The sequence below is a fragment of the Ruegeria sp. HKCCA5491 genome, assembly GCF_013034565.1.
Lineage (GTDB): Bacteria > Pseudomonadota > Alphaproteobacteria > Rhodobacterales > Rhodobacteraceae > Ruegeria.
The window spans coordinates 1-41,560 of record NZ_WQGG01000019.1; the positions used below are offsets into that span (position 1 = coordinate 1).

Annotated in this window: 35 protein-coding genes; 22 read left to right on the forward strand and 13 right to left on the reverse strand. The window is 55.1% G+C overall.

The window, feature by feature from the left end; genetic code table 11:
• Positions 1–512: 512 nt before the first annotated feature.
• A complete protein-coding gene (gene xylB, locus GOV88_RS19760; protein ID WP_171241468.1) occupies positions 513–1,949 on the reverse strand; it encodes a xylulokinase in 1,437 nt (478 codons plus the stop codon).
• 121 nt (positions 1,950–2,070) lie between these two features.
• Between xylB and GOV88_RS19765 the strand changes: the two genes are divergently transcribed.
• The 7 genes from GOV88_RS19765 (at position 2,071) to GOV88_RS19795 (ending at position 9,610) form a co-directional block, all read left to right on the forward strand.
• Complete coding sequence (locus GOV88_RS19765) at positions 2,071–3,096, forward strand: LacI family DNA-binding transcriptional regulator (RefSeq protein WP_170787019.1); 1,026 nt, start codon at positions 2,071–2,073, stop codon at positions 3,094–3,096.
• Positions 3,097–3,191: 95 nt separating this feature from the next.
• Positions 3,192–4,493 (forward strand): sugar ABC transporter substrate-binding protein, encoded by a 1,302-nt coding sequence (locus GOV88_RS19770; RefSeq protein ID WP_171127046.1) that lies wholly within the window; start codon positions 3,192–3,194, stop codon positions 4,491–4,493.
• Positions 4,494–4,602: 109 nt separating this feature from the next.
• The gene (locus GOV88_RS19775) at positions 4,603–5,469 is read left to right on the forward strand and encodes a carbohydrate ABC transporter permease (protein ID WP_171241469.1); all 867 of its coding nucleotides are present in this window, start codon (positions 4,603–4,605) and stop codon (positions 5,467–5,469) included.
• A 12-nt stretch (positions 5,470–5,481) separates the two neighbouring features.
• A complete protein-coding gene (locus GOV88_RS19780) occupies positions 5,482–6,312 on the forward strand; it encodes a carbohydrate ABC transporter permease (protein WP_170448185.1) in 831 nt (276 codons plus the stop codon).
• A gap of 12 nt (positions 6,313–6,324) precedes the next feature.
• Complete coding sequence (locus GOV88_RS19785; protein ID WP_171241470.1) at positions 6,325–7,329, forward strand: ABC transporter ATP-binding protein; 1,005 nt, start codon at positions 6,325–6,327, stop codon at positions 7,327–7,329.
• Positions 7,326–8,099, forward strand: coding sequence for an L-iditol 2-dehydrogenase (locus GOV88_RS19790; protein ID WP_171241471.1), 774 nt, complete (start codon positions 7,326–7,328; stop codon positions 8,097–8,099). Before GOV88_RS19785 ends, GOV88_RS19790 begins: the two co-directional genes overlap by 4 nt.
• Positions 8,099–9,610 carry a mannitol dehydrogenase family protein gene (locus GOV88_RS19795; protein WP_171241472.1) on the forward strand — a complete coding sequence of 504 codons (1,512 nt, stop codon included), beginning with the start codon at positions 8,099–8,101 and terminating at the stop codon, positions 9,608–9,610. Before GOV88_RS19790 ends, GOV88_RS19795 begins: the two co-directional genes overlap by 1 nt.
• A gap of 158 nt (positions 9,611–9,768) precedes the next feature.
• On the opposite strand, the gene GOV88_RS19800 is transcribed toward GOV88_RS19795, so the two are convergent.
• A complete protein-coding gene (locus GOV88_RS19800; protein WP_171241473.1) occupies positions 9,769–10,416 on the reverse strand; it encodes a DUF3299 domain-containing protein in 648 nt (215 codons plus the stop codon).
• A 10-nt stretch (positions 10,417–10,426) separates the two neighbouring features.
• On the reverse strand, positions 10,427–11,773 hold the full coding sequence (gene gntH / locus GOV88_RS19805) for a guanitoxin biosynthesis MBL fold metallo-hydrolase GntH (protein ID WP_171241474.1): 1,347 nt from the start codon (positions 11,771–11,773) through the stop codon (positions 10,427–10,429).
• 396 nt (positions 11,774–12,169) lie between these two features.
• On the opposite strand from gntH, the gene GOV88_RS20815 reads away from it, so the two are divergent.
• The 9 genes from GOV88_RS20815 to iolB all read left to right on the forward strand — a co-directional run bounded on the left by GOV88_RS20815 (position 12,170) and on the right by iolB (position 21,580).
• The gene (locus GOV88_RS20815) at positions 12,170–12,325 is read left to right on the forward strand and encodes a DUF4114 domain-containing protein (protein WP_254449280.1); all 156 of its coding nucleotides are present in this window, start codon (positions 12,170–12,172) and stop codon (positions 12,323–12,325) included.
• Positions 12,326–12,575: 250 nt separating this feature from the next.
• Entirely contained in the window at positions 12,576–13,589 is a 1,014-nt protein-coding gene (gene iolG, locus GOV88_RS19815; RefSeq protein WP_171241476.1) for an inositol 2-dehydrogenase, read from the forward strand.
• A gap of 124 nt (positions 13,590–13,713) precedes the next feature.
• Positions 13,714–14,655 carry a sugar ABC transporter substrate-binding protein gene (locus tag GOV88_RS19820; RefSeq protein ID WP_170427125.1) on the forward strand — a complete coding sequence of 314 codons (942 nt, stop codon included), beginning with the start codon at positions 13,714–13,716 and terminating at the stop codon, positions 14,653–14,655.
• A gap of 81 nt (positions 14,656–14,736) precedes the next feature.
• Positions 14,737–15,861 carry an ABC transporter permease gene (locus tag GOV88_RS19825; protein WP_171212805.1) on the forward strand — a complete coding sequence of 375 codons (1,125 nt, stop codon included), beginning with the start codon at positions 14,737–14,739 and terminating at the stop codon, positions 15,859–15,861.
• A 1-nt stretch (position 15,862) separates the two neighbouring features.
• Positions 15,863–16,681: an ATP-binding cassette domain-containing protein gene (locus GOV88_RS19830; RefSeq protein WP_170466954.1), complete on the forward strand. Its 819-nt coding sequence runs from the start codon at positions 15,863–15,865 to the stop codon at positions 16,679–16,681.
• Between the two features lie 84 nt (positions 16,682–16,765).
• The gene (iolD, locus tag GOV88_RS19835) at positions 16,766–18,598 is read left to right on the forward strand and encodes a 3D-(3,5/4)-trihydroxycyclohexane-1,2-dione acylhydrolase (decyclizing) (RefSeq protein WP_171241477.1); all 1,833 of its coding nucleotides are present in this window, start codon (positions 16,766–16,768) and stop codon (positions 18,596–18,598) included.
• On the forward strand, positions 18,595–19,494 hold the full coding sequence (iolE, locus tag GOV88_RS19840; protein ID WP_171241478.1) for a myo-inosose-2 dehydratase: 900 nt from the start codon (positions 18,595–18,597) through the stop codon (positions 19,492–19,494). The genes iolD and iolE overlap by 4 nt, the downstream gene beginning before the upstream one ends.
• Before the next feature lie 50 nt (positions 19,495–19,544).
• Positions 19,545–20,726 (forward strand): phytanoyl-CoA dioxygenase family protein, encoded by a 1,182-nt coding sequence (locus GOV88_RS19845; RefSeq protein ID WP_171241479.1) that lies wholly within the window; start codon positions 19,545–19,547, stop codon positions 20,724–20,726.
• Positions 20,727–20,773: 47 nt separating this feature from the next.
• Positions 20,774–21,580: a 5-deoxy-glucuronate isomerase gene (gene iolB, locus GOV88_RS19850; protein WP_171241480.1), complete on the forward strand. Its 807-nt coding sequence runs from the start codon at positions 20,774–20,776 to the stop codon at positions 21,578–21,580.
• A 24-nt stretch (positions 21,581–21,604) separates the two neighbouring features.
• Here the strand turns inward: iolB and GOV88_RS19855 are convergent, their stop codons facing one another.
• The 3 genes from GOV88_RS19855 to iolC are packed head-to-tail and all read right to left on the reverse strand — an operon-like array spanning position 21,605 to position 24,267.
• A complete protein-coding gene (locus tag GOV88_RS19855; protein WP_171241481.1) occupies positions 21,605–22,444 on the reverse strand; it encodes a class II fructose-bisphosphate aldolase in 840 nt (279 codons plus the stop codon).
• Positions 22,441–23,277, reverse strand: a complete 837-nt coding sequence (locus GOV88_RS19860) for a 5-deoxy-glucuronate isomerase (RefSeq protein WP_171125442.1) — start codon at positions 23,275–23,277, stop codon at positions 22,441–22,443. Before GOV88_RS19860 ends, GOV88_RS19855 begins: the two co-directional genes overlap by 4 nt.
• Positions 23,278–23,286: 9 nt before the next feature.
• Positions 23,287–24,267 (reverse strand): 5-dehydro-2-deoxygluconokinase, encoded by a 981-nt coding sequence (gene iolC, locus GOV88_RS19865; protein ID WP_171241482.1) that lies wholly within the window; start codon positions 24,265–24,267, stop codon positions 23,287–23,289.
• 115 nt (positions 24,268–24,382) lie between these two features.
• Here iolC and GOV88_RS19870 point away from each other — a divergent pair, with 115 nt between their 5' ends.
• Positions 24,383–25,486 carry a Gfo/Idh/MocA family protein gene (locus GOV88_RS19870; RefSeq protein ID WP_171241483.1) on the forward strand — a complete coding sequence of 368 codons (1,104 nt, stop codon included), beginning with the start codon at positions 24,383–24,385 and terminating at the stop codon, positions 25,484–25,486.
• Positions 25,487–25,526: 40 nt separating this feature from the next.
• A complete protein-coding gene (locus GOV88_RS19875) occupies positions 25,527–26,660 on the forward strand; it encodes a Gfo/Idh/MocA family protein (RefSeq protein WP_171125436.1) in 1,134 nt (377 codons plus the stop codon).
• Here GOV88_RS19875 and GOV88_RS19880 read toward each other — a convergent pair whose 3' ends face one another.
• From GOV88_RS19880 to GOV88_RS19905, 6 genes are all read right to left on the reverse strand, one after another.
• Positions 26,661–27,659, reverse strand: coding sequence for a LacI family DNA-binding transcriptional regulator (locus GOV88_RS19880; protein WP_171127061.1), 999 nt, complete (start codon positions 27,657–27,659; stop codon positions 26,661–26,663).
• Positions 27,660–28,246: 587 nt separating this feature from the next.
• Complete coding sequence (locus GOV88_RS19885; protein ID WP_171241484.1) at positions 28,247–29,005, reverse strand: SDR family NAD(P)-dependent oxidoreductase; 759 nt, start codon at positions 29,003–29,005, stop codon at positions 28,247–28,249.
• A gap of 18 nt (positions 29,006–29,023) precedes the next feature.
• Positions 29,024–29,845, reverse strand: coding sequence for an ABC transporter permease (locus GOV88_RS19890; protein WP_171241485.1), 822 nt, complete (start codon positions 29,843–29,845; stop codon positions 29,024–29,026).
• A 7-nt stretch (positions 29,846–29,852) separates the two neighbouring features.
• Positions 29,853–30,704 (reverse strand): ABC transporter permease, encoded by an 852-nt coding sequence (locus GOV88_RS19895; protein ID WP_171125429.1) that lies wholly within the window; start codon positions 30,702–30,704, stop codon positions 29,853–29,855.
• A gap of 38 nt (positions 30,705–30,742) precedes the next feature.
• Positions 30,743–31,906, reverse strand: coding sequence for a PotD/PotF family extracellular solute-binding protein (locus tag GOV88_RS19900; protein WP_171241486.1), 1,164 nt, complete (start codon positions 31,904–31,906; stop codon positions 30,743–30,745).
• 34 nt (positions 31,907–31,940) lie between these two features.
• A complete protein-coding gene (locus GOV88_RS19905) occupies positions 31,941–33,041 on the reverse strand; it encodes an ABC transporter ATP-binding protein (RefSeq protein ID WP_254449281.1) in 1,101 nt (366 codons plus the stop codon).
• A 153-nt stretch (positions 33,042–33,194) separates the two neighbouring features.
• Here GOV88_RS19905 and GOV88_RS19910 point away from each other — a divergent pair, with 153 nt between their 5' ends.
• The 3 genes from GOV88_RS19910 to GOV88_RS19920 all read left to right on the forward strand — a co-directional run bounded on the left by GOV88_RS19910 (position 33,195) and on the right by GOV88_RS19920 (position 38,261).
• Positions 33,195–33,962, forward strand: coding sequence for a helix-turn-helix transcriptional regulator (locus tag GOV88_RS19910; RefSeq protein WP_371808272.1), 768 nt, complete (start codon positions 33,195–33,197; stop codon positions 33,960–33,962).
• Between the two features lie 236 nt (positions 33,963–34,198).
• Positions 34,199–34,402 carry a hypothetical protein gene (locus GOV88_RS19915; protein WP_058283652.1) on the forward strand — a complete coding sequence of 68 codons (204 nt, stop codon included), beginning with the start codon at positions 34,199–34,201 and terminating at the stop codon, positions 34,400–34,402.
• 538 nt (positions 34,403–34,940) lie between these two features.
• Entirely contained in the window at positions 34,941–38,261 is a 3,321-nt protein-coding gene (locus GOV88_RS19920; protein ID WP_171241487.1) for an adenylate/guanylate cyclase domain-containing protein, read from the forward strand.
• A gap of 366 nt (positions 38,262–38,627) precedes the next feature.
• Here the strand turns inward: GOV88_RS19920 and GOV88_RS19925 are convergent, their stop codons facing one another.
• Positions 38,628–40,574 (reverse strand): DUF3604 domain-containing protein, encoded by a 1,947-nt coding sequence (locus GOV88_RS19925; RefSeq protein WP_254449282.1) that lies wholly within the window; start codon positions 40,572–40,574, stop codon positions 38,628–38,630.
• A 250-nt stretch (positions 40,575–40,824) separates the two neighbouring features.
• Between GOV88_RS19925 and GOV88_RS19930 the strand changes: the two genes are divergently transcribed.
• The gene (locus GOV88_RS19930) at positions 40,825–41,544 is read left to right on the forward strand and encodes a sulfatase-like hydrolase/transferase (protein WP_171241488.1); all 720 of its coding nucleotides are present in this window, start codon (positions 40,825–40,827) and stop codon (positions 41,542–41,544) included.
• The last annotated feature ends 16 nt before the right edge of the window (positions 41,545–41,560 follow it).

Consider the following 41,560-nt stretch of genomic DNA (forward strand, 5'->3'; position numbering starts at 1 on the left):
CAGATCCTCTCTTAGCTCAGGCGGCCATCTGTCCCAAAATCCCTGATAACGGACACATTCACTTCACCGATCGGCACAAACCGTGGGACGTGAAGTGTCTACATCCGTTGGCACCACTGTATTGGTTGCACAGGAATCAAACTGTTTGGCGAGAAACGCGGTATCAGTCCGTCCAAAGGCACGTTCTAGGCTGGGTTCGGAGTTGGGCCGTCGCAAAAAACCGAAAGGCGCGCCAGCGATAACCTAAAGAATTGACCCCAAAAGCTCATCGCCGTTACCGGCGCGGCATCTCTGTAAACTCGCTGTGCAGCGTTCAGGGGGAGCCTTTGTTGGGCAAACTTCGTCAGGCTTTTCCGGACTAGAAAACAGAGGAAGAAGTGGTTCCGTAACGCATCTATTCGAAATCGCATGTTCTGTTGGTCAAGGTGCGCGTGTTTGCGGATCGTTGAGATCCCAACAAACCCACCGTGGGAAGGGCAGGCGGCGTAAATTTGGTTGACCGTGCCGGGTAATTATTCAGCTAGACTGACTGCTGTATAAAGCTTCCGAAACCGCGCCAACCGTTCGAACAATGGTGCCATATCCGCCGGTTCAAACATGTCTGTTGTTGGTGGTTGAAGTGCAAGGTCAGCTCTGTCCAATGCACCTTCTCCAAAAGCCGCCAGCCGGGCGGCGCCATATGCCGGACCGGAATCTGCCCCATCCGACCTCACAACCGGTTTTTCGGTCACTGTCGCGATCAGTCTCAACAGCAGTTCTGATCTGCTGCCTCCTCCGATTGCTGCGAGTTCCGGCAATTCTTTAATACTGTCACCGAAACTCTGTGCCGCATCGGCAAAGCAGAAAGCAATCGCTTCCACCACGGAACGGCAGATGTCTGCGCGTGTTGTGGAATCCTCCAGGCCAAAGAAACAGGCTCGGATATGCGGGTCGCCATGCGGGCTACGTTCCCCCGTTAGATAGGGCAGAAAAATTGGTACGCGGTCCCCGCTGACCGTTTCGGCAAGCGCAACAACTTCGGCTGCGGACAATCCCAATTGACCGCCAATCCATGAAATAGGCCTTGCGCCATTCAGCATCGCTGCCATTTGATACCACCGGTCGGGCAAAGTGTGCGCAAAAGCATGTACATAACGTTCGGGATTGGGTTTGTAAGCCCGGTCCGCCACGAACAACTGGCCGGAAGTTCCTAACGAGATGAAACCTCGCCCCGGTTCGGTGGCGCCCAAAGACACTGCCCCGGTTGCTGCATCTCCACCTCCTGCAACGACTGGCGTGCCGGGTTTCAAGCCCGTCTCAGTTGCCGCTTGCGCTGACACAGCCCCAACGCAATTGTGGCCATCGAATATCTGCGGAAGCCAGTCCCCTGCAACATCAGTGGCTTCAACGATACCGGCGTGCCAGTCGCGCGACGCCTGATCGAGCCACAATGTTCCGGCGGCATCGGATGCGTCGGTTACCAACTCTCCATGCAGGCGCAACCCGACATAGTCCTTGGGCAGCAGAATATGGGAAAGCTTTGCATAGTTGGCAGGCTCATGTTTTTTCAACCAAGCAATTTTGGGCGCGGTAAAGCCCGGCAAGGGAGGGACGCCGGCAATATGACCAATCTCCGGCTGGGCCGCGCGTAGGTCCTCACATTCCTGTACTGCCCTGCTGTCATTCCACAGGATTGCCGGGCGGATTGGGTGCAAATCACGGTTCAGCAAAACGGCTCCGTGCATCTGGCCTGACAACCCGATCGCTTTCACCTCGGACAGCGTGATTTGCCCAGATAGTTGGTCCAAGGCGTCGCGTGTCGCCTGCCACCAAAGATCCGGATGCTGCTCTGACCAACCGGGCTGCGGTGAGGACGTTTTTATCGCTACAGAAGACGTCGTCAGAATTCGATCAGTGTCTGCACAGACAAGTTTGACCGCAGACGTTCCGATGTCGATCCCGAGATACATTCAAACCCCTTACCTGCACTAAAGTTCGGAACTTGTCTTGCTATTGATCTTTTTGCCGCGCGCAAAGAATATGTAAAAATAGGATAAGATCAAGGCGGCTCAGGTCGGCAGGCAGACAGGTATGACCAAGATAAAGAACATGGAAGAGTTCGCAGCCCTTAGCGGGATCTCGCGCCCCACGGTGTCCAAGTACTTTCACGACCCAGACAGCGTTCGCCCAACTACACGGGCACGCATAGAAGAAGCACTGGAACAGTTTGACTATCGCCCGAACATCTATGCTGTGAACCAGAACCGCAAGCTGACCAAGAATATCGGCATCGTCGTGCCCTACCTGGCCGATCCGTTTTTCGCTGAAATCGCGCGGTATCTAGAACAAAGCTGTATCGCAGCCGGGTACCGCCCGTTTCTGTTCAGCTCTCATGGCGAACAAAAACTGGAAAACGAAATCCTGGACGGCTTACAATCCTTGAAACCCGCGGGCGTTTTGTTGGCGCCTTTGGGACGTATCTCAGACAAGTCCGCTATTGAGAAATTCTGCGCCAGTGTGCCAACGGTTCTGTTCGACAGTAACCTCGATGGATTGGGCGCAGCGTTTATCGGGTCGGATAATTTCAGCTTTGTGTCTCAGACCGTAGAATACATGACTCGCACCGGCGAGCCGCCTTCGTTTTTCGAAATGCGGACACCTGCGAACCCCAATGCCAACAAGCGACGCAAGGCTTATGTCGACGTAATGGATCGGCTGGGTTTTGAGCCGCATGTGATCAAAATCGAAGGCACAGGTTGGGCCTTTGAAGAGATTGGCCGAAAGGGTGCGCTCAAGGCTTTGGATGAACGCAAGCTGCGCACGGATTCAGTTCTGTGTAGCAATGACCGATTGGCCATCGGCTTTCTGGCGGCGTGTTTCGAACAGGGGATTCGCGTTGGTAGGAAAGACGATTGTACACTGCGGGTGGCGTCGAACGACGATCATCCGTTTGCAAAATTCACCTGCCCGTCACTGACGACCGCCGCGCATGACTATGACAATGTGGCCGCGCGAAGTGTTGAAACACTTTTCGAACTCATTGAAAACGGTGGGAAATTCGAGAGCCGAACAGAAACTCTCTTCCCTGCGCGATTGGTGCTGAGGGAATCTGCATGACGATCTAAAATTAACGCGCGTAAAGTTTTTATTGACGGCGCGACAAATCCTGAACTAGGCTCTCTGCACAGCATCCAAGCTCAGGGAGGACAGGGATGTACTTGAAACACGCACTTCGTGCGGCGACTGCGCTGACTTTCGTCGCAACGGCAGCGGCCCACGCACAATCCATAACGATCGCAACCGTAAACAACGGCGATATGATCCGGATGCAGGGCTATACCGACAAATTCACCGAAGCGACGGGCGTTGAAGTCGAATGGGTGACGCTGGAAGAGAACGTTTTGCGCCAGCGCGTGACCACCGACATCACCACCAAGGGTGGTCAGTTCGACATCATGACAATCGGCATGTACGAAACCCCGATCTGGGGTGCGAACGGCTGGCTGGTTCCGCTGGATGGTTTGTCAGAGGAATATGACGTCGGTGACATCCTGCCTGCTATGTCGGGCGGTCTGAGCCATGACGGAACACTTTTTGCTGCGCCGTTTTACGGCGAAAGCTCGATGATCATGTATCGCACCGACTTGATGGAAAAAGCAGGCATGGAAATGCCCGAAGCGCCAAGCTGGCAATTCATCAAAGAGGCCGCAGCGGCCATGACTGACCGGGACGCCGACATCAACGGAATCTGCCTGCGCGGCAAAGCCGGTTGGGGTGAAGGCGGTGCGTTCATCACGGCCATGTCCAACTCGTTCGGCGCACGCTGGTTCGACGAAGATTGGAAGCCCCAGTTTGATCAGCCTGAATGGTCCGACACGCTGAATTTCTACGTTGAAATGATGACAGAATCCGGTCCCGCAGGCTATGCGACCAACGGGTTCAACGAGAACCTGTCATTGTTCCAACAGGGTAAATGTGGCATGTGGATCGACGCCACTGTTGCGGCGTCATTTGTGACCAATCCCGATGACTCGACCGTTGCGGATAGCGTTGGTTTTGCTCTGGCACCCGACACCGGATTGGGCAAGCGCTCCAACTGGCTTTGGGCTTGGGCACTGGCCATTCCGGCCGGTACACAGCAAGAAGACGCGGCCAAGCAATTCATCGAATGGGCCACTTCAAAAGACTACATCGAGTTGGTCGCAGAAAACGAAGGCTGGGCAAATGTCCCACCGGGCGCGCGATCTTCTTTGTATGAGAACCCGGAATACCAGAAGGTTCCATTTGCCAAGATGACATTGGACTCGATCCTGTCGGCTGATCCGAACAACCCGACGGTCAAGCCGGTGCCATATGTCGGCATTCAGTTTGCGGCGATCCCGGAATTTGCAGGTATTGCGACGCAAGTCAGCCAGGAGTTCTCAGCCGTCTATGCCGGACAGCAAACGGTTGAGGAAGCGCTGGCCAAAGCGCAGGCTTTCACAGCCGAAGAAATGGAAGCCGCAGGGTACTGAGGCCTCCTCCCCGGCGGGCGGGCAGCATTGATGCCCCCCCGCAATTCTCTTCCACGACTCGCGTTTTTCTCGCAGGCTACGCTACGCCTGAAAATAGAGGGTTTGCGTTATGGCAACTCTACATTCCCGCTCGGTTGCTCGCCTGATGATGGCACCTGCAGTGGTCCTGCTGCTTGGCTGGATGCTCGTGCCGCTGACGATGACGCTTTATTTCTCCTTCAAGAAATATCTGCCTCTGCGCGGTGGTGATCTGGGCTGGGTTGGAATTGACAACTACGTTCGGTTCGTGTCGTCCAGCTCCTTCTGGCCCGCAGTTCAGGCAACGCTGGTGATCGTCGGAGGCGTTCTGATCATTACTGTTATCCTGGGCATCCTACTGGCAATGCTTCTGGATCAACCGATGTGGGGCCAAGGTATTGTCCGCATCCTCGTGATCGCGCCCTTCTTCGTTATGCCAACGGTATCCGCGCTGGTCTGGAAGAACATGTTCATGGACCCGGTCAACGGTCTGTTGGCCCACCTGTGGCGCTTTTTTGGGGCCGAGCCGATCTCGTGGTTGTCCGAGGCATCCATGACCTCGATCATCATGATCGTGTCCTGGCAGTGGTTGCCCTTTGCCACGCTCATCCTGCTAACCGCGATCCAATCGCTGGACAGCGAGCAGTTGGAAGCAGCCGAGATGGATGGTGCGCCGGTACTGAAGCGCTTCTACCACATCATCCTGCCGCATCTGAGCCGGGCGATCACCATCGTGATCCTGATCCAAACAATCTTTCTTCTGTCGATCTTTGCCGAAATCTTCGTGACCACCGGCGGCGCATTCGGCACCCGCACACTCACCTACCTGATCTTCCAGCGTGTGCTGGAAAGCCAGAACGTTGGCCTTGGATCAGCCGGAGGTGTCTACGCAATCATCTTAGCCAACATCGTTGCGATCTTCCTGATGCGCATCGTCGGCAAGAACCTGGACGCGTGAGGAGGTAAGACCATGGCCCGCGCTGTCACCACCCGCCGTAAATCGCTGAATACCGCTCTCGCTTGGGCCGTTGGTTTGCTGATCTTTTTCCCGATCCTCTGGACCATCCTGACCAGCTTCAAGACCGAGGCACAGGCGATTGCCAGCCCACCGCTGTTCTTGAACTTCAATTGGACGTTGGAAAACTATGCCATCGTGCAGGAACGCTCGGACTATATGCGGTTCCTGTGGAATTCGGTCATTATCGCCGGGGGCTCGACTGTTCTGGGTGTGATCATCGCCGTCCCCGCCGCATGGGCCATGGCCTTCGTGCCCTCGAAACGCACCAAAGACATCCTACTGTGGATGCTGTCCACGAAGATGCTGCCTGCGGTTGGCGTTCTCTATCCGATCTACCTGCTGTTCATTCGGCTGGGACTGCTGGACACGCGCGGAGGGTTGGTCGTGGTCCTGATGCTGATCAACCTGCCGATCATTGTCTGGATGCTTTACACTTATTTCCGCGAAATCCCCGGCGAAATTCTGGAGGCCGCGCGGATGGACGGGGCGACCTTGAAAGAGGAAATCCTCTATGTCCTGACGCCCATGGCTATCCCCGGGATCGCCTCGACCGTCTTGCTGAACTTCATACTAGCCTGGAACGAGGCGTTCTGGACCCTCAACCTGACCGCCGTCGACGCGGCACCATTGACGGCCTTTATCGCCAGCTATTCCAGCCCCGAGGGCCTGTTCTTTGCCAAACTTAGCGCGGCCTCGACAATGGCAATTGCACCAATCCTGATCCTTGGCTGGTTCAGCCAGAAACAACTTGTCCGCGGCCTGACCTTCGGCGCTGTGAAATAAGGAACACGACACATGGGACGCATCCAACTCAAGTCCGTGACCAAAAGCTTCGGCGATGTGCAGGTCATTCCACCACTTGACCTGACCATCGAAGATGGCGAGTTCACTGTCTTCGTCGGTCCGTCGGGTTGCGGCAAATCAACCCTGCTGCGTCTGATCGCGGGGCTGGAGGACATTACCTCGGGCTCCATCGACATCGACGGCTCTGATGCCACCGATGTCCCGCCGGCGAAACGAGGGCTGGCGATGGTGTTCCAATCCTATGCTTTGTATCCGCATATGACGGTGCGTAAGAACATCGCTTTTCCCCTTCGGATGGCAAAACTGGATCAGGCCGAGATCAACAAACGCGTCGAAGGTGCCGCCAGCGTCCTGAACCTGACCGACTATCTGGACCGCCGCCCAGGACAGCTATCGGGCGGCCAACGCCAGCGGGTTGCCATCGGGCGCGCGATTGTGCGCGAACCGGCGGCATTTCTGTTCGACGAACCTTTGTCCAACCTCGACGCGGCGCTGCGGGTCGGTATGCGGCTAGAGATCAGCGAATTGCACGAACGCCTCGCCACCACAATGATCTACGTAACCCACGATCAGGTCGAAGCCATGACCATGGCCGACAAGATTGTCGTCCTTCAGGCTGGCGTTATCGAACAGGTCGGGAGCCCGCTAGAGCTGTACCGGACACCGCGCAACCTGTTTGTTGCGGGCTTCATCGGCTCCCCCAAAATGAACTTCATTGAGGGCGAAGAGGCCGCGAAACACGGCGCTCAGACCATCGGAATACGGCCTGAGCATATCACAGTTTCAGAAGCCGAAGGGGACTGGTCCGGGGTGGTGAGCGTTTCCGAACATCTGGGCTCGGATACATTTTTCCATGTCCACGAAACCGGGCTGGCCGATACGATCACTGTCCGCGCAGATGGCGAGGTCGGTTTCCGACATGGCGACCGCATTCACCTGACACCACGCGCCGATGTGATCCACCGGTTCGATGCGAAAGGCTTGCGGATCGAATGACACGTCTGGCTGGTAAAACCGCCCTGATAACAGGGGCTGCGCGCGGCATAGGGCTGGCCTTTGCCAAAGCATATGTTGCTGAAGGCGCCCGTGTCGCGATCGCCGATATCGACATCCAGCGCGCGCTGCAGGCCGCGACCGAGATCGGCGTGACGGCTTTAGCAATCGAGATGGACGTGACAAACCAGCAAAGTATCGACGACGCCATCACCCGCACGGCATCCCATTTCGGCCCGATCGACATATTGATCAACAACGCGGCGATCTTCACTGCCGCTCCGATTGTTGAGATTGAGCGCGCCGACTACCAGCGTGTCTTCGACATCAACGTCGCCGGTGCCTTGTTCACCATGCAGGCCGTGGCGCGCCACATGATTGCGCATGGCACCAAAGGCAGGATCATCAACATGGCGTCGCAAGCCGGGCGGCGCGGTGAGCCTCTGGTCGCCGTTTATTGCGCCAGCAAGGCTGCGATCATTTCCCTGACTCAATCTGCGGGCCTGAACCTGATCTCAAATGGGATAAATGTGAACGCGATAGCTCCGGGTGTGGTGGATGGCGAACACTGGGACGGTGTCGATGCGTTCTTTGCCAAACACGAAGACAAACCTTCGGGGCAGAAGAAACGCGAAGTGGCGGCGGCCGTTCCCTATGGCCGCATGGGCCGGGCTGAAGACCTAACCGGGATGGCAGTGTTTCTAGCCTCGGACGAGGCCAAGTACATCGTCGCCCAGACCTACAATGTTGACGGCGGAAATTGGATGAACTGATGACCCCTGTGGCAGATTCAACCCCTCCCATCCAGCTAAGGCGCGACAGGCTTGCAGACCTGCCAGCGATTGTCAGAACCCCTGCTTATCAACGTTCGGACCTGACGCCGGGCATCGTCCATATCGGGCTTGGCAATTTCCACCGCGCCCATCAGGCTTGGTACATTCATCAGCTTTTGCAGCAGGGCCAGGCCCGCGATTGGGCCATCATTGGAGCAGGCGTACGCAGTTATGATGCCAAGATGCGCGAGAAGTTGCAGGCGCAAGATTGTCTGACCACCCTGATTGAGCTGGATCCCAAAGGAGTATCCGCAGAGGTCATAGGCCCGTTGATTGATTACCTGCCGATCGAAGAGGACAACGCCGCGCTTATCCGGGCGATGGCTGATCCGTCTATCCGGATTGTGTCCCTGACTGTGACCGAGGGCGGTTATTTCCTTAGTGCAAGCACCGGCGGTTTGGACACGGATCACGATGATATCCGCTATGATGCCGCAAACCCAAGCCATCCGCGAACGGTTTTTGGCGCAATGGTCGCAGCGCTCGGGATACGCCGCGCGAACGGCTTGTCCCCCTTCACCGCGCTGAGTTGTGATAATCTCCAGGGTAATGGCACTATCCTTCGAAATTGTATTGTAGGACTGGCTCGCCTCTCGGACCCTGATCTAGCCGATTGGATCGACCGGAACGTTGCTTTTCCCAATTCGATGGTGGACTGCATCGTGCCGGCAACGACTGACCAGGTGATTGCGCAATGCCAAGCGTTTGGTGTTGATGATCACGCTCCGGTTTCGCACGAGAACTTTCGTCAATGGGTCATCGAGGATGACTTCTGCGCTGGACGACCGTCGCTTGAACATGTAGGTGTCACACTGACCAAGGATGTTCACGCGTATGAGGCCTTGAAGCTTCGCATATTGAACGGGGGCCACCAACTGCTCGCGAATGTCGGGGAGATACTGAATGTCCCCACGATTTCGGCCTGTATGCAAGACCCCGACATAGCGGCGTTTTTCAGAAAAGTTCAAATCGAAGAAATTCTACCTCAGGTCGACGCTGTTCCTGGAACGACCCCGCAAGAGTACCTTGGGCTGGTTGAACGTCGGTTTGAAAACACTGCAATTCACGACACAACGCGCCGAGTCGCGTTCGACGGATCGGCGCGACACCCTGGGTTCGTTCTGCCCTCGGTGCGTGATGCAATTGCTTCAGGCTCTTCTATAAACGGACTCGCTCTAGCAGAAGCTTTTTGGTGCAGGATGTGCGCAGGGATTCGCGAAGACGGCTCAGAGATCGCCCCCAATGATCCCGTTTGGGAGGATCTGAGAAAAACGGCGCTGGCGGCCAAAGCTGATCCAGGTCTTTGGCTTGAGCAGGACCTGTATTGTGGCGAATTTGGCCATGGTGCACCGTTTATTGCAGCCTTTTCCGGGTGGTTAAACGAGATTTGGAAAAGTGGGAGCAGAGCAGTTCTTGCCCAATATGTCTCCCATAACTCTTTTTCGTACTAGCTTCCTGGAACTTCTAACATGCAACCGCGGAATACATTGATTTTCGCCCCTTTCAGCGGTTGTGGTATGGAGCGGCATTGGTCACCAAGGGCTCGCTGCGAACGTTAGCGGAATTTTGCGAATGATCGCCCAACAGGACACAGCAGCCTTGCTGGTTCTCACAATGGATCAACAAAAACCGCCTCCATCTGATACCCGATATCAAGTGATGAAATACCATCGGAAAATCCAATCGAGCGTACCGTATCACCCCTAACCAATTGCCCAGAAATAGCCACCGCCTGGAATAAGCCGTTTACTAAAAAACCTTCCGGATAATTGACCACTATCATTTGATTTCGCGACGGAGGGGGTGTGTGAACACATGCTCCTGCAAAAGGAACCAAAACAAACTCAGTTATCTTTGTGTCGGTGAAGTTCAGAGGTAAAACGAAGCCGGAAATTTCAATAGATTGACCCATAAGACGATCATTCAGGACATTGCGACTGGAGTCCATCATTTTGCCGAACTCTGCTACATCAGTAACTTTGGCAGCGCCGTCGATGCCAACACTGTTTAGCGCCGACAGTGCTATTTTTTCGCCCTGTAGCACATGCGGGGAAAGAGCTTTACCGGCTTCCCGCATCTCTGCTGTATGCACAAGAACTCCCACCAGTCTGGCTTCGTCTGCGGTTAGGCCGTAATACGGGTTCTTCTGCGAAGATAAGTTGTTACCTAAATCACTCCAATCGACCGGTCGAGCAGGCCCGGCGAAACTTGCTGAACCTAGCAACGTGAGGATCAGCATTATTGACGGAATTCGCATTGGCTCCGCTTTAATTGGCAAACGGGTTTGGTATTGTGATGTCTTCGGTTAAAGGCCACTCGCGTACAAGCTCTGGCTTCTTCTCAGGTGGATACCAGAGTTCTGGGTCTATCTCGTTGGCCTCAATAGTTTCGTTAATCACATCGTAAACTTGATGTTTTGGAGCGGGGAACGTGATCTCATCATCTGTATACACTGGTCGTGGCACCTGATTGGATTCACCTGTGACCCCCTCGCGCCACCATACTTTTCCGTCACCGTGCAAGTTGAAAACGACGAGGTCAGGCGCACCGAACGCAAACGCTCCTTTATAATGGTAGCGCACCTCGGCAACCGTTTCGTTGTTGAAAACATCGTCATAGCTGTAGTGCGAGGCGACACAGACTTTAGGCTGAGTCTGCTCACAGATATAACCTAGGCCATAGGCTGGCGTGTGCGATGTGTCGATTGTGTACGCCGCCATTGCAGCCGGCATTCCCAGTGCACGAGAGGTAACAGAGACAGTGGCGGTTTGAACTTCGCTGATCAGCATGTCCACGCCTCCACAATACTTTATCGTCAAGCTGTTCGGACGGTTGTCACCTGTGTAGCAAAGGCTTTTACCATTCCAATCCAATCTGTAGCTCGTCGCGCCATCTTTGGTGTGCGATGTTGGCCAATGGGTGACTTTGACCCCGTTGGCTTCGTACACCGTCCCACCTTCATCCATGTAGTCGAATTCCACTACATTAGGGTTATAGCCTTCGCCGACAGGCCAGGCATTAAAGCTATCTTGGTGCCACGATGTCATGGCCATCATGCTGTCGACGAAATGCTGCGTTCCATACTGAGGTTCGGACCCGCTCGGGCCGTAAATATTCAATGGTGTGTAACCACCTTGAATGGGACGGAACATCGTGAAGTAGGGCAGGTCGCTCACGTGATCCATATGAAGGTGGGAAATGAAGACGTGATTGATTGTATTGAAGGGAACGGAGAAGCTGTTGTAGTTCCGCAGTGAACCAATCCCCATGTCAAAAACGAAACGATCACCGTTTCCGAGTTCTACATAAATGCTCATCCCGGATTGATCCTGTGATGGGTAGTATGTCGAACCCATGAAGCTCACGCGGATCTCATTGTCCTGCAATTCTTCAGTTCCGGGATAGTAAAGCATGGCTGCATTAAAATGGGATGCAGCTTCGACGTAAGGCACCATCGTCTCGCCTTCAATCCATCGTCCTTCAGGATTTCCCGCTTGGTTGAAGAACTCGATTGCTTTCTGCATCTCTGGGGTTGGCTGCTCCTGAGCAAGCGCTTCGATTGACTGGGAAAAAGTCAGAAAACCCGCGGCGCTGACTGTCTTCAATCCGTTCATGATAAGTGCCCCTCTTGTCCCGTGCAGATTGCTTTGGGAGGTTAACCGAGGATAACGGATTTTCAAAACGTGCTTCCGTTGCGGCTACTGAAAGTAGGGCTTCCCGAGGCATAGCTCAAAGCAGTCGGTGAAGCGTCATGGACAAGATGCCATATGCGAACGACTGGCTAGAGATCAATATAACTAGTCCGGTCTTAATAGGGCAGTGCGAAAGGTGGGCTGGACTTACAACCTGACCAATCGCAGTCCTTTCCCGTTTCCTGCTTCAAATCTATGCACGCTTCATCGACTTCTTCTTCTAGATATGCGCGATCGTCGTCGGCCTCGTCTTCCAACTCGTCGCAAACTTCGTCTTGGGTTCTTTGTTGTTCAGGACGGGCCGCTTGGGCGGCAGAATTGTCTGATGCCGATGATTGGCAACACGCGCTGCCCGGAACCGCCAGGGGCGGTGAGGCAATGATCATCGGATTCGAAGACCTGACCGTTGCAGGGGGCTTTGATTTCGAAGATGTTGTCTTCTTCGTTACCCGTGTTGAGGCGGACGCCGTTTAATCTGGCGTATAGCGGGCGCAAGTAAATCAACGACAGGATGATAAAGCCGAAGGAGATTTCGGCTTCGTTCCGCGTTCAAATTCACCAAGACACAACAAAATCAAGCGCGGGCTGCGTGCCTGCCCAACTGTTGAAGGCCGCTGAGGACAAGGCGATCCCTCGCAACTTTCCCAAGTTGATGAAAAAATATCTTGCAACCGGTTGCAAAGAGAAACATGCTGCGCGCGAAGACTGGATTTGGAGAAGCTGCATGCTCAAGATCGGATTGTTAGGGGCCGGACGGATTGGCCGTGTACATGCGCAAGCCATCAGTGAGCATCCTAAAAGCGTATTGGCTGCGGTGTCAGATGCCGTTCCCAAAGCGGCAGAAAGTCTGGCGGGAGAATATCAGGCCGAAACACGCAGTTCGGAAGACATCATCGCGGATGCGTCCATTGATGCGGTTCTGATTGCCACGCCCACCGATACACATTCCGACCTCATCGAGGCGGCGACTCGCGCGGGAAAAGCCGTACTTTGCGAAAAACCCGTCGATCTGGACCTGAATCGGGCTATTGCGTGTCAGACAAACGCATCGGAAACCGGTCAGCCGGTTATGGTCGGGTTCAACCGTCGGTTTGATCCCAATTTCTCGGCACTAAAAGCCTCGTTCGAGGCAGGAGAGATTGGCAAGGCGGAATTGCTATCGATCACGTCCTTTGACCCGGCCCCGCCACCTATCAGCTACGTCAAAGTCTCGGGCGGTTTGTTCCGGGATATGATGATCCACGATTTCGACATGGCAAACTATTTGATGGGGCAGTTGCCCACAGTGATTTCAGCTGTCGGAACATCAGTTGTCGACCCTGAGATTGGTCAGGCGGGGGACTATGATACCGCTGTTGTTACAATGACTTACGCAGATGGTCGGGTCGCTGCAATCAAGAATTCTAGACGCGCCGTGTATGGTTATGACCAGCGGGTTGAGCTGTTGGGGTCGAAGGGGCTGCTTCAGGCGCACAACATCCTGGAAAACTCGGTGGTGAAGTCGACGGTGGATGGTGTTGTCGGTGCCAAGCCGACCTACTTTTTCCTGGAACGTTACATGACTGCTTACCGGACAGAATGGGGCGCATTTGTTGACGCCGTACAAGCCGGGTCGGATATGCCGGTTACTCTGGAAGACGGCGTCGCAGCACTGGCGATGGCCGAAGCTGCGACCCGTTCGGCGCGTTCCGGAATGCCGGTCATGCTGAGTGATGTTTTGAAACCGGTTGCAAAATGATCGGATTTCCTGAAACTGGACACAGCCCCGGTTCACTTGGGGGCGGAGGAGATTCGGCCAATGCCGAATGACTGGGGCTGAAGCCCAGACAATACGATTGACAGTTCTATTGGGAGGAATGGAAATGAAAACGTTCGTAAAAGGGGTTCTGATGGCCAGCGCCGTCGCATTCGCCGGTGCCACTGGCGCGGCAGCGGAGGGCGAGAAGTACATTCTGATCAGCCACGCCCCGGACAGTGACAGCTGGTGGAACACCATAAAAAACGGCATCGCCTTGGCGGGCGAGCAAATGGGCGTTGAGGTTGAATACCGCAACCCGCCGACCGGTGACCTTGCAGACATGGCGCGGATCATTGATCAGGCCGCAGCATCGGGACCAAACGGCATCATCACTACCCTGGCTGACCCGGACATTCTGGAAGGCCCGATCAAGGCGGCCGTGGATTCTGGTATCGACGTCATCATCATGAACACCGGGACACCGGAAAAGGCGCGTGAAGTTGGCGCGCTGATGTATGTTGGCCAGCCTGAATATGACGCCGGTTTCGCTGCAGGCCAACGGGCCAAAGACGATGGCATCGGATCCTTCCTGTGTGTGAACCATTACATCGTGCAGCCGTCCAGCCAGGAACGTTGCCAGGGCTTTGCCGACGGTCTGGGTATCGAGTTGGGCGAGCAGATGATCGACGCGGGTCAGGACCCGGCCGAGATTAAGAATCGTGTTCTGGCGTATCTGTCGGCCAACCCTGAAACAGAAGCAGTTCTGACGCTTGGCCCGACCTCGGCGGACCCGACCATTCTGGCGCTGGAAGAAAACGGCATGGCCGGCGACATCTACTTTGGCACCTTTGACTTGGGTGGCGAGATCGTCAAAGGCATCAAAAGCGGCGTGATCCAGTGGGGCATCGACCAGCAGCCCTTCCTGCAGGCTTACCTGCCGGTTGTCGTGATGGCCAACTACCACCGTTACGGCGTTCTGCCGGGCAACAACATCAACTCGGGTCCCGGTTTCGTGACCGCAGACGGGTTGGAAAAGATCGAAGAATTCGCGGGCGAATACCGCTGATTTTTGAAACGGTGCGGACGCCGGATGTGTGTCCGCACCCCATCATAAAAGCATTCAGAACGAAGCGCGAAGGAGGCAACAATGGCTGAGTCAGCGCAAACCGTAAGCGGCGGCGACGAGCGGATCAAAGAGATCTCACCCCTGCGCCGAGCCCTGATCCGCCCGGAATTGGGTGGCATGGTCGGCACGGTGGCAGTGTTCACGTTTTTCCTGCTGTTCGCCTTTGATAGCGGCATGTTCACCGCTCAGGGAGTGATGAACTGGTCCGTGGTCTCTGCTCAGTTCATGATCATTGCCGTAGGTGCGTGTTTGTTGATGATCGCGGGCGAATTTGATTTGTCCGTTGGTTCGATGATCGGCTTTGCAGGCATGATGATCGCGATCTTTTCCGTCACGCTCAGCTGGCCGGTCTGGATGGCCATTATTGTAACCTTCGCGCTTTGCGTATCGATCGGGGCGGTCAACGGGTACATTGTCGTGCGTACCGGCCTGCCCAGTTTTATCGTGACGTTGGCATTCCTGTTCATTCTGCGCGGCTTCACCATCTACCTGCCTCAGACCATCGAGCGGAAAACCATCATCGGCGGTATCCGCGACGTGGCCGAGGGCGACTGGCTGGCGTCGGTGTTCGGCGGCAAAGTTGGGCAGGGCTTTTTCGTCTGGCTCGGTGACAACGGCCTGATCGAAACCTTTGAACGCGGCACGCGTCAAGGTCAGCCTGTGGTCGACGGTATTCCGATGCTGCTGATTTGGGCACTGGTGATCATCATCTTTGGTCATGTGCTGCTGACCAAAACCAAATTCGGAAACTGGATCTTTGCCTCGGGCGGAGACGCCGAGGCCGCAAGGAACTCGGGTGTTCCTGTGAACCGGGTCAAAGTTCTGATGTTCATGTTTACCGCCTTCTGTGCGACCGTCTTTGCGACCTGTCAGGTGATGGAGTTCGGCTCGGCCGGTGCGGACCGGGGCCTGCTCAAAGAGTTCGAGGCCATTATCGCGGTGGTGATCGGTGGCGCGTTGCTGACCGGCGGCTATGGCTCGGTTCTGGGTGCGGCTCTCGGGGCACTGATCTTTGGTGTGGTTCAGCAGGGGTTGTTCTTTGCAGGGGTCGAAAGCTCGCTGTTCCGGGTGTTCCTTGGCGTGATCCTGCTGGGCGCCGTAATCCTGAACACCTACATCCGTCGCATCATCACGGGAGAACGGTGAGATGACCGAAGATACCAAATTCCATCACGGCGACGCCCAGGACCAGAAACCGATCATTCGGATGGTAGACATTCAGAAACACTTTGGCTCTGTGATCGCCCTTGCCGGTGTCAGCTTTGATCTGAAACCTGGGGAGTGTCACTGTCTGCTGGGCGACAATGGTGCGGGCAAATCGACCTTCATCAAGACCATGTCCGGAGTCCACAAACCAACAGCGGGTGAGATCTTCTTCGAAGATAAGCCCATGCATTTCGAAGACCCGCGTGACGCCATTGCAGCCGGGATCGCGACGGTACACCAGCACCTGGCGATGATCCCGTTGATGAGTGTCAGTCGGAATTTCTTCATGGGCAACGAACCCACGCGCAAGGTCGCCGGGATCAATTTCTTCGACAAGAAGCTGGCCGATGAAATCACCATGGAAGAGATGCGCAAGATGGGCATCAACCTGCGTGGACCGGACCAGGCCGTAGGTACCTTGTCCGGTGGTGAGCGTCAGACAGTTGCAATTGCTCGTGCGGTTCATTTCGGCGCAAAGATCCTGATCCTGGACGAACCAACTTCGGCGTTGGGCGTGCGCCAGACGTCCAATGTTCTGGCGACCATCGACAAGGTGCGCAGTCAGGGTGTGGGTGTGGTTTTCATCAGCCACAACGTGCGTCACGCGCTGGCCGTCGGCGATCGCTTTACCGTGTTGAACCGGGGCCAGACGCTGGGCACCGCGAAACGGGGCGAAATCTCACCCGAGGAACTGCAGGACCTGATGGCAGGTGGTCAGGAGCTGGCCGAGCTGGAAGGGTCTTTGGGCGGCACGGTCTGACGCGTTCCCGCTTGGACTGTACATATTTGAGAAACTGGAATTCAACCGATTGGCCGGGGTGGCCTTAAGTTGAAAGGGATCACAATGGGCAAGACAATCAGACTGACCGCAGCGCAAGCTTTGGTCCGCTATCTGGGCGCGCAGATGAATGAGGCCGGAGAGCCATTCATAGCAGGTGTCTGGGCTATTTTTGGTCACGGCAATGTGGCCGGGCTGGGTGAGGCGTTGCATGCCGTAAAGGACAGCCTGCCGACCTATCGCGGCCACAATGAACAAACCATGGCGCATTGTGCCATCGCCTATGCCAAGCAAATGCGACGTACGAGGGCCATGGCTGTAACCTCGTCCATCGGGCCGGGTGCAACCAATATGGTGACGGCGGCCGCGCTGGCCCATGTGAACCGGTTGCCGGTTCTTATCATTCCCGGCGATGTCTTCGCGACACGAGGTCCCGATCCTGTGCTGCAACAAATCGAGAGTTTTGGCGACGGTACGGTCAGCGCCAATGATTGCTTCAAACCAGTCAGCCGGTACTTTGATCGCATCTCACGGCCGGAACACCTGCTGACCGCGTTGCCGCGCGCGTTCCGCACCATGACGGACCCCGCTGAATGTGGGCCGGCGACTTTGGCTTTCTGTCAGGACGTTCAGGCCGAGGCGTACGATTATCCGGAAAGCTTCTTTGAACCGCGTGTCTGGTATCAGCGCCGCATCCGTCCGGATGAAGGCGAACTGGCCCGCGCTGTCGCGGCCATCAAGGTGGCCAAACGTCCGGTCATCGTCGCAGGGGGTGGGGTGCACTATTCGGGCGCGACGGATGCGCTGCAGAGTTTCGTGGAAACGCACAACATCCCGATTACGGAAACGCAGGCTGGTAAGTCCGCCTTGGCATGGGATCACCCGTTGAACCTTGGACCTGTAGGCGTGACCGGTGGCGAACCGGCTAACTCGGTCTGCGCCGAGGCGGATCTTGTGCTGGCCGTTGGCTCTCGGTTGCAAGACTTCACCACCGGGTCTTGGGGCCTGTTTTCCAATCCGGAACGCGAGATGATCTGCCTGAATACGGCTGCCTATGACGCGGAAAAACACGGCGCTATGCCGTTGCAATCGGACGCGCGTGTTGGGCTGGAGGAATTGGGCGCAGCATTGCAGGGATACCGCGCCGATCCTGTGACGGCCCCGCTGAAGGCCGAATGGTACGGCAAGGTCGACAAGCTGACTGACGCGCCGGGCGACGGAAACGCGCTTCCAACAGATATGCAGGTTGTTGGCGCGGTTCAGCGGGCGTCACATGACGATACAGTTGTCATGTGCGCGGCGGGAACCATGCCGGGAGAACTCCACAAACTCTGGAAAGCGCCGCGCCCTGGTGCCTATCACATGGAGTACGGCTTTAGCTGCATGGGCTATGAGATTGCCGGCGCAATGGGAATTAAAATGGCTCAACCGGATCGCGATGTGATCTGCTTTACCGGCGACGGCACCTACATGATGGCGAATTCGGAAATGGCGACGGCGGCGATGATGGGTGTCTCGTTCACCGTAGTCATTACCGACAACCGTGGCTTTGGCTGCATCAACCGTCTTCAGATGGGCACTGGCGGAGCCGAGTTTAACAACCTTCTGGACCATGCAGTGCATGAGAACCCCTCGGCCATTGATTTCGCGGCCCACGCGGCGGCGATGGGGGCGACATCCGTCAAGGTTAGCTCGGTTGCTGAACTGGAAGGCGCGCTTGCCAAACGGGGCGATGTCAAAGGGCCCTATGTGGTTGTCATCGACACTGATCCGTACCCCTCGACCGAATACGGCGGTACGTGGTGGGAAGTGGCAGTTCCGGAAGTCAGCATCCGCCCCGAAGTGAACGAAAAACGCGCAGCCTATGAGCTGGCGATTAAGGAAAGAAACACGAGATGAGCGTGAAAATCGGGATTTCTCCGATCGCCTGGCAGAATGATGATTTGCCGGACCTGACGGCGGCTTACACGATGGAACAAGCACTGAAGGAAGCGCGCGAGATCGGTTATGTCGGTGTCGAACGCGGCCAGCGTATGCCCAGTGATACCGAAGGGTTACGCGCCTATCTCGAAGGCAATAACATCGCGCTGTGCGGCGGGTGGTGCTCGGGCGCGTCGCTGGTCAACGATTTCGCGACAGAGCGCGAAGCGGTGCGCGAACAGGTTGAGCAGTTTGTTGCCCTGAATAGCCCGTGCATCGTCTATGCCGAGTGTTCGAACACCGTTCAGGGGCAGGCTGAGACCCCGGTCAATAACCGACCCAAACTGTCCAAGGACGAGGTTCTGGTCTATGCCGCCAAGATCACCGAACTGGCCAAATGGATGGGCGATCAGGGGATGCCGATGGCCTACCACCACCACATGGGCACGATCATCGAGACCGAGGATGACGTGAACTGGCTGATGGAAGGATCAGGACCTGAGGTAAAACTGTGCTTTGACACTGGCCACCTGTTGTTCGGCGGTGGCGATGTCATGGCGACCTTGAACCGTTGGGGGGACCGGGTCCATCATGTTCATTTTAAGGACATCCGTCCAACGGTTGTTCAGGATGTGCGTGAAAACGACCGCAGTTTTCTGGATGCCGTTGTTGCCGGTGCGTTCACTGTCCCGGGTGACGGGTGCATCGATTTTCAGGCGGTGGCGAACGCTTTGAAATCCATGGACTACGACGGCTGGATCGTGGTCGAGGCCGAGCAAGACCCGGCCAAGGCACCGCCCTACGAATACTCTAAGAAGGGCTACGAGCATATTCTCGAGGTCTGCGCGAAAGCAGGATTGGAGGTCCAAGCGTAACGATCGACCCCGCGGGGCGACACCGAAGCCATGAAAAAGGGAGATGTCTCATGGTAAATCAGGAACTGGGTTTTGTTGGTTACTTCGACCGTGAATCCTGTGATCTGGATGAATTCAAGGTGTTGACCTCGCAGAGTCTGGCAGCCGACGCGGTGCCCCATGCCGCCTCGATTAAAAAGAATGTTCCGATCTACGACATGCACGCATTGCGCCCGGTGCTGGAGAACGCAGGCAAGCGCAAAGCTCTGTTGGCCGAGTGGGGCTATGTTTTGGGTAAATCGGCCGGAGTGATCGCTCTGAAAGGAGCGTTCGCTGATACATCCGTCATCGACCGTGCCAGCGATGTTTTCCGCCAGATCATCGTAGAGGAACGTCAAAGCGGTGCTGGCGAAGGTGATCACTTCGCCGCCTCTGGCGCGAATGACCGGATCTGGAACGCGCTGCAAAAACAGTGCCTGCGCGACCCTGAAGGTTTTGCGCTCTATTTCGGGAATACGGCGATTGCGGCGGCGTGCGAGGCGTGGTTGGGACCAAATTTTCAGGTTACCGCTCAGATCAATCAGGTGCGTCCGGGCGGCAAGGCACAACAGGCGCATAGGGACTACCACCTGGGGTTTCAGAGCGCGGAAAGAGCAGCGAATTATCCCGCGCACGCTCATCTGGTCACGGCATCGCTGACATTGCAGGGCGCGGTCGCCCATTGCGATATGCCGGTAGAAAGCGGACCAACCAAGCTGTTGCCCTTTTCCCAGTTGTATCCGCCGGGCTACCTTGCGTTCCACGACGAGAGCCACCGGACCCATTTCGAGGAAACCTGCATTCAGTTGCCGCTGGACAAGGGAGATGCCGTTTTCTTCAACCCCGCGCTGTTTCACGCGGCGGGCGAAAACCGCAGTGCGGATATCGACCGGATGGCCAACCTGTTGCAAATCTCATCCGCTTTTGGACTCGCGATGGAGGCCATCGATCGGCGATCCATGTCCGAGGCGGTGTTCCCCTCGCTTGTCGCCTTGAAACAACGTGGTGAACTGAGTGGTCGCGCGCTGGACGCTACTATTGCAGCCACGGCAGAGGGCTATCCATTCCCGACCAATCTGGACACAGATCCACCAATCAATGGCAACGCTCCGGAAAGTCAGGCCGATATTCTACGTCGTGCGGTGGCCGAAGGATGGAGCGAAGGACAACTGGCTGAGGCGTTCTCGGCCCTACAAACAAGGCAAGCTGCCTGAGGAACTACAGGCGGGCTCGTCAAGCCCGCCTAATACGGAGAGAACACATGTCGGACCTGCTGAAAAAGCCCTTTGGGCGCAGAGGAAAAGTGCATGACATAACTCCGGCCAGTGCCGGGTGGCGCTATGTCGGGTTTGGTCTTTACCATCTGCGGGCAGGGGATAGGGTCAGCGAGGCAACCGGCGATCGTGAGGTCATTCTGGTCATGGTTGAGGGCAAGGCCAGCATTACTGGGGCAGGGCAGAATTGGGGTATACTGGGCGATCGGATGAACGTGTTCGAGAAGACGCCGCCGCATTGCCTGTACCTTCCGAATGGTACTGATTGGGCGGCTGTGGCTGAAACCGATTGCGTAATCGCTGCGTGTTCCGCGCCAGGCAAAGGTGGTCACGAAGCGCGCCGGATCGGGCCGGACGGTATCACCCTGACGGAACGGGGAAAGGGCGTGAATACGCGCTATATCAACAACATCGCGATGGAGACCGAGGATTACGCCGACAGTCTGCTGGTGACCGAAGTTTTCACACCCAACGGCCACTGGTCGTCTTACCCCAGCCACCGCCATGACGAGGACGACTATCCACGTATCACCTATCTGGAAGAGACCTATTACCACCGACTGAATCCGGCCAACGGTTTTGGCATTCAGCGGGTCTATACCGATGACGGTCAGTTGGATGAAACCATGGCCGTTTCGGACGGAGATGTTGTGACCGTCCCGCGCGGCCATCATCCCTGCGGCGCGCCTTATGGGTTCGAGATGTACTATCTGAACGTCATGGCGGGACCGCTGCGGAAATGGCGGTTCGTCCCGGCCCCTGAGGTCGAATGGATCATGGAGCGGGACGGATAATCTGTACCAACCCCGCCCCGGGCTTTACCTCTGCGGCGGGGCTCCGAAGGCGCGGATCACCATTCTCGCTGCGGCCTCGACCGGGTCATGGGTTTCTTTCAGGATAGTCACGCGATCGAACCGTTCCGGGTCGCGATTAATCGCCTCGCGCAAGGCGTGGCCGAATGCCATACGTAGCTCTGTTCCGATGTTGAACTTGCAGATCGACGTTTCTCGCGCCAACCGGCTGCGCTGTTCGACCGGCACGCCTGAGCCGCCGTGAATGACCAAAGGCACCTCGGTCGCGGCGTCGATTTCCGCAATGCGCTCTTCGTCCAACCCGCCCTCTTTGTTTTGCTGCAGGTGGACGTTGCCGACCGAGATTGCCATCGCGTCCACACCACTTTCGCGGGCGAAATTTGCGGCCTCGGCCGGGTCTGTGCCGTTCGACCCTTCGCCACCGTAATAGCCCACGAACCCGATCTCGCCTTCGCAGGATATACCGGCCGTATGCGCCATCTCGGCAATGGCGGCGGTTTTGTCGATGTTCTGCTGCAGCGGCTTGCGCGAGCCGTCGTACATCAGCGAGGTGAACCCGCTGTCCAACGCGATCTTGCACTCCTCGAACGTGTAACCATGATCCAGATGTGCCACGACCGGGACCGAGGCGTTCTCGGCCAGGTGGCGGAACATCTTACCCAGAATGGGCAGCGGAGTATGCTCGCGGCAGCTTGGGCCCGCCTGCAGGATCACCGGCGCGTTTTCGGCTTCAGCTGCGGCCACATAGGCGCGCATGTCTTCCCACCCAAGGGTGACAAGGCCACCCACAGCATAACCTTGTTCATACGCCGGGATCAGAACGTCTTTCAGGGTGGCCAGTGTCATTTGAACTTGGCAATCATGTCTTTGATGCCCGGGATCGTTTCGATCTGATAGGCATGGGTGGGTTGAAAAAACTGGACCAGAGAACGCTGTGTAAGACCGCCAAGAATGGTGAAATAATACATCTCGTACCCGGGTAGCACGCAGCAGGGGTGGTAGCCCTTGTCGATGCAGATCGTTGAGCCGTCGACGATGTGATAGGCGTCACCCGGCTCGTTGTCCTCGCGTTGCAACATTTGCAGGCCCGAGCCCCAGTTGGGTTTGAAGCGGAAGTTGTATGTCTCGTCGTGCCGGGTCTCGTCCGGCAGACGATTGGTGTCGTGCTTATGGCTGGGGAAGCCGGACCAGCCGCCTTGGCCAACGGTGAAGAGTTCACTGACCAGTAGACGGCCAACCTTGTCGTGCTGTTTCTGGCCGAGGATGTGCTTGATCTTTCGATGAGTTTTAGTGTCGTCGCTGCCGTATTGAACCAAGTCATGTTCGCGCACGTCGAAAGGGTCCAGCACCTTGTCGTATTTGGCTCCTGCAACGAACACTTCCGTCTCGTCCGACACGCAGACCAGTTGGACCTTGGCGCCGACAGGAACGTAAACGCCTTCCGGCTCACCGTCCCAAACGTCTTCGCCCCGGTTGCCCAGCTTGGCGAATTGTACGCCCTCAACGTCAACGTCGACACTGCCGGTGGCCGGAACGATGCAGGTCTCATAGCCCGGCACCTGATACTCGAACGCCTCGCCGTTTCTCAGTTTGACGATGTTAAAGTAATTCAGCGGTACAGTAGGGTCATCGGCGTCAACGATGGGTTTGTTCTGATTGTCATAGGGCGCGATATGCATGGAAGTCTCCTATGTCGTAGGGCCGGGGTGAGAGGCGAGAAACGCGTCCAGTTCCGGCGATGTTGGCATAGCCGGGGCACACCCGGGTTTTGATACGACGATTGATGCACAGGCCGAGCCGCGCATAACGGCTTCTTTCAGCTCGCTGCCTGCTGCAATTGAGGCCAACAGGCCAGCCATAAAGCTGTCACCTGCGCCATTGGGTTTCACGGCCGTAACCGGATAGATGCCAGTTTCGATTTCTTGCCCGTCAGCAAATGTGACTGCGCCTTTTTCGCCCATCTTGTAAATGACGATCCGGCCCGGTTTTGCGGCCAGTTCCTTTGCCTTGTCCAAGCCCTTGTCGATGCCTCCGGCCATGAACCCGAACTCTTCGTCATTACCGACGATCAGGTCGCTGGCTTCACCTGCGCGCGATAGAACCTCAGCGGCGACCTCCGGGGATGGCCAGCTATACGGGCGGTAGTCAATGTCGAAAATGACCGGCAAATCTGCCTTGCGAGCATTGTCGAACGCGCGAAACGTAGCGCTGCGCGAAGTTTCCGAGGCGAACACCGTTCCGGCAGAGATCACCGCCGAGAACTTACCGTAGTCGACCTCATCCATATCATCTTCGGTCACCTGAAAGTCGACGGCACCGTTTCGGTAGATGACATTCTGAAAATTCTCGATCCGGCTTTCGTAGACGGCCAGCGACATGCGGTATTCGCCACCTACGACCCGGATGTAGGACGTATCGACGCCGTAATGCGCCAGCTTGTTCAAACAGAACCGGCCCACGGCATCATCTGAGACAGAAGTGATCAGCGACGCCTGGCTGCCCAGTTTGACCAGCCCGGCACAGATGTTCGCCGATGACCCGCCCAGATCCGCGTGAAACGTGTTCGCGTCTTCGCTTTTGACGCCAACAGGATCGGCATAAAGGTCCATGCCAGCACGGCCAAAGACCGCAAACCGGTTTCCTTTGATACCGTCTATCAAAGCGTTCACGTCGTTACCTCCGGCAAAAAGGGGCTGGCGAGGATCGTTGGTCCTTGCGTTGAATCGATTCACACGATACTGATTTTGCAACCGGTTGCAAATACATTGTTCGGAGCCGTGACAGATGCCTGAAATCGGAATTGGAATCGTTGGTGGCGGCTATATGGGCAAGGCTCATTCGGTCGCGATGTCTGCCGTCGGCGCGGTGTTCAACACTGTGCTTCGACCGCGTCTTGAGATGATTTGCGCGTCCAGCCCGGAAAGCGCCGAGCGGTATCGTGCAGCCTATGGTTTCCGACGGTCGACCGAGGATTGGCGCACGCTGGTCAATGACCCGGCGGTCGAGGCCGTCGTGATTGCCTCGCCGCAAACGACGCATCGTCAGATTGCTGAGGCGGCGTTCGCCCTGGGCAAGCCGGTTCTGAGTGAAAAACCACTCGGTTCATCGCTGGAGGATGGTCAAGCCATGGTCGCAGCGGCTGAGGCAGCAGGTGTCACCAACATGGTCGGGTTCAACTATGTCCGGACCCCGGCAACTCAGTTCGCGCGCCAGTTGATTGCGCAGGGAGAACTGGGGGACATCACCTGGTTCCGCGGCGAGCATACCGAAGATTTTTATGCCGATCCCGAGGCCCCGGCGACGTGGCGCACGACCGGAATGGCCAACGGAACAATCGGCGATCTGGCCCCCCACATGGTCAACGGCGCCATGGCCCTGGTCGGGCCGATAGTCGAGATTATGGCCGAGGTCGAAACCGTTCACCACGAGCGTCCTGGCGGTCCTGTGACAAATGATGACCACGCTCAGATCATGTGTCGTTTCGCAAATGGTGCGATGGGGAATATTTACGTCAGTCGGATTTCCACGGGCCGCAAGATGGGCTATGCCTATGAAATATCAGGTACAAAAGGAGCTATCCGGTTCGATCAGGAGGATCAGAATGCCCTGTGGCTCTATCGTCGAGAAGGGCCTGAGGCGGAAAGAGGCTTTACCAAGATCCTGACAGGCCCCGCCCATCCGGACTATGAGCCGTTCTGTCAAGGACCTGGACATGGAACCGGGTATCAGGACCAGATCATCATCGAGGCCAAGGATTTCCTCGAGGCAATTCATACCGGAAAAGCTATTTGGCCAACGTTCCGCGACGGGCATGAGGTCAACCGCGTTCTGGCCGCGGCTTTGGCATCATCCGAGCAGCGGCAATGGAAACAAATCGGCGACTTCTGAGCGCTGAAAACTACAAAAACACCAAAGAGAGATGAGAACCATGGCAAAGCTGAAATGGGGAATGATTGGTGGTGGCGAAGGCAGCCAGATCGGACCTGCGCACCGTTTGGGCGCACTGGCCGATGGGATGTTCGAATTCGCTGCTGGCGCGCTGGATCATCGGCCCGATGTCGGTCGCGAATACGCCCAAAGACTAGGCGTCGCTGCGGATCGTGCCTATGGCGACTGGCAAGAAATGCTGGTGGGTGAAAAGGACCGGGCGGACCGAATTGATCTGGTGACGATCGCCACGCCGAATTCGACCCATTTCGAAATCACAAAGGCGTTTCTTGAAGCCGGGTTCAACGTCCTGTGCGAAAAACCCATGACCATGACGGTAGAAGAGGGGGAAGAGATCGTGCGCGTGGCAGAAACCTCAGGCAAGATTTGCGCGGTGAACTACTGCTATTCCGCTTATCCGATGGTCCGACAGGCCCGAGCAATGGTGCGAGCAGGGGATATCGGTAAAGTCCGACTGGTCGTGACCAATTTCAGCCACGGCCATCACGGCGACGCCACCGATGCGGACAATCCTCGTGTCCGTTGGCGCTACGATCCCGCCATGGCGGGCGTGTCGGGACAGTTCGCCGATTGCGGTATTCACGCGCTGCACATGGCGAGCTTTATCAGTGATGACGAAGTCAAAAGCCTGTCCGCCGACATGGCATCGACAATCTCAAGCCGCGAACTGGAAGATGACGCGATGGTCAACTTCCGCACCGAAGGCGGCGCAGTGGGACGGTTGTGGACTTCGTCAGTGGCTATCGGCCGCCAGCACGGCTTTGACATTCAGGTGTTTGGTGAAATCGGCGGCCTTCGCTGGGCGTCCGAGCAGCCCAATCAGTTGATCTATACCCCGGTGGGTGGCCGAACGCAGATCATCGAAAAAGGCGAAGGCGGGTTGCATGACGAAGCGCAGCGCCTGTCCCGGGTCGCTATCGCGCATCCTGAAGGGTTCCCTCTGGCGGTTGCAAATATCTATTGCGATTTGGCCGACGCGATTGTGGGAAAGGTCCGGGACAGTCTGCCCACGCCGTCCGATGGGGTTCGGTCCATTGCGGCGGTCCATGCCGCGGTCGCCTCGTCCAAGGCAGACGGAGCCTGGACGGACGCCCGCCCGCCGATTTTCCGTTGATCAGAGGCGGGGCCGCAGAGTGCCCCGCTCGATCAAACGACAGGGAAAAATTCGCGCCTCGGGATAGCGCTGTGGGTCTTTCAGCATCTCTTCGACCAGATCGACCGACGATGTGATGATTTGTTTGATCGGCTGGTGAATCGTCGTCAGGTTCACACTTTCCCATCGGGACATCTCCATGTCGTTCAAGCCGATTATTCCGACGTCCTTGCCGGGCTTCAGGCCATGATCCGACAATGCGGACAAGGCGCCGATGGACAGAATGTCATCACCGCAGAAGTACCCTTCTGCCGGATCATCCTTCAACAGCCTCAGCATCTCCTCACGTCCGGCCTCAAATGAATATGCGCCTGCGAACGAGTGAGATACTTCCAGAACAGGGTGTCTCTCGACCTCTTCCATGAAGCCGCGAAATCGGTCCATCGCCGAGGTCGCATCTTTGGGTCCGCCCAGATATCCGATCCGCTTGTAGCCGCGTGCGCGCAGCTCGCGGGCAGCCATACGACCGCATTCGACGTTGTCGATCCCAACCACATGCACCTCGGGTGAGGTCGCCGAGCGCCCAAATGTGTGGACGACGGGAACTCCGGCGTCGTGAAAGGCCTTGGCAAAACTGGGAGGCAAAGTGGACGAAGCAACGATCGCGGCATCGACCGAATATTGCCGCAGCATCCGGACCGAATTGGCCGGTTCCGTTTCATCGGTCAAATTCACGATGAGGGGGCGCAGACCTCGTTCCTGCAAAGCACGCGTGAACTGGTCGAACACTTCAAGGAAGATCGGGTTGTGAAAGTTATTGGAAATCAAGCCGATCAGTTTAGTGCGCCCAGTCGTGAGCGAGGAGGCCAGCGCATTTGGGCTGTACCCCAGTTCTTTCGCGGCCTTTTCAACCTTGCTGCGTGTCTTGGCGGAAACGGACGCACCTTCAGTGAATGTTCTGGAAACGGCGGACCGCGAAACACCGGCCAATGCGGCCACGTCCTTTAGGGTCACAGCCATGATTGGCACCCTCGGTTCAGGGTAAGGCTAACTCGTGAATTCATGGTGAAAGCACTATGCACTATTGCATCGGACTTGCAATCGGTTGCAATGCGTTGGCGCAAAGACGCTGGGTACCGTTGTTCATTGGGAGACTGGTGGGTGATGAGAGACCCGAACTCCCGACATCTTAGTTGCAAACGAAGCGATCTATCCCAACCCGCTCGTACATCAAGGTGTTGTATTCCACTGCCGCCGCCACCATCCTTTTGAAAGATGTCTTGCGTTGCCAGTAGCTTGACACTCTCACAGTCGATAAGGTCCTGCAACACTGCAAGTGTGTTTTGCCCCAAATAAAACCCTGTAATTCAGAAAATGCAGTAGCGTTTGCAGCGGTCGCTACCCGCTGACGGGGGTATGGTGGCAACTGGTTACAAAGTGCATTTAGATACCGTCCCACAAAAATGTGCTGCAAAATCTACGTTAGATCTAAGCGGGCTTTTGTATGATCCGCATCGAATGACCGGACCGAGCCCAAAGCGGACTGAAATGTGCTCGCCAAAATGAATTGCGGCGATAGACATTCTCTTGAGCGGTCTAACCCATCACTAAATGCATTCACCGCCATCGATAACCAGGGCTTGCCCCGTCATAAAAGCGGATTCATCTGAAGCTAAATAGACGATCCCATGGCCAATCTCTTCAACTGTTGCCCATCGACTCATGGGGATCGCCTGCTCGATGTAGCTTTCCAGCTTGGCCCGGCCACCCATCTGCTTTTCGAAGCCTGCATTGAAAGGGGTGTCTACAAATCCTGGACATAGGGCATTGAAACGGATTGCATGGACAGCGTAGTCGGCTGCCATCTGCCGGACCATCGCAACAGCAGCGTGCTTTGTAGTCGCATAGGCGATCATACCCCGGTCATATTGAACCCCAGAATTGGAGGCCGTGACGATCACGCTGCCTCCACCGTGTGATTTCATATGGGGGACGGCTGCACGCGCGGCAATGAAGTGAGCGCGGACATTCAATGCCCAAGAAGCATCCATTCCATCTGGTTCCACTTCTTCCAGCGTTCCTTCGATCTGCAACCCAGCGTGAGAGTGCAACACGTCAAGACAACCGAAGTTTTTAACTGCTTCGTCTATGGTTCTGGTAAGGGCATCGTCGTCGGTCACATCAAGCTGTATGGCAGATGCTTGATTTCCCTGTGCAACGATCGCGGCCACAGTGGCTTCAGCAAGTGTTGCATCGCGATCGGTTACCACAACATGCGCACCCTCTTGTGCCATTGCCATTGAACCCGCCCGACCAATTCCTGATCCCGCGCCCGTCACGAGCGCGACCTTACCTGCAAGCCGCATGTCAATTGGTTCCTTTATTTAATTATTCGATTTTGAGGCGCCTCGGCGCAAAAGCAGCTGCGCTGCAACGAGCAACAAGAGCGACGCGCCCATAACCATAGTGCCGATGGCATTGATCTCGGGCGTTACGCCGCGCCGGATGGATGAGAATATGTAGATTGGCAGGGTTGTTTCTGAGCCAGCTACGAAGAACGCGATGATGAAATCATCAAATGAGAAAGTGAAGCTGAGCAGGAAGCCTGCCAAAATTGCCGGTGCTATCAACGGCAGGGTCACCTGTCGAAAGGTGCCCCAGGGCGTCGCAAAGAGGTCAGCCGAAGCTTCCATGAGCGCGCGGTCCATACCCGATAGCCTTGCACGTACGATGATTATGACCAGCGCCATTGTGAACATGGTGTGTGCGGCGATAAGCGTGGGCATCCCCATGGAAAGTTGCGGGGGATTTGCTCCATCGGGCCATAGGCTTGCAAGAAGCGGGTTTAGCCAACCGAATACGGTGACGAGGGCAATGAGTGTCGCGATGCCGATGACGATACCAGGTATCATTATCGCAATATAAATCATCGCATCAAACAAAGTTCGGAGCCATCCCGTAACACCTTGTAAAGCGATGGCCGCCATGGTTCCGAGAGTGGATGCGAGGCAAGCAGTTATGAATGCCGCAAGCAGACTGGTCTCGAGCGCGTCCATAACAAATGGGTTGTTAAGCGCTTTACCATACCATTGGGTCGAGAACCCCATAAACTGGCTTGCGTGTCGTCCGGCATTAAAGCTGAAAAGCGCGATGATGCCGATCGGAATATAGAGAAAAAGGTAGACGCAAATCGCGTATAAGCGCATCGGACCCTCACATCAGCGAGACATCTTCGCGCTGGCCACCCAGGCGCGAGATGAATTTCATGTAAATTGAGACAGTGACAAGCATCACGACAACCAGAGTCATTGCGACCGCCGATCCGTACGCCCAGTTCCGAGACTGCAGGAACAGGTCCACCAGCGCATTTCCGACGAAAAAGACCTTTCCGCCGCCCAAGATCGCTGGGATCAGAAACTCGCCCATCAGCAAGATGAAGACCAGCATGCAGCCAGTTGCGATACCAGGTACCGACAAAGGAAGTGTCACCTGACGGAACGTACGCCATGGGGAAGAGCCGAGATCAGCCGATGCTTCCAGAAGGCGTTTATCCAGTTTGTCCAAGCTTACAAAAATCGGGAAAACCATCAGAGGTAGATACCCATAGACAATTCCCACAAGCACAGCGAATGGCGTATTTATCAGGCGCACATCGTCGATGCCGATCGACTCCAGTAAAGCAGGCAAGCCACGCCCCCCAAGGATGAAAATCCAGGCGTATGACCGGATCAGGATCGATGTCCAGAACGGCACGATCACCAGGATCAACAGTGAAGTTCTCCACTTTGGTGAACAACGCACCGCAAGAAAGTAGGCGAGCGGGTAGGCAATTACCAACGCAGCGATGGTTCCCAGAGGTGCAAGGATCAAAGTGTTCTTAAACGCCGTCCATCGCGCAGGAAGGTTGGCATATTGTTCCAACGTGAACGCTGGAACGTAGCCTCCGGCGGCACCCCGTTCGCCAAAGGAAAAGACGAAGACGACCAGCAGAGGAAGGGCAAGCATTACCAAAAGCCATATTCCTGCTGGAGCCAGCAACAGTGCTTTTCTGCCTCGTTCGGTCATATTGTCCTCGTCTTTTCCGATATTGGCGGCCTTGCCGCTTAGGCCGACTTGAAGCGGGCGAGCAACTCGGCACGGTTTGGATCGGTCAGCGTAGCCGCTGCGCCGAACTCGAGCGCATTCAGAAGGTCAGCTGCCGGATAAAGGATCGGATCTTCCAGCAGTTCCTTCGGCAGCAACGCTTTGGTGCGAGCATCAGCCGATGGATAGCCATGAGCGAGGACTTCCTTCGCATTAACTTCCGGGTTCAGCAGGAAGTCGATCAAGGCATAAGCGGCATCCATATGGGGTGCACCCTTAGGAATAGCGTAGTAGTCGGACCAGAGTTCACCGCCCTCAGTTCCCAGAACGTAAGCGATTTCAGGCATGTCGACATTCATCTGCTTACCGTCACCTGTCCAGCACATCGTCATCCAGGCGTCACCGTTACGCATCGGTGGCTGATAATCCGACGAGATTGCAAACAGATGTGGTTTGGCATCCAGCAACAATTTCTCGGCATCCGCCAGTTCCTTCTCATCGACCGAGTTGAAGGAGTAGCCGAAGTATTTCAGGGCATTACCGATGGTGGTTAGTTGGTAATCATGCACCATTGTCCGGCCTGAGTAACTTGCCATAGTCAGGTCCCAGAACTCTTTCCATGTGGTCGGAGTCGGAGCGCCGTCAAGCTTGCTGGTATTCACTGCAAAGCCAGTTGTGCCCCAGTTTTTTGGCACCGCGTAAAGCTGGCCATCGACAGAACCGGCATCCGAAAAGCGCTGTTCGAATGAACCTGCGTCGTAGTTTGGCAGTTTGGACGTATCGAGCGGGATGATCAGATCTTCACCCACATACGTAGTGATCGTGTAGTTAGTTGGAACGAAAACGTCCCAGCCAGACCCTCCAGCCTGTAGTTTTGCCAACATCTCTTCGTTCGAGCCAAAAACATTGACCTGAACATGGGCGCCAGTGGCTTCCGTGAAGGCTTCGAAGTTCATCTCGTCATGATAGTTCGGCCACGTGGCGAGGATCACTCGGTCGCCAATGTCTCCGGCAGCAAATGCCGGGCGTGGACGCAACCCAGGCATGGCCGTGCCCAGAACGGCCGTTGCCATCCCAAGACCTGTCACGCCTAAGAAATGTCGCCGTGTAACCGAACCCTTTTGGTACCGGCGAAGCTCTTCCATGAACTTTTGCTTGGAAATAGTCCCATTATCCTTGGTCATTGTGAACCTCTCTGTTGTTGGATTGCGGGATTTGTTATTTTTCCAGGATCAGCAGTGCGCCTTCGCCCCATGAAACAAAGGCTTGCTCTCCTGCATTGAACGTCCCCTCGTTCAATTCCGCTTGCCTTGGCACAAGTACGTGGAAATCACCCAGTGCTTCGTTGCGCGCAAGGTATTCTGTGTGCTCCCCAAGGAAGATCCGATTTTGAATGGTAACTGGCAGAGCGATTTCAGCTGCGGGTAGCGCGCGGGTCAGCGTGATCTGTTCTGGGCGGATACTAACGCACACTTCCTGCCCTGCATCTATTGGAATCTCCGGAGTTCCGTGCACCCTTTGGCCACTCGCTAAACGCACGGTGATTTGGTCGGCTGCTGAGTCAGTCACAGTTGCATCAAAGAAATTTGAGGTGCCTACAAATCCAGCCACGTAGCGGCTGCGGGGCATGTCATAGAGTTCGCGTGGGCTGCCAACCTGCACAATACTGCCGCCTTCCATCACACAAATTCGGTCGGACATTGAAAGCGCTTCTTCTTGGTCGTGCGTGACGAGGACAAAAGTTATTCCCAGTTGTCGTTGCAGGTTCTGCAGTTCAAACTGCATTTCTTTTCGAAGCTTTCGATCCAGAGCAGCCATTGGTTCATCAAGCAGCAAAAGCTTGGGCTCGTTTACGATCGCACGCGCCAAAGCGACGCGTTGCTGTTGACCACCAGACATCTCCCAGATGCGACGTGGGCCAAACCCACCAAGACGGACAGTTTCCAGCGCTTGCTCAACCTTTGTCGTGATTGTTTGTTTGTCTACGCGTGGTCGTTGTTGGCGCAGGCCGTACGCAATGTTGTCGAACACGCTTAGGTGAGGAAAAAGAGCATAGTGCTGAAACACCATGTTGACTGGGCGATGGTGCGCATCCAAGTCGTTGACGACTTCTCCATCGAGCAAAACCTGACCTTCGGTTGGCTTGTCGAAACCTGCCAACATTCTAAGCGCAGTGGTTTTGCCGCAACCAGATGGGCCTAAGAACGACAGGAACTCTCCTTTCCCAATGGAAAGATTCAGGTCTTTGGCGGCGACCACATTCCCGAAGGTCTTGGTCACTCCTCGGAGTTCCGCAATCGTCTGCATGGTGACGCTCATGTCAAAGCTCATATACTGCCGTTTTCCTTTTGCTTGATTTTTTGGCATTTGTTGGCATACCACTCAAACAAGGAAAAAGTAACAATAACTCGGAATAACTGTATATACCACAATTGGGGTATAGAGGTGCTTTTCGAAAATCTGGAGCGGCGTGTGTACGATTGGATGGAAGAGGCCGGCAGGGTCGTGGAGAAGATCGGAACCCCAGAATTTCCATGTGCTTTGGCAGATGGCTTACGGCAGGTCGCACCATTCGATTTTACGGTGGTGTTTGGTCATGTCGGAACCGAAGCACCAATAGACCTTCACGACGATTTCCCCAAAGGCAAACGGCGTATTTTTGTTGAGGACTACCAAGCCGGGCCCTACGTACTTGATCCATTTTTTTTGGCCGCGACAAAACCAATTACACCGGGTCTGTACCGCATGCGCGATATCGCACCGGACAGGTTTTATCAGGGCGAATACTATCGCAGCTATTACAAAAGGACTGGGTTAGCGGAGGAGATTGGCTACTTTGTCGATATCCCGAGCACTGGGATGGTTGTGGTCTCGCTCATGCGAGCTGAGAAGCCTTTTTCCGCCAAGGAAATTCGTCTTTTGCACGCTCTATGGCCGCTCGTTCGGGCAGCCTGTTGCAAACATTGGCGTGACTTTCCAACGATGGCCCGCGGCGCCGCCGCGAATGGCGTTAGTCGTCGCGTCGATCTAGCATTCCAGGCATTTGGCGATGGCGTTCTGACGCCACGAGAACGAGAAGTCGTTGAGTTCACATTGAAGGGCCATTCGGCAGAAGCTGTTGGCACAATTCTCGGCATCTCTCCAGGCACAGTCCGCATCCATAGACGCAACATTTACGCGAAACTTAGGATCAACTCGCAGGGTGAGCTTTTTTCAAAGTTCATTGAAAAGGCGCTTTAAAAGTTTCCTTAAACACCCACTTTATCCGTTTTGCCGACCTTGCTACCCTGTGACCCGGAAAGCACCAACCATTTGGACGGCACTGTCTGATAGCCAAGGAACCCAAAGGGAGAGGGTTGGGACGCCCGGGACCCATGTCGAGCTAAATTAATACCCGAAAACGCTTTCGGGCCATTGTCTATCTTACCGGATCAGCCGTTTTAAAAATGGCGTCAAGATACGAAAGGCAAAATTTCATGGACGCACCAGTTATCCAGTTGATTTTTATGCTCATCTTGCTGGTTGTCGTGATCTGGCTTTATATCCTGCCGATCACGATGGCAGGGCGGCGCAACCGATCTGGTTTGATCTGGTTCCTGATCGGTCTGGTTGGATCACCCCTTTTGGCTATTCTTTTGCTGCTGGCTCTGGGTGACGCACCCGAACAACCAACAACCTAATTTTGGGACGATACCTCTGACACTCAAAAGGGCTTAACCCGAGAGTATCTGGACGCTCGTGAGCCATAACGTCCTGCTTAGCGTGTAATAAGGGTGCCAATTGAGATACTATGCTTCCGTAAGTGAAGACAACTATTCTTTCTCACTCTCCACAACCGTGTACTGTAAACCCAAGGTCGGCCGATTTGATTGGAGAACCACAGACCGCTTTGTCCGCATAACAGTCATTCACGCCGAGTGCAGCGAATGTCCGTGCCAAGCCCAGAGCAGAAATACAGCTATCCACTGGATACGGAACCGCACTAAATATCTATGTTACGATACCATCACGTTGTACCGACCCGATGCCGAAGGACCCGTCCCATCCAGAGCGACGAAGTCCTTGACCAAATTAGATACGGTGATTTTCAATGCGTAAAAAGAGTTCAAGTACGCGGAAATTGCGACTCTGTAAACCGCAACGACCAACCGGAGAAAGGGATGCATGCTGGTGCATCGCAGGCGATAGTTCTGCAGCCGCCGCACGCGAAAGGATCAAATGTCTGAAATCTCGCGCTGGCTAGAGAAACATGGCTTGTCCAAGTATGCTGGGTCGTTTGCAGAGCATGAAATCGAACTAGGTGATTTAACCGAATTAACGGACAAAGATCTCACTACAATCGGGCTTCCCTTAGGTCCGAGGCGCCGTTTCATGAAAGCTGTTCGAGCTGAAGCAAAGGGAGTGACTTACCCGCACAACACCGCGTTAGGTCCCGCGATCGTCGCTGAGCGCCGGCAGCTTACCGTCATGTTTATAGATTTGGTTGGATCAACGGAAATATCCCAGCGCGTCGATCCGGAAGATTTGGCGGAAGTACTCCGCCTGTTCAAAGAAACCTGCGCTGCGTCGGTGGCCGCTTTTGATGGCCACATCGCAAGTTACTATGGTGATGGGATAATGGTCTTTTTCGGGTTTCCTCATGCGCACGAAGATGACCCAGAGCGAGCCATTCGCGCAGGTCTTCGCATTATCCAGGAAATTCCAGCTATCCGCACTCATGCGAAACTGAATGTCCGAATTGGGATCGCAACTGGGTTGGTTGTAGTTGGTGATTTACGTGGAGAAAAAATGTTTGAGGACGGAACGGCGATGGGGGAGACGCCGAACCTGGCCGCACGTCTACAAGCAATGGCTGAGCCCGGGACATTGATCGTCGCTCCCAATACTCATCATTTGGCGGGTGATGCTTTCGAATACGTTCTGCGTGGCGCATTCAAGCTTAAAGGTTTTGCCAGAGAGGTCGAAGCTTGGCAGGTGACAGGAGCACGGGAAACAGTCAGCCGTTTCATGGCAGAAGAAGACGAGTTACTGAACCCTTTGATCGGACGCGCCGCAGAATATGAAACCCTCAATGAAAAGTGGAAGTTGGCAAGTGGCGGTCAAGGACAAGTTGTGCTGGTGTCCGGCGAGCCAGGAATTGGCAAGTCTAGATTGGTTGAAGAATTAAGGCAGAGCATTCCGACGATGTCGCACGCTCAAACGCGATATCAGTGTTCTCCCTACCATTACGCGAGTGCGTTTTATCCGGCCATTCGCCAAATTGAGAATGCTGCGGGCCTTCGTTCAGACGACAAGAACGAAGTGAAACTCAGAAAGATATCCTCTGTTCTAAGTGACCAGTCGGATCACACACTGAAACTGGCCGCGTCCCTACTTTCAGTTCCTTTTGAAGACCAATTGGGTGAACTGAATCTGACGCCACAGCAACTCATGGATCAGACCTTAGAAATGCTGTTGGGCAATCTGACTTCGCAGGCTGAGGAAAAGCCAGTGTTGTTCTTGTTTGAGGACGCGCATTGGATTGATCCGACAACTAAATTGTTGCTCGACCGAGTTGCCGATCGGATTCGTGACCTTCCAGTATTGGTCGTGATGACGTTCAGACCTGAATTTGACCCGGGTTGGGCATTGCAATCCAACCTTTCTAAATTGGTCTTGAAGCAATTGGACTTTCACCAGGTCAAAAACATTGTAGACGAAGTTGCAAAAGGGCATTCGATTTCTGACGAAATGTACAATGTCGTCGCTGCCAGATCCGATGGCGTCCCGCTATATGTCGAAGAAGTGACAAAAGATCTATTGGAATCAGGGGTTTTGACAAAAGGAAGGGACGCATACTCAAAGGGTGGGGCGTCCCCGGCAAGCTCGGTCCCAAGCACGTTGCATGATGCACTAATGGCGCGGCTTGACCGACTGAGTTCCGTCAAGGAGGTCGCCCAGATTGGGGCGGTTATCGGACCTCAATTTTCTTTTCCGTTGATCGCCAAGGTCGCTCGGATCAGCGACAAGGCGTTGCGCGCGGGATTGGAACTTTTGGTCGACGCAGGCATTGTGACAGTTTCTGAACAAGAAAACCTTGAAACTTTCAGCTATCGCCACGCGCTAATTCGCGACACAGCTTACAACAGTCTCTTGAAGACCGAGCGCAGGGTCTTGCACGCACGTGTTGCGCGAGCGTTAAGTGGTAAATCAACCCATATTGGCGATGCCAGTCCGGAAATACTTGCGCACCACTACACGATGGCGGGTATGAGCAAGGAGGCAATCGACTATCGCTATCTCGCAGGCCAACGCGCAGTCCAACGTTCTGCCAATATCGAGGCGAACACACAGCTTTCTTTGGCGATCGAGCAGTTGAGCCAACTGTCTCATGGTGTTGAGCGGGATCAGAAAGAAATTGAGGTTCAGGTTCTCAGAGCAGGTGTTCTACGATCGACTGCAGGAATAGCTGCTGATGAAACAGGGACCGTTTATGCAAGAATACGCGACTTGTGTGAACGGGTGGACGAAACAGAACATCTGTTCCCTGTTTTGAATGGCTTGTATTCCTTCCATTTGGTGCGTGCTGAGTATGATTTAGCCAGAAGTGTTGCAGCGCAGTTGCTGAATTTGGCAGATACAACGGGTGAGACACACCATCAGATGGTAGGGCATCGAGCCATGGGCGCAGTGCTGTTTCATATTGGAGAACTAAACCCTGCATACGAGCACTTGAGTAAAGCGCTAGAGCTTTACAGTCGGAAACGCGATGGGCACCTGGCCTACATATACGGTTCGGACCACGCAGCGATAACGTCGTGCTTTTTAAGCATGGCTGTATGGATGCGCGGTGCACCAGACAAAGCACTTGAGATACAAAAACAAGCGGTTGCTGCAGCTCAAAAGCTGGAGCATGCGCACAGCATAGCACAGTCGCTAACCTACCAGTGTATGCTCTATCTTTTGCGCCGCGAACCTGGAAAAGTAATAGAAGCCGCAACTCAGTTGGAGGAACTGTCTTCAAAACACTCGTTCACCTTCATGTCGCTGACTGCAACGCTCTGGCGAAGCTGGGTGGATGCCTACCTTTCCCCTGAGCCCGAAAACATCCACGCATTGCGACAAGCATCGGAAGCGTGGTGGGCCAGCGGAGCTGGGAATTACAAACCTTTCTTTTTGACGATGATTGCGGAACTCACGTTGAAAACGGGTGATCGGGAAAGTGCCTTACAGTTGTTAGCCGAGGCCCGCAGGTACCAAAGCCTTACAAACGAAGGATGGGCGCAAGCTGAGACCGACCGCGTTTATGCTCTCGCAATTTCTGAAAGTCGGTTCGCCGAAGTAGAGTTTTGTGAGGCTTTGAACACGGCAAAACGACAGCAGGCAAGGATGTACGAACTTCGGATTGTTGTAGACTACATCAAGAGTTGCCAAAAATTTAGACAGACCCCCACTCCCAACTTTGGCTTAAATGCTGTCTTAGAAACTATCATAGGAGGAGAGCTAACAGTCGACGTGAACAACGCCCAAAATCTGCTTGATCAGACTACTTTTGATTAACTCTCAAAAATTCAGAGCGGCGCAGTTGGGTAGATTGGGACTCATACTCGGAACTTAACTAGGTGTTCGTCTGTTTGAGCGTTCGACAGAAACTGTATCCAGGAGTATCCGACCCGCGTTTCTTCATAAGCCGCTTCATGGCGAACAGTACTCAATCCCGCCAAATTTCTGGACTGCCCAAAAAGTTGACATTCTTACCAGAGCAGCGAATGACCAAATCGTCCGCATAGCAGTCATTCAAGCCGAGTGCAGCTAATAGCTGCTTTGAGCCCTAACTGCACTTTCGCGTGGATAGAGTATTCCTACCGAAATGACCCGAGGGGGTCTGGTCATTAGTTGTGACCAACGTGAGTTTTTCAAAAGGTCTCAGCCCTCGGGAGTATACCAAATTGGCGAAGTGTAAGCACGTTCCTGAGTTGACGTAGGCACCTCGGTTGGCAATTCGTCTCCGAACCGAACAGCATCGTAAATTGTCCACCTCGGTGTGGGGATCTCCAGAACACGGGCATAGTAGAAAGCGGGCGTAGAAGGGTCGAAGTCGGGGTCTTTCCAAACAGTGATCAGTTCCGGAGATCCTATTGAATTCGTAAACGTGCCCGTTGCTGCATCCACGGTGTTCCCCACCGCTGGCAGGTTGCCGTCCGCATCGGGTTCTCGGTCTCCCGACCAAGCCACGTCATAGACCTGCTCTTCGGTTTCGCCGCTGGAATTTAGCCAACCTTTCACAATCTGAACACGGTCGAGATTGCCGGAGAACGGATCTTTCAGCGCAGCAACCAAAAATGTTGGGGCGTCCGCTCCTTCTGTCGTGTCTGCGAGGTCTCCTCCCATCGGAACGCCTTTTTCATAACCTATTTCGGCGGGCAAACGAGACCTTGCATCAGCTTCCGTAAAGTCCCAGCCACCAAAGAAGCGTACTGCGATGCGACTGCCGGTTGTCCCATAGACCTCTTTCCGTTCCATAGCGTCGAAAATTGCTTCGCGAGTGTTGTCCTGAGCCCAGACTGCTGCATAGCCAGAGGCTGCCATTTCCCACCCGAGTATCCTCAAGGCATCAAACTCACCAACGACATGCTGCCAACGGCCGGGCTCTGGTTCGACTCCAGAGTGTTTGCCAAAGAAATTATCTTCTTCCGCTGTTGCCAAAGCCGTATGGCTGTCGGTCGAGCCCACTACTCCGAACTTGTATGGGTTGGTGCCGAGCTGAGCCTCTAGCTTGAGACCGTTTTTCAAGGCCTCACGAGCATATTCGTATTGGAGCATCCAATCTTCTTTGGGCGTTGGGCCAAGGTTGGATTTATCCCAAGTTTCATAGTCTGCGAATTCATCGTTTGGGCTCAGAAACGGATGCGTTTCGCCGTCACCCTTGATTTGGGTGATTTCGTACATCGGTTCCCACTTCGCGCGCCGTTCTGCGTACTCTGCCGTCAACGGTTCACCGGTTTCCGGATTAGTCTCAACCGGGAACATAAGACCGTTAGAGACATTGCCGTTGTGGGCGAGGGCCAGCACACGACCGCCAGTCTCTTGTTCATATGTTTCCATCCAGTCCCATAACCGTTCCGGGTTAAAGGTTTCCGCGGTTGTGAAGGGCAGCATTTGCCGAGCGCGAATGGCATCATCCCGGTAAATCACGTTGCGATGGAGGTTGTTGCCACCCTCAGTAGACGTCCACTCGTATCCGATGAACGCCGTGAATGTGCCGGGGGCGTTGTGATGATCCGCAGTCTGTGTGAAGTTGTCCCAGACGGATTGTACAAATCTGCGATCTGAAACAGCCTCGGGAAGAGCGTCCCCGGTGATGCCAGCAAAAGTCTCGATAACTTCCATTGTAGCGCCGAGAGCGACGTCCCCCCCGGCGTTAAGGCGCTCGTTCCAGTCGCGAAGCGTTGGGTCACGCATCAGCGTGGAGTTCCCGGCGACGATTTCATTCATGGCGCCCATGGCATCTGAGTGATCGGATACGACCAACCAATCAAGCGGACGCGACAACCGCACGCGGAGGCCGTGCGACGTGGTGACTTCCTCGCCGCGCGCAAACCTATAGGCATCATCGGGGCTCAGAATGACGCCAAATCCGCGAGCATCGAGTGAATTTGACGTGTGCAGGTGCGTGTCACCCCACAACGGGCGTGTAGGAAAGTCTCGACCTGCATAAGGCGAAAAATCAGCAGGCGCGGGTTCGCGCATATCATCAACCGATATGGTCATCTCTCCAACTTGCCCGCCTTGTGCGGTCTCTTGAGCATTTGAAGAACTTGATATGAATGCTGCGGAAACGATTGCTGTCGATGTCGTCAGAAAAAACTTCATTTGAACCTCCCAGCCGCGCTGAATGCCAGCCTATGGCAGCATCTGAAGTGGCTGTTCGTCAAGGAAAACGAAGGTTTTTCTTAGGTGAGCTCAAGAAACTTTGGGTGAGGGACGACTAATCCCAGGCGACAGCTTCGCCGGAACTCCGACGCTCGGCCGGGGCAAAAAGAACCGCAACGAGTGGACTTCTTGACGACTGGTGGTCTGTTTCGTCAGTCTTGAGCCCGTGATCTTGATTGGAGGCGTTGTCATGAAGTGGTTATCGCGAGCATTCCTACTATCCTTGTCTTTTTTGTTTGCCACGGTCGCTTCAGCTCAAGACAAGCCAAACATCGTATTCATATTTTTAGATAATTTTGGTTGGGGCGAGCCCGGATTCAACGGCGGCGGCATAATCCGAGGAACAGCGACTCCCGAGATGGACGCCCTCGCTGCGGAAGGATTACGACTCACGAACTTCAACGTGGAAAGCCAATGCACGCCGTCCCGTGCAGCGACCATGACAGGACGATACGGTATCCGAAGCGGCAACCACACGGTTCCACTGGGCGGCGGCGTCTACGGTCTGACTCAGTGGGAAATCACGATGGCCGAGATGCTGAAGGAGGTAGGGTACAACACGGCCATGTACGGCAAGTGGCACCTTGGATGGACCGAAGGGCGCTATCCAACGAATCAAGGATTCGACGAGTTTTACGGCGTTGAGACCACTGACGTTACAGTCTGGCGCACGCTTCCGGGATTTGCCGAAGCGAACATGGACGAACCTGTGGTGATGCAAGGTGTTGCTGGCGAGCCCGCGACAGTAGCGCGCGACTATGATCTGGATTATCGCGGTGAGATAGATGGAGACCTGACACAAAAAGCCATCGAATTCATCGAAACCAAAAGCGGGGAAGATGCACCATTCTTCATCTATCTTGCTTACACGTGTCCGTTATCAGGGATTTTGGGACAGATGGCCGCCTGAGCTAAGAGAGGATCTG

Bases quoted from the DNA above. Each gene is read 5' to 3' on its own strand.
- GOV88_RS19875 (WP_171125436.1), top strand. From the start codon at position 25,527: ATGGCAAAGCTGAAATGGGGAATGATTGGTGGTGGCGAAGGCAGCCAG.
- GOV88_RS19895 (WP_171125429.1), bottom strand. From the start codon at position 30,704: ATGACCGAACGAGGCAGAAAAGCACTGTTGCTGGCTCCAGCAGGAATA.
- GOV88_RS19765 (WP_170787019.1), top strand. From the start codon at position 2,071: ATGACCAAGATAAAGAACATGGAAGAGTTCGCAGCCCTTAGCGGGATC.
- GOV88_RS19825 (WP_171212805.1), top strand. From the start codon at position 14,737: ATGGCTGAGTCAGCGCAAACCGTAAGCGGCGGCGACGAGCGGATCAAA.
- GOV88_RS19885 (WP_171241484.1), bottom strand. From the start codon at position 29,005: ATGCGGCTTGCAGGTAAGGTCGCGCTCGTGACGGGCGCGGGATCAGGA.
- iolB (WP_171241480.1), top strand. From the start codon at position 20,774: ATGTCGGACCTGCTGAAAAAGCCCTTTGGGCGCAGAGGAAAAGTGCAT.
- GOV88_RS19775 (WP_171241469.1), top strand. From the start codon at position 4,603: ATGGCAACTCTACATTCCCGCTCGGTTGCTCGCCTGATGATGGCACCT.
- GOV88_RS19830 (WP_170466954.1), top strand. From the start codon at position 15,863: ATGACCGAAGATACCAAATTCCATCACGGCGACGCCCAGGACCAGAAA.
- GOV88_RS19880 (WP_171127061.1), bottom strand. From the start codon at position 27,659: ATGGCTGTGACCCTAAAGGACGTGGCCGCATTGGCCGGTGTTTCGCGG.
- GOV88_RS19905 (WP_254449281.1), bottom strand. From the start codon at position 33,041: ATGAGCGTCACCATGCAGACGATTGCGGAACTCCGAGGAGTGACCAAG.
- GOV88_RS19920 (WP_171241487.1), top strand. From the start codon at position 34,941: ATGTCTGAAATCTCGCGCTGGCTAGAGAAACATGGCTTGTCCAAGTAT.
- iolD (WP_171241477.1), top strand. From the start codon at position 16,766: ATGGGCAAGACAATCAGACTGACCGCAGCGCAAGCTTTGGTCCGCTAT.
- GOV88_RS19800 (WP_171241473.1), bottom strand. From the start codon at position 10,416: ATGCGAATTCCGTCAATAATGCTGATCCTCACGTTGCTAGGTTCAGCA.
- GOV88_RS19870 (WP_171241483.1), top strand. From the start codon at position 24,383: ATGCCTGAAATCGGAATTGGAATCGTTGGTGGCGGCTATATGGGCAAG.
- GOV88_RS19845 (WP_171241479.1), top strand. From the start codon at position 19,545: ATGGTAAATCAGGAACTGGGTTTTGTTGGTTACTTCGACCGTGAATCC.
- GOV88_RS19820 (WP_170427125.1), top strand. From the start codon at position 13,714: ATGAAAACGTTCGTAAAAGGGGTTCTGATGGCCAGCGCCGTCGCATTC.
- GOV88_RS19915 (WP_058283652.1), top strand. From the start codon at position 34,199: ATGGACGCACCAGTTATCCAGTTGATTTTTATGCTCATCTTGCTGGTT.
- GOV88_RS19930 (WP_171241488.1), top strand. From the start codon at position 40,825: ATGAAGTGGTTATCGCGAGCATTCCTACTATCCTTGTCTTTTTTGTTT.
- GOV88_RS19925 (WP_254449282.1), bottom strand. From the start codon at position 40,574: ATGAAGTTTTTTCTGACGACATCGACAGCAATCGTTTCCGCAGCATTC.
- iolG (WP_171241476.1), top strand. From the start codon at position 12,576: ATGCTCAAGATCGGATTGTTAGGGGCCGGACGGATTGGCCGTGTACAT.
- GOV88_RS19855 (WP_171241481.1), bottom strand. From the start codon at position 22,444: ATGACACTGGCCACCCTGAAAGACGTTCTGATCCCGGCGTATGAACAA.
- xylB (WP_171241468.1), bottom strand. From the start codon at position 1,949: ATGTATCTCGGGATCGACATCGGAACGTCTGCGGTCAAACTTGTCTGT.
- GOV88_RS19900 (WP_171241486.1), bottom strand. From the start codon at position 31,906: ATGACCAAGGATAATGGGACTATTTCCAAGCAAAAGTTCATGGAAGAG.
- GOV88_RS19785 (WP_171241470.1), top strand. From the start codon at position 6,325: ATGGGACGCATCCAACTCAAGTCCGTGACCAAAAGCTTCGGCGATGTG.
- iolE (WP_171241478.1), top strand. From the start codon at position 18,595: ATGAGCGTGAAAATCGGGATTTCTCCGATCGCCTGGCAGAATGATGAT.
- GOV88_RS19780 (WP_170448185.1), top strand. From the start codon at position 5,482: ATGGCCCGCGCTGTCACCACCCGCCGTAAATCGCTGAATACCGCTCTC.
- GOV88_RS19770 (WP_171127046.1), top strand. From the start codon at position 3,192: ATGTACTTGAAACACGCACTTCGTGCGGCGACTGCGCTGACTTTCGTC.
- GOV88_RS19790 (WP_171241471.1), top strand. From the start codon at position 7,326: ATGACACGTCTGGCTGGTAAAACCGCCCTGATAACAGGGGCTGCGCGC.
- gntH (WP_171241474.1), bottom strand. From the start codon at position 11,773: ATGAACGGATTGAAGACAGTCAGCGCCGCGGGTTTTCTGACTTTTTCC.
- GOV88_RS19890 (WP_171241485.1), bottom strand. From the start codon at position 29,845: ATGCGCTTATACGCGATTTGCGTCTACCTTTTTCTCTATATTCCGATC.
- GOV88_RS19795 (WP_171241472.1), top strand. From the start codon at position 8,099: ATGACCCCTGTGGCAGATTCAACCCCTCCCATCCAGCTAAGGCGCGAC.
- GOV88_RS19860 (WP_171125442.1), bottom strand. From the start codon at position 23,277: ATGCATATCGCGCCCTATGACAATCAGAACAAACCCATCGTTGACGCC.